Annotated in this window: 61 protein-coding genes and 4 pseudogenes; 43 read left to right on the top strand and 22 right to left on the bottom strand. The window is 68.7% G+C overall.

What is annotated here, in order from left to right:
- Positions 1-64: 64 nt before the first annotated feature.
- From AC5677_RS41145 to AC5677_RS41135, 3 genes are all read left to right on the top strand, one after another.
- Positions 65-394: a hypothetical protein gene (locus AC5677_RS41145; RefSeq protein WP_497197027.1), complete on the top strand. Its 330-nt coding sequence runs from the start codon at positions 65-67 to the stop codon at positions 392-394.
- Between the two features lie 221 nt (positions 395-615).
- Positions 616-1020 (top strand): RNA polymerase sigma factor, encoded by a 405-nt coding sequence (locus AC5677_RS41140; RefSeq protein WP_497197026.1) that lies wholly within the window; start codon positions 616-618, stop codon positions 1018-1020.
- A complete protein-coding gene (locus AC5677_RS41135) occupies positions 1017-1280 on the top strand; it encodes a hypothetical protein (RefSeq protein ID WP_497197025.1) in 264 nt (87 codons plus the stop codon). Before AC5677_RS41140 ends, AC5677_RS41135 begins: the two co-directional genes overlap by 4 nt.
- 293 nt (positions 1281-1573) lie before the next feature.
- On the opposite strand, the gene AC5677_RS41130 is transcribed toward AC5677_RS41135, so the two are convergent.
- Genes AC5677_RS41130 through AC5677_RS41120 form a run of 3 tightly spaced genes read right to left on the bottom strand, consistent with a single transcriptional unit; the run spans position 1574 to position 3427 of the window.
- Positions 1574-1699, bottom strand: coding sequence for a hypothetical protein (locus AC5677_RS41130; protein ID WP_497197024.1), 126 nt, complete (start codon positions 1697-1699; stop codon positions 1574-1576).
- Positions 1696-2169, bottom strand: a complete 474-nt coding sequence (locus AC5677_RS41125) for a hypothetical protein (RefSeq protein ID WP_497197023.1) — start codon at positions 2167-2169, stop codon at positions 1696-1698. Before AC5677_RS41125 ends, AC5677_RS41130 begins: the two co-directional genes overlap by 4 nt.
- 10 nt (positions 2170-2179) lie before the next feature.
- A complete protein-coding gene (locus AC5677_RS41120; RefSeq protein WP_497197022.1) occupies positions 2180-3427 on the bottom strand; it encodes a helix-turn-helix domain-containing protein in 1248 nt (415 codons plus the stop codon).
- A gap of 231 nt (positions 3428-3658) precedes the next feature.
- Here AC5677_RS41120 and AC5677_RS41115 point away from each other — a divergent pair, with 231 nt between their 5' ends.
- The 3 genes from AC5677_RS41115 (at position 3659) to AC5677_RS41105 (ending at position 5628) form a co-directional block, all read left to right on the top strand.
- The gene (locus AC5677_RS41115; protein ID WP_497197021.1) at positions 3659-4156 is read left to right on the top strand and encodes an ATP-binding protein; all 498 of its coding nucleotides are present in this window, start codon (positions 3659-3661) and stop codon (positions 4154-4156) included.
- Entirely contained in the window at positions 4153-4350 is a 198-nt protein-coding gene (locus AC5677_RS41110; RefSeq protein WP_497197020.1) for a hypothetical protein, read from the top strand. Before AC5677_RS41115 ends, AC5677_RS41110 begins: the two co-directional genes overlap by 4 nt.
- Before the next feature lie 678 nt (positions 4351-5028).
- Positions 5029-5628 (top strand): hypothetical protein, encoded by a 600-nt coding sequence (locus AC5677_RS41105; protein WP_497197019.1) that lies wholly within the window; start codon positions 5029-5031, stop codon positions 5626-5628.
- A gap of 333 nt (positions 5629-5961) precedes the next feature.
- Here AC5677_RS41105 and AC5677_RS41100 read toward each other — a convergent pair whose 3' ends face one another.
- Positions 5962-6195, bottom strand: a complete 234-nt coding sequence (locus AC5677_RS41100; protein ID WP_497197018.1) for a DUF6207 family protein — start codon at positions 6193-6195, stop codon at positions 5962-5964.
- Positions 6196-6521: 326 nt separating this feature from the next.
- Between AC5677_RS41100 and AC5677_RS41095 the strand changes: the two genes are divergently transcribed.
- Entirely contained in the window at positions 6522-7067 is a 546-nt protein-coding gene (locus AC5677_RS41095; protein ID WP_497197017.1) for an HNH endonuclease family protein, read from the top strand.
- Between the two features lie 265 nt (positions 7068-7332).
- On the opposite strand, the pseudogene AC5677_RS41090 reads toward AC5677_RS41095, so the two are convergent.
- Positions 7333-7473: pseudogene (locus AC5677_RS41090) on the bottom strand (IS5/IS1182 family transposase); the annotation flags it as partial.
- Positions 7474-7533: 60 nt separating this feature from the next.
- On the opposite strand from AC5677_RS41090, the pseudogene AC5677_RS41085 reads away from it, so the two are divergent.
- The 7 genes and pseudogenes from AC5677_RS41085 to AC5677_RS41055 all read left to right on the top strand — a co-directional run.
- A pseudogene (locus tag AC5677_RS41085) lies at positions 7534-7650 on the top strand (acetyl-CoA C-acetyltransferase); the annotation flags it as partial.
- Positions 7651-7831: 181 nt separating this feature from the next.
- The gene (locus tag AC5677_RS41080) at positions 7832-8035 is read left to right on the top strand and encodes a cold-shock protein (RefSeq protein ID WP_426800054.1); all 204 of its coding nucleotides are present in this window, start codon (positions 7832-7834) and stop codon (positions 8033-8035) included.
- A gap of 87 nt (positions 8036-8122) precedes the next feature.
- A complete protein-coding gene (locus AC5677_RS41075; protein WP_497197016.1) occupies positions 8123-9841 on the top strand; it encodes a DEAD/DEAH box helicase in 1719 nt (572 codons plus the stop codon).
- A 213-nt stretch (positions 9842-10054) separates the two neighbouring features.
- The gene (locus AC5677_RS41070) at positions 10055-10339 is read left to right on the top strand and encodes a hypothetical protein (RefSeq protein ID WP_497197015.1); all 285 of its coding nucleotides are present in this window, start codon (positions 10055-10057) and stop codon (positions 10337-10339) included.
- Positions 10336-10734, top strand: coding sequence for a PIN domain-containing protein (locus AC5677_RS41065; RefSeq protein ID WP_497197014.1), 399 nt, complete (start codon positions 10336-10338; stop codon positions 10732-10734). The genes AC5677_RS41070 and AC5677_RS41065 overlap by 4 nt, the downstream gene beginning before the upstream one ends.
- Before the next feature lie 850 nt (positions 10735-11584).
- The gene (locus tag AC5677_RS41060) at positions 11585-11812 is read left to right on the top strand and encodes a hypothetical protein (protein ID WP_497197013.1); all 228 of its coding nucleotides are present in this window, start codon (positions 11585-11587) and stop codon (positions 11810-11812) included.
- Positions 11813-11989: 177 nt separating this feature from the next.
- The gene (locus tag AC5677_RS41055) at positions 11990-12637 is read left to right on the top strand and encodes an HNH endonuclease family protein (protein ID WP_497197012.1); all 648 of its coding nucleotides are present in this window, start codon (positions 11990-11992) and stop codon (positions 12635-12637) included.
- 787 nt (positions 12638-13424) lie between these two features.
- Here the strand turns inward: AC5677_RS41055 and AC5677_RS41050 are convergent.
- Both AC5677_RS41050 and AC5677_RS41045 read right to left on the bottom strand, forming a co-directional pair.
- Positions 13425-14417 (bottom strand): terpene synthase family protein, encoded by a 993-nt coding sequence (locus AC5677_RS41050; protein ID WP_497197011.1) that lies wholly within the window; start codon positions 14415-14417, stop codon positions 13425-13427.
- 138 nt (positions 14418-14555) lie between these two features.
- Positions 14556-14684 (bottom strand): hypothetical protein, encoded by a 129-nt coding sequence (locus AC5677_RS41045; RefSeq protein WP_497197010.1) that lies wholly within the window; start codon positions 14682-14684, stop codon positions 14556-14558.
- A gap of 465 nt (positions 14685-15149) precedes the next feature.
- Here AC5677_RS41045 and AC5677_RS41040 point away from each other — a divergent pair, with 465 nt between their 5' ends.
- The 4 genes from AC5677_RS41040 (at position 15150) to AC5677_RS41025 (ending at position 18615) form a co-directional block, all read left to right on the top strand.
- Complete coding sequence (locus tag AC5677_RS41040) at positions 15150-16562, top strand: S8 family serine peptidase (RefSeq protein WP_497197009.1); 1413 nt, start codon at positions 15150-15152, stop codon at positions 16560-16562.
- 981 nt (positions 16563-17543) lie between these two features.
- Positions 17544-17789, top strand: a complete 246-nt coding sequence (locus AC5677_RS41035; protein WP_497197008.1) for a hypothetical protein — start codon at positions 17544-17546, stop codon at positions 17787-17789.
- Between the two features lie 129 nt (positions 17790-17918).
- Complete coding sequence (locus tag AC5677_RS41030) at positions 17919-18269, top strand: DUF8825 domain-containing protein (RefSeq protein WP_497197007.1); 351 nt, start codon at positions 17919-17921, stop codon at positions 18267-18269.
- 94 nt (positions 18270-18363) lie between these two features.
- Positions 18364-18615 (top strand): hypothetical protein, encoded by a 252-nt coding sequence (locus AC5677_RS41025; RefSeq protein WP_497197006.1) that lies wholly within the window; start codon positions 18364-18366, stop codon positions 18613-18615.
- 46 nt (positions 18616-18661) lie between these two features.
- Here the strand turns inward: AC5677_RS41025 and ku are convergent, their stop codons facing one another.
- From ku to AC5677_RS41010, 3 genes are all read right to left on the bottom strand, one after another.
- Positions 18662-19438: a non-homologous end joining protein Ku gene (gene ku / locus AC5677_RS41020; RefSeq protein WP_497197005.1), complete on the bottom strand. Its 777-nt coding sequence runs from the start codon at positions 19436-19438 to the stop codon at positions 18662-18664.
- Positions 19439-19555: 117 nt separating this feature from the next.
- Positions 19556-19771: a LexA family protein gene (locus AC5677_RS41015; RefSeq protein ID WP_497197004.1), complete on the bottom strand. Its 216-nt coding sequence runs from the start codon at positions 19769-19771 to the stop codon at positions 19556-19558.
- Entirely contained in the window at positions 19768-20016 is a 249-nt protein-coding gene (locus AC5677_RS41010; RefSeq protein ID WP_497197003.1) for a DUF8825 domain-containing protein, read from the bottom strand. Before AC5677_RS41010 ends, AC5677_RS41015 begins: the two co-directional genes overlap by 4 nt.
- 341 nt (positions 20017-20357) lie before the next feature.
- On the opposite strand from AC5677_RS41010, the gene AC5677_RS41005 reads away from it, so the two are divergent.
- A complete protein-coding gene (locus AC5677_RS41005) occupies positions 20358-20588 on the top strand; it encodes a hypothetical protein (RefSeq protein WP_497197002.1) in 231 nt (76 codons plus the stop codon).
- Positions 20589-21107: 519 nt separating this feature from the next.
- Here the strand turns inward: AC5677_RS41005 and AC5677_RS41000 are convergent.
- Positions 21108-22046 (bottom strand): DMT family transporter, encoded by a 939-nt coding sequence (locus AC5677_RS41000; RefSeq protein WP_497197001.1) that lies wholly within the window; start codon positions 22044-22046, stop codon positions 21108-21110.
- 156 nt (positions 22047-22202) lie between these two features.
- On the opposite strand from AC5677_RS41000, the gene AC5677_RS40995 reads away from it, so the two are divergent.
- The 4 genes from AC5677_RS40995 (at position 22203) to AC5677_RS40980 (ending at position 25815) form a co-directional block, all read left to right on the top strand.
- A complete protein-coding gene (locus AC5677_RS40995; RefSeq protein ID WP_497197000.1) occupies positions 22203-22655 on the top strand; it encodes an Lrp/AsnC family transcriptional regulator in 453 nt (150 codons plus the stop codon).
- Between the two features lie 886 nt (positions 22656-23541).
- A complete protein-coding gene (locus AC5677_RS40990) occupies positions 23542-24135 on the top strand; it encodes a sigma-70 family RNA polymerase sigma factor (protein ID WP_497196999.1) in 594 nt (197 codons plus the stop codon).
- Between the two features lie 13 nt (positions 24136-24148).
- Positions 24149-24955 (top strand): hypothetical protein, encoded by an 807-nt coding sequence (locus AC5677_RS40985; RefSeq protein ID WP_497196998.1) that lies wholly within the window; start codon positions 24149-24151, stop codon positions 24953-24955.
- Positions 24956-25065: 110 nt separating this feature from the next.
- Positions 25066-25815 (top strand): SOS response-associated peptidase, encoded by a 750-nt coding sequence (locus AC5677_RS40980; protein WP_497196997.1) that lies wholly within the window; start codon positions 25066-25068, stop codon positions 25813-25815.
- Between the two features lie 111 nt (positions 25816-25926).
- Here AC5677_RS40980 and AC5677_RS40975 read toward each other — a convergent pair whose 3' ends face one another.
- A complete protein-coding gene (locus tag AC5677_RS40975; RefSeq protein WP_497196996.1) occupies positions 25927-26412 on the bottom strand; it encodes an SRPBCC family protein in 486 nt (161 codons plus the stop codon).
- Positions 26413-26630: 218 nt separating this feature from the next.
- On the opposite strand from AC5677_RS40975, the gene AC5677_RS40970 reads away from it, so the two are divergent.
- From AC5677_RS40970 to AC5677_RS40960, 3 genes are all read left to right on the top strand, one after another.
- The gene (locus AC5677_RS40970) at positions 26631-26888 is read left to right on the top strand and encodes a hypothetical protein (RefSeq protein WP_497196995.1); all 258 of its coding nucleotides are present in this window, start codon (positions 26631-26633) and stop codon (positions 26886-26888) included.
- A complete protein-coding gene (locus tag AC5677_RS40965) occupies positions 26885-27265 on the top strand; it encodes a PIN domain-containing protein (protein ID WP_497196994.1) in 381 nt (126 codons plus the stop codon). Before AC5677_RS40970 ends, AC5677_RS40965 begins: the two co-directional genes overlap by 4 nt.
- 372 nt (positions 27266-27637) lie before the next feature.
- Positions 27638-28159 carry a hypothetical protein gene (locus AC5677_RS40960; protein ID WP_497196993.1) on the top strand — a complete coding sequence of 174 codons (522 nt, stop codon included), beginning with the start codon at positions 27638-27640 and terminating at the stop codon, positions 28157-28159.
- 127 nt (positions 28160-28286) lie between these two features.
- Here AC5677_RS40960 and AC5677_RS40955 read toward each other — a convergent pair whose 3' ends face one another.
- On the bottom strand, positions 28287-28652 hold the full coding sequence (locus AC5677_RS40955; protein ID WP_497196992.1) for a hypothetical protein: 366 nt from the start codon (positions 28650-28652) through the stop codon (positions 28287-28289).
- A gap of 48 nt (positions 28653-28700) precedes the next feature.
- On the opposite strand from AC5677_RS40955, the gene AC5677_RS40950 reads away from it, so the two are divergent.
- From AC5677_RS40950 to AC5677_RS40940, 3 genes are all read left to right on the top strand, one after another.
- Positions 28701-28928: an SOS response-associated peptidase family protein gene (locus tag AC5677_RS40950; RefSeq protein ID WP_497197127.1), complete on the top strand. Its 228-nt coding sequence runs from the start codon at positions 28701-28703 to the stop codon at positions 28926-28928.
- A 478-nt stretch (positions 28929-29406) separates the two neighbouring features.
- Complete coding sequence (locus AC5677_RS40945; RefSeq protein ID WP_497196991.1) at positions 29407-29895, top strand: hypothetical protein; 489 nt, start codon at positions 29407-29409, stop codon at positions 29893-29895.
- A gap of 74 nt (positions 29896-29969) precedes the next feature.
- Positions 29970-30095 (top strand): hypothetical protein, encoded by a 126-nt coding sequence (locus AC5677_RS40940; RefSeq protein WP_497196990.1) that lies wholly within the window; start codon positions 29970-29972, stop codon positions 30093-30095.
- 556 nt (positions 30096-30651) lie between these two features.
- On the opposite strand, the gene AC5677_RS40935 is transcribed toward AC5677_RS40940, so the two are convergent.
- Positions 30652-31470 carry a ribosome-inactivating family protein gene (locus AC5677_RS40935; RefSeq protein WP_497196989.1) on the bottom strand — a complete coding sequence of 273 codons (819 nt, stop codon included), beginning with the start codon at positions 31468-31470 and terminating at the stop codon, positions 30652-30654.
- A 320-nt stretch (positions 31471-31790) separates the two neighbouring features.
- Positions 31791-34466, bottom strand: coding sequence for an ATP/GTP-binding protein (locus tag AC5677_RS40930; protein ID WP_497196988.1), 2676 nt, complete (start codon positions 34464-34466; stop codon positions 31791-31793).
- 244 nt (positions 34467-34710) lie between these two features.
- Between AC5677_RS40930 and AC5677_RS40925 the strand changes: the two genes are divergently transcribed.
- The 3 genes and pseudogenes from AC5677_RS40925 to AC5677_RS40915 all read left to right on the top strand — a co-directional run bounded on the left by AC5677_RS40925 (position 34711) and on the right by AC5677_RS40915 (position 37396).
- Positions 34711-34929: a hypothetical protein gene (locus tag AC5677_RS40925; protein ID WP_497196987.1), complete on the top strand. Its 219-nt coding sequence runs from the start codon at positions 34711-34713 to the stop codon at positions 34927-34929.
- Positions 34930-34982: 53 nt separating this feature from the next.
- Positions 34983-35316, top strand: a pseudogene (locus AC5677_RS40920) (IS5 family transposase); the annotation flags it as partial.
- Positions 35317-35746: 430 nt separating this feature from the next.
- Positions 35747-37396, top strand: coding sequence for a CocE/NonD family hydrolase (locus AC5677_RS40915; protein ID WP_497196986.1), 1650 nt, complete (start codon positions 35747-35749; stop codon positions 37394-37396).
- A gap of 209 nt (positions 37397-37605) precedes the next feature.
- Here the strand turns inward: AC5677_RS40915 and AC5677_RS40910 are convergent, their stop codons facing one another.
- The 3 genes from AC5677_RS40910 to AC5677_RS40900 form a co-directional block, all read right to left on the bottom strand.
- Entirely contained in the window at positions 37606-39438 is a 1833-nt protein-coding gene (locus tag AC5677_RS40910; RefSeq protein WP_497196985.1) for a zeta toxin family protein, read from the bottom strand.
- Positions 39439-39508: 70 nt separating this feature from the next.
- Complete coding sequence (locus AC5677_RS40905; RefSeq protein ID WP_497196984.1) at positions 39509-40651, bottom strand: Fic family protein; 1143 nt, start codon at positions 40649-40651, stop codon at positions 39509-39511.
- A gap of 188 nt (positions 40652-40839) precedes the next feature.
- A complete protein-coding gene (locus AC5677_RS40900) occupies positions 40840-41427 on the bottom strand; it encodes a hypothetical protein (RefSeq protein WP_497196983.1) in 588 nt (195 codons plus the stop codon).
- 194 nt (positions 41428-41621) lie between these two features.
- Between AC5677_RS40900 and AC5677_RS40895 the strand changes: the two genes are divergently transcribed.
- From AC5677_RS40895 to AC5677_RS40875, 5 genes are all read left to right on the top strand, one after another.
- Positions 41622-43955 (top strand): hypothetical protein, encoded by a 2334-nt coding sequence (locus AC5677_RS40895; protein WP_497196982.1) that lies wholly within the window; start codon positions 41622-41624, stop codon positions 43953-43955.
- Between the two features lie 468 nt (positions 43956-44423).
- Positions 44424-44906 (top strand): hypothetical protein, encoded by a 483-nt coding sequence (locus AC5677_RS40890; protein WP_497196981.1) that lies wholly within the window; start codon positions 44424-44426, stop codon positions 44904-44906.
- A complete protein-coding gene (locus AC5677_RS40885) occupies positions 44903-45850 on the top strand; it encodes a phosphotransferase (RefSeq protein WP_497196980.1) in 948 nt (315 codons plus the stop codon). Before AC5677_RS40890 ends, AC5677_RS40885 begins: the two co-directional genes overlap by 4 nt.
- On the top strand, positions 45810-46862 hold the full coding sequence (locus tag AC5677_RS40880) for a hypothetical protein (protein WP_497196979.1): 1053 nt from the start codon (positions 45810-45812) through the stop codon (positions 46860-46862). Before AC5677_RS40885 ends, AC5677_RS40880 begins: the two co-directional genes overlap by 41 nt.
- A 138-nt stretch (positions 46863-47000) precedes the next feature.
- Positions 47001-47342 carry a hypothetical protein gene (locus AC5677_RS40875; protein ID WP_497196978.1) on the top strand — a complete coding sequence of 114 codons (342 nt, stop codon included), beginning with the start codon at positions 47001-47003 and terminating at the stop codon, positions 47340-47342.
- A gap of 473 nt (positions 47343-47815) precedes the next feature.
- Here AC5677_RS40875 and AC5677_RS40870 read toward each other — a convergent pair whose 3' ends face one another.
- The 3 genes and pseudogenes from AC5677_RS40870 to AC5677_RS40860 form a co-directional block, all read right to left on the bottom strand.
- Positions 47816-48193, bottom strand: coding sequence for a hypothetical protein (locus AC5677_RS40870; protein ID WP_497196977.1), 378 nt, complete (start codon positions 48191-48193; stop codon positions 47816-47818).
- Positions 48190-48543 (bottom strand): annotated as a pseudogene (locus AC5677_RS40865) (recombinase family protein); the annotation flags it as partial. The pseudogene AC5677_RS40865 and the gene AC5677_RS40870, both read right to left, overlap by 4 nt.
- A 53-nt stretch (positions 48544-48596) precedes the next feature.
- Positions 48597-49604 (bottom strand): hypothetical protein, encoded by a 1008-nt coding sequence (locus AC5677_RS40860; RefSeq protein WP_497196976.1) that lies wholly within the window; start codon positions 49602-49604, stop codon positions 48597-48599.
- A gap of 216 nt (positions 49605-49820) precedes the next feature.
- Here AC5677_RS40860 and AC5677_RS40855 point away from each other — a divergent pair, with 216 nt between their 5' ends.
- From AC5677_RS40855 to AC5677_RS40830, 6 genes are all read left to right on the top strand, one after another.
- A complete protein-coding gene (locus tag AC5677_RS40855; protein ID WP_497196975.1) occupies positions 49821-49985 on the top strand; it encodes a hypothetical protein in 165 nt (54 codons plus the stop codon).
- Positions 49986-50044: 59 nt separating this feature from the next.
- Positions 50045-50350: a hypothetical protein gene (locus tag AC5677_RS40850; RefSeq protein WP_497196974.1), complete on the top strand. Its 306-nt coding sequence runs from the start codon at positions 50045-50047 to the stop codon at positions 50348-50350.
- Positions 50351-50491: 141 nt separating this feature from the next.
- Positions 50492-52051: a helix-turn-helix domain-containing protein gene (locus tag AC5677_RS40845; RefSeq protein ID WP_497196973.1), complete on the top strand. Its 1560-nt coding sequence runs from the start codon at positions 50492-50494 to the stop codon at positions 52049-52051.
- Positions 52051-52644, top strand: coding sequence for a transcriptional regulator (locus AC5677_RS40840; RefSeq protein WP_497196972.1), 594 nt, complete (start codon positions 52051-52053; stop codon positions 52642-52644). The genes AC5677_RS40845 and AC5677_RS40840 overlap by 1 nt, the downstream gene beginning before the upstream one ends.
- Before the next feature lie 226 nt (positions 52645-52870).
- Positions 52871-53176 (top strand): DUF6247 family protein, encoded by a 306-nt coding sequence (locus tag AC5677_RS40835; protein ID WP_497196971.1) that lies wholly within the window; start codon positions 52871-52873, stop codon positions 53174-53176.
- Positions 53173-53433 carry a hypothetical protein gene (locus AC5677_RS40830; protein WP_497196970.1) on the top strand — a complete coding sequence of 87 codons (261 nt, stop codon included), beginning with the start codon at positions 53173-53175 and terminating at the stop codon, positions 53431-53433. The genes AC5677_RS40835 and AC5677_RS40830 overlap by 4 nt, the downstream gene beginning before the upstream one ends.
- A 208-nt stretch (positions 53434-53641) precedes the next feature.
- Here the strand turns inward: AC5677_RS40830 and AC5677_RS40825 are convergent, their stop codons facing one another.
- The gene (locus AC5677_RS40825; protein ID WP_497196969.1) at positions 53642-54088 is read right to left on the bottom strand and encodes a hypothetical protein; all 447 of its coding nucleotides are present in this window, start codon (positions 54086-54088) and stop codon (positions 53642-53644) included.
- Positions 54089-54289: the final 201 nt, after the last annotated feature.

Below are 54289 nucleotides of genomic sequence, written 5' to 3'. Positions count from 1 at the left end.
CCGCCCTTTGCTGGTGAGTAGTGTGGTGATCCCACTTCAGACCACAGTGGGGGAGACCAGATGCTTGGGGGAGCGCATGGCGTCGCATGGCTCGATCGGCCAGACCGAGAAGAAGAGCAAGAGCCAGGTCATACGTGAAAAATTGTGGGAGTCGCCTGCCTATTTCATTGTTATCGCATGGTTGCTGTTGATCTGGGCCGACATCCGCGATGAACCGAACGAGGTTGGCTGGTATGTCTACTTCGCCGGATGGGCTCCGTGGGTGCTGATGATGCTGTGGACTCTTGGAACCCGCAGGAAGCCGGACAGCCCAGCAGCCTGGGTGGGGCTGAGCGTGCTGGTGTTCTGCGGCCTGGTCAACCTGGTGTTCCACCACGAGAGCCTTCCATTCTGACCCTGCACCATGGGCCCCGTTGATCTCTTGGAACAGCGTTTGCCGACGGCTTCGGAGGCAGTTGGTGATCAACTGGCTCGTGAGGCCGTGGAGGAAAGACGGCGGCGCGCGACGAGATCGCGGTGGAGATCTTGCTGCGGGCGCTGAAGTCCTTCCGGGACAACGGGCTCGTGGGTGGGGGTTGGAACCCACGGCATGCCGGGCGTCACGGCCCTTGCTCGTTGACGACCTACTTCATAGGGCAGTGCGTGTGGGAGTTCCGCCGCGTCTATTTGCGATGGCGGCGCGATCGGCTGCGCCTGGCGGAGCATGAGGTGGCAGTGCGCGGCAGCGACGCATTACTTCAGCTGCTGCAATCGCCCAGCCGTCTCCCCGGCCCCGACGCACGCGTTGCGGGCGGCTCGCTGTCCGAGCTGATCAACAGGCGTTCTGCGGAGTCCCGGGCGGTCGTGCTGCTCGCCCACGAAGGCTACGACGATTCCCAGATCGCCGAACGGTTCAAGACCACCGCCGCCGCGGTGCGTCAGCACCGGTACCGGTTGCGGCGGGACATCAAGCGGGCGCAGACGGCCGGGCGTGTCTGGCTGCCCCGTCAGCTGCGCAGTGAGTCCGGGGAGGCGCTGTGACCCAGTCGGAGAGCACGCGCGGGCGAGCGGCGATGGCGCTGACGGCTGTGCCTCCGGGCACCGCGGCCCTGGCGGGCGCCCCATGGCAGGTGGTGGTCGGGATCAGCATGGTGAGCATGCTGATGGGGTTGCTGGGGGCGGTCTTTCCGCAGAACTCCCGGGACCGGCTGTTGTGGTGGCGGGACCGGCGCCGCTACCAGGAGAAGGCCCGCCAGCTCCGGGGCCGCGCAGCCCCGGAGCCCGAAAGTCAGGGACCGTAGAGCGACCCGCCACACAGTGACGCGCGCTCGAGGGGCTGGACGATCCGTCCGGCCCCTTCGCCGTGTACGGGCGGGACCGTCCGTGTCGCTCATCGGGGGTTGCACGGCTCGTCCCACGTCGGTGCAGGGCCGCCATCCGCCGGCCCGTAGCAAGACCCAGGACCTCATTCAAGCCTTCACGAAAGTCGGCTCGATAGCAGCTCCCGGAAGGGCATTCAAGCAAAATCGCAGGTCAAAGGACGTGAATACGCGCGGCGAGCCGTACATGCTGACGGCCCATTCAGCAGCGATCGTCAATTCGCGAGAGCTCGAATACGCCGCAGATCGATGGCAGTGTCCTCTCGGTCGGGGGCGCCACCGGGCACGGAAAAGGCGGCTTGCAGGGCCTGCGCGGACTCGAACTGCTGGAGTGTCGTCATCGGCTGGCTCCCTCGGGCCACAGAACCCGCACCGGGACCCCGGTCCGCTCGGCGTAGGCGACGACGTCGGCTGTACCGCCGTGTCCCCATGCCGGTTTGCCGTCCCAGACGGCGACCAGCTCGTCAGCGAGGCCGACGAGGATTTCCGACCCGGTCATGTGGGCGTCGGGGTCGGACGCGGTCATGCCGGTCTCGTGCACGTCGCTGGCCTGGGACATCAGCGCGTTGTACGTGGCGTGGTGCCACTGCGGCAGCCCCTCGCGGTACTCCGCGGCCGGCACCACGACCTCGAGGCGGCCGCCGTGCTTCAAGACGGCTTCGGCGAACCAGGAGTCGGGGCCGTCCGCGATGCACGAGACGGCGACCAGTTCGGCCCGTTCGTAGTGGCTCGCGGCCTCATCGAGCATGGCCCGCACACGTTCCTCAACGTCCGTGCCGAGCCCGCGATGGCCGGTGATCCCCACCCGCATGCCTGTCCTCCTACAGGTAGACGCCGTGTAGGCGCTCGTCGAAATCCCGCACCACCTTGGGTGGCGTGGTGGTGGTGAGGGTACGGCGCACCGAGCGCGCCCGTTCCACGATCCGCCCCGACCGGTACCGGACCCCGGCCTCAAGTGCCTGACCGGCGAGCGCGAACGCTGCCTCAACCCGTCCGCCGGCGAGATGCCCGGCTGAGATATCGAGCACCAGCAGCGCGCGCTGTTTCGCGTGAGCGGTCGCCAGCGCTTCGATGTCTTCGCTCAGCACCCAGGCGGCGAGCCCCAGGAATGCCCCGCACGTGACCCGGCAGGCGGCCACCTTCTCCGGCGTGAACGAGAACACCCACGGCCACGGCGGCGCCTGCGTGGCGAACGTCAGCGCCTTTGCCGCTGCCCGGGATGCTGTCAGCGCCTGGTCGGCGCCGCGCTGGTTGCCGGCTGCCGCGTACCCGAGTGCTTCGACACTGGAGAGCCAGGCGTCGGCGACGGGCGGGCACTGGTCGCCGAGTACCCGGCGCGCGCGCCGGGCCTGGTTCAGTGCCTCCACGCCGTTTCCGGCGTGCGCCTCGAACTGGGCGAGGGTGCCGGTCTGGTAGGCGGTCAGCAGCGGGTCGCCTGCGGACCGGGCGGCCTTGACCGCTGAGCCGTACCAGGTGCGGGCGCTGCCGTTGCCGCCCGTGTCCCATGCCAGCCAGCCGGCGAGGCTGGCGGCCTCGCTGCCGACGGCGGCGAGCCTGTTCCGGTCCCCGACGCCCGTGGCGGTCTTCGCGATGCTCTGGATCAGCCCCAGGTGGGAGCGCACTGCCTCGGCGAGGTCCCGGGACGGGGTCGATCCGTCGAGGCGCCTGTAGGCCGTGGTGGATAGCCGCAGCGCGGCGGCCTGTCCGCCGGTCGCATCGGCGCTGTCGGGTAGCGAGGCCAGTACCGGGGTCGCCGCCGTAGCGGCCACCCCGCCGAGGAACTTTCGTCGGTCCACATCGTCGCCGTTCAACTGACCCTGTGGGTGACTGTCCGAGAGTCCCACCAATGCCGACGGAATCCCCAGATGTGCGGACGCCGCTGCCAGGATGTCCGTGCTGTATGAGGCAGTGCCGCGCTTCTCCAGCCTGGAGACGGCGGACTGAGACATGCCGAGCGCCTGACCGAGCTGCGTCTGCGACATGCGCTGAGCCTGCCGAGCCAGTTCGATCACCCGGCCGTAGTTCCCGGCCCGCGACGCATCCCGGATCGACGCCGTCTGCCAGTTCACGGCACACCCCCACGCTATGAGCCCAACCGGCCCCGAGTTCCTACGCGTACCCGCGCAGCGGGTAATCGCATGCGGGTACCGCATGCGTGATGGTCCCACAGCGCTCAGTGATCGTTGACTGGTTGCCAGGACAGCAACAGCCCGGCCTCCCGGGCACGTTCTGGACTCGGCGGCCGTCCCTTGCCCCCGTGAGGGATGGCCGCCTCCCCCAGCCGCGAGCGTGAACCCGCGATGACGACGATGACCGCAAGCGGATACGCCCCTCCAACCGTCCACGACGCTGAGGCCGCGATGACCACACCCACCACTGCACGCTCCCGGCCGCGGGGACACCCCGGATACTCCACGACCTTCGCCCGACTGCCGAACACGGTCCCCGAGGCACGAAACCTGGCGCGCGTCGCGCTCGCGACCTGGGGCCTGGGGCCTGGGCAGATCCAGACCAGCGCGTTACTGCTGTCGGAACTCGCGACCAACGCGGTTGTCCACGCGAGGGGTCCGTCGATACGGATCATCATCGACCGGCCCGAGGCCCGCCTCGTCTACCTCGCGGTCGTCGACCGTGCCCCCCGGCTCCTTCCCGTTATGCGCGTTCGGGGCCTGAATGCAGAGTCCGGCCGCGGCCTGCTCATGGTCGACGCGGCCGCCGACCGCTGGGGATACGAACTTCTCGGCCCGAAGTCCCGACCGTGGGGCAAGAAGGTGTGGGCGGAGGTATCGGCGGCATGAGCAGCGACGACACGAAGCCCCAGGTGGGCGACCTTGTTCGGGACCGGCTGCGCTCCCTTGAGGCCGTCGTCACCGACATCCGAGGCGGCGTCCCGATCCTGCGGCCCCGGTACGGCATCGGTGAGGTGCCAACGTGGCCGTGCCCGGAAGGGATCGAGATCATCGCCCGGCGCGGTACGTGGGCGCGGCCGTGAGCGGCGCGCCCGCCCTGCGGCTGCAGCTCGCGAGGGCCTGGCGGGCGCTCTGCTGGCCCTCGGTGTCCTCGGCGTGGCCCCGCCGATGGCGATCGCCACCCCGCGCATGCTGGATGCTATGGCCCGATCGGACACCGCGCCCGAGGAGCCTGAGGCTGTCGACGCCGATCGTGCCCCGGCAGGCGTTGGCCTCACGGTCATGTCCGTTGTGACGGCTCAGGCGCTGGTGCAACGGCGCTGATTCGTGAGGGCTCATCGCCGGGCACTTCCTCGGTCACCTGGCCACGGCGAAGATGCTGATGAAGAAGGGGGCCAGGTAGAGCAGCAGAAGGGCACCCGCTATGGCTGCCACGATCAGGACAGCCTTCATCGCTTTCTTCATGGTCCGGTGGTCGCGGGCGGGTCGCACAGGGACTTGGGAACAACCCTCGTGATCAGTCACAGAGTCATCCTGCTGATCGCGGCGGGGGCTGGCCATCCGTGGAAGTACTCACGTGCGACGGTCGTCTCCGACCCCCGCCGGGCCAGGCAGGTATCGACATGGCCATCTACCGGCCGACGTCACAACGGCGCGCCGCTCCATCGCCGATCATGCCGAGCGCCGCCTTGGCCCCTGGGCCCCAGGCCGCCGCGAGCTGATCCGGCCTGATCGACAAGACACCCCTAGCATCGGCGTCCATGGGGACGTACATCGACGGATTGATCGAGACACGTAGGGCAGGCGGGGCGTGGGAGATAGCGGTCGATCTGCTCGACTTCGGCCTCTGGAAGGCCCGGGACGCCCGCGAGTGCCTGTTCGGCTACGGCGGGAGCCTCGGGGTGGAGCGGCCACTGTTCGACCAGCGGGGGTGGCCAGAGGACGCCTGCGACGAAGTACCGAAGGAAAATGACGAACTGAACCACAGCCACTCGTACGCGACGTGGGCCGAGATCGCGGCGGTTGACTGGGACGTGCCGCTCTGCGACGGCCCCGACGGGAACCGTCTGGGCGAGTGGCGACCGGGGCCGGACGGCGAACTCGTCCTGGACGACGTGGTCTGGGCGCCGATCAAGGTGCTCGACGCGGCGGAGGAGCTCTTCGGCGAGGAGCTGTTCCCGCCCGAATGGCCGCCGGGCGGCGAGGTCCATCTGAACGGCTCCGTGTACCGTCCGGTGGTCCTCACCGCCGGGATGTTCGTGCCACCGAACGGCCGTTGGGCCCCGGTGTGGGCGTCGATGAGCACGCTGGCGGCCGAGTGCGGGAACGAGAACGTCCGCCTGGTGGTCTGGTTCGGCTGAGCCGGATCGACCCGGATTCCCGGCCGGAGTCGGACCCCCGACCTGGGCTGAAGTTCTCCGGCATCGGCAAGCCGTCGTGTGGCGGCCTTGTCGTGGGTAGCCGACGTCCTCGGCGGTGGCCAGGGCCATGCTGCGAGCTGTCGCTTGACGCCTCGGCCGGGTGCCCGCGAGGTCCGGGCCTGTCACGAGCCAGGCCCTCGGGTGCCTCGCCGCGGGGGATGGGCACGCAAAACACCGCACGTTGAGGAATGCCAAGGGCGGTCACCTTCAGCAGTGAGTAGTCGTACCAGTACCGCCAAACCCGCGACATGCAGGGGGACGGCTCGCTGGTGGCTATGAGGCGCCGGGGCCGAAGCTGCCGCCGGTCAGCGGGGCGCGGCGCAGGTCGGCGTAGGCGCGGACGGTGACGCCGGGCTGTCCGGGGGTGTGCCAGGGGGCGGAGGGGCCGCTGGAGAGCCATAGTCCGCTCAGCGCGGCCACTGCCTGGGTGGCGGTTTCTTCGTCGGCGGCGGTGATGTCGACCACGAGCAGGCCCGGTTCGCTGACATGTCCTTCGGAGATCTTCATGACCGGGCAGACGCCGCGGGGGCTCGCCAGAGTTCGCTGTGGCCGCGAACGTCACCCGGTTGTGTAAGGCCGGCTTTTGGTCGGGCAGTTGCGCAACCCTCGACGGCCCGGGGGTTGGGTAGACACCAGGGATCTGATGTCCTCTCGCCGTCTCCGGGGGTCCGATGCTTCACGCACGTCGCTTTGCCGCGTTGGCCTGTCCGCTCCTGCTGCTGTCCACGGTCGCTTGCACGCCGACGACATCAGACGAGGACAGCAAGCGGTCGGCCGCGCCGAGCTCGGGAACCTCTGATGGGAAAGGTGGTGGGCTTCGGCTGGCGGATGCGGTGGGCCGGCTGAAGACCGCGGCGGAGTCCCGGACCGGCTACGAGCGGACGAAGTTCCACCTGTGGATCGACGCCGACCACGACGGCTGCGACACCCGCAAGGAGGTCCTCCTGGCGGAGGCGGTGAAGAAGCCGCAGCAGGGTTCGGGCTGCCGTCTGACCGGCGGCACCTGGCGTTCGGCCTACGACGGGAAAACCCTTACCAATGCGCGCCAGCTCGACATCGACCACGTCGTTCCCCTTGCCGAGGCCTGGGACTCGGGTGCCTCGAAGTGGAGTGCCGACCGTCGTGAGGCCTACGCCAACGACCTTGACGCAGCGCGCAGCCTGATCGCGGTCAGCCTCGGCTCCAACCGCTCCAAGGGCGACAAGGACCCGGCCGAGTGGATGCCGCCGGCCAAGAACGACACCTGCACCTATGCCGCTGACTGGGTCGCATCCAAGCTCCGCTGGAAGCTCACCTCGGACCGCGCCGAGAAGACCAAGCTCAAGGAGATCGCAGACGGCTGCCCGCGGACGATGGTGGCGTACAAGCCCGCACCATAGACCGTTGAGCTGGCACCAGAGCGGCAAGAGCTGCAAGGCCGTGCGGCTATCGGCGGCGACCTCTGAGGTAGGCGGCGTTGGTGGCGGCGCGGGCGGAGGCGTGGTGACTCCTGCGGAAGATCTCCTCCGGGATCTGCGTGACCTCCTCCAGGGCCTGCCGTATCGCGGCGTCCGTCGGCGCCTGCTCGCCGGTGGTCGTCTCGCTGGCCGGCCCCGCTCGGCGCGGTCTGCGGAGAGCTTCCAGCGGAGCTTGGATGCGACCCAGTCAGCGGCATAGGTGCAGGATGCCAGCGAGGTGGAGCGCGGCCAGGTAGGCAATGGCGAGCTTGTCCGTCCGCAAGGCCAGCTGGTTGATGCATCGCTCGACCGCGTTGCGCTGCTTGTACGCCTCGTTCACCGCCGCGGGCCGAGTCCGGGACCACGGCTCACCCGTGTGCCCGCGTCCACCACCTCCGCGTACGCAACTGTCAACGGCGGAGCGGTCGCCCTCGGTCACCCGCTGGGGCCGCCGACGGTCGGTTTCGGGCTCCAGACCGTATGGGAAGGCGACAGCCAGGCGAACGTCACGATCATCGAAGGTCTGAGGAATCCCAGCGTGCTACTCGATGATCCACCACAGGCCATCGAGCCGTGTTACGGTTTCGCAGTTGCAGTTGTGGTACCCATGAACGTATGTGCGCCTGACGGGAATGTTTCTCCTTCAGGCGCATTATTTGTTTTCCGGCATCTCCGGATGGGGCCTCTGCCCACAGAAGGAGAAGGTCATGGCACAGGGAACCGTGAAGTGGTTCAACGCCGAAAAGGGTTTCGGCTTCATCGAGCAGGACGGCGGTGGCCCCGACGTCTTCGCCCACTACTCGAACATTGCGACCCAGGGCTTCCGTGAGCTCCAGGAGGGCCAGAAGGTCTCGTTCGACGTCACGCAGGGCCAGAAGGGCCCGCAGGCGGAGAACATCGTCCCCGCCTGATCGCCGGACGCGTATCCGCTCACCGGGGTCCGCACCGTCATGGTGCGGACCCCGGTTTGTGCTGTTTTAAGGAAGGCAGACAACTGCATGTCCCGCAGGCCCAAGAAGTCGAACCGGCGTGCCTCGTCACCCCCGCCGCCCGCGTCGCCGCCGAGGGAATTCCGGCTGCCGGAAGGCACGACACCCGCACTTCCCGCTGTCGAGGAATTTGCTGGTCTGGATATGCCTCCGGGGCTGCTGAAGACCCTCGCCGCCCAGGGCGTGACCACCCCTTTCCCCATCCAGGCCGCCACGCTGCCCAACTCGCTCGCCGGCCGTGACCTGCTGGGGCGCGGACGCACCGGCTCCGGCAAGACCCTCGCGTTCGGCCTGGCGCTCCTGGCCTGCACGGCTGGACTGCGCGCGGAGTCCAAGGCCCCCCTCGCCCTCGTGCTGGTGCCCACCCGGGAACTCGCCCAGCAGGTGGCAGACGCGCTGAGCCCCTACGCGACGGCGGTGAACCTCCGCCTGGCCACCGTGGTCGGCGGGCTGTCCCTCATCAAGCAGGCCGGTGTGCTCCGGCGCGGCGCCGAGGTCGTCGTGGCGACTCCCGGCAGGCTCAACGACCTCGTGGAACGCGGGGACTGCGTGCTCGACAGCGTCCGCATCACGGTGCTGGACGAAGCCGACCAGATGACCGACATGGGCTTCCTGCCGCAGATCACCAAGCTGATGCAGCAAGTACGGCCCGACGGACAGCGCATGCTTTTCTCGGCCACCTTGGACCGCAACATCGACCGTCTGGTGCAGCGGTTCCTGACCGATCCCGTGGTGCACTCCGTGGACCCGTCGGCGGGAGCGGTGACCACCATGGAGCACCACCTGTTCCATGTCCAGGACGAGACCGACAAGAAGGCCATCACCACGCGCATCGCGGCCCGCGACGGCCGGGTCATCCTCTTCCTCGATACCAAGAGGTCCGCTGACCGGCTCGCCAAGCAGCTCCTGGCCGTCGGCGTCCGTGCGGCGGCACTGCACGGAGGCCGCTCCCAGCCGCAGCGCAACCGCACCCTGGAACAGTTCAAGAACGGTCAGGTCACCGCGCTGGTGGCGACGAACGTCGCGGCCCGGGGCATCCACATCGACGACCTCGACCTCGTCGTGAACGTCGATCCCCCCACCGACCACAAGGACTACCTCCACCGGGGCGGCCGCACGGCCCGCGCCGGCGGCTCTGGCAGCGTGGTCACCCTGGTCCTGCCCGCCCAGAAACGGGACGTCACCCAGCTCGTGTCGGACGCGGGCATCCGCCCCCGGACGGCCCGCGTCAAGTCGAGCGACGCGGAACTGGCCACCATCACCGGCGCCCGCGAGCCTTCCGGCGTGGCCGTCACCATCGAGGCCCCCCAGCCGGCGACGCCGACGGCATCCCGCCCGAACCGGAAGACCGGCACCGAGCCCGGTAGGCGGTCCGGCCGCCGACGCCGAAACGGCGGCGGGGCCGGAGCGGCGACAGCTGCTGCCACCGGGACGGGGGGCCGGAGCTCGGACCGCCGGGCCGCGGCCGGGGCGGCAGCGGCTGGTGGCACTTCCGCAACCGGCGGGCGCGGCTCTGCCCGCCGGGCGGGAGCCGGCCAGGCCACGGGGAGTGCCGACGGCGCGGGCGGCCGCAGTTCCCACCGCCGGGCCGCGGCTGGTGCGGCGACCGGCAAGGTTGTCCGCGGATCCGGCCGACGGGCGGCGGCCGGCGGAGCCACGAGCGGCGCTGCCGGCACCGGCGGCCGTGGCTCCGATCGCCGAGGAGGCCGCCGCAGCTCTGCGACCTAGCCACGGTGTGCTGGGCCCGGGACAGCGGAACCGCTGTGATCGGCATTTTCCTGCTGGTCGGCCGGGTGGAAGGTGGAGATGCTGTTGATGTCCGCGGCTTCGCGTCAGGTGAGCCAGCCGCGGACGGGACGCTCATGACCTGCGGAAACTTCCTCTGGTGGGGCCTGAGGCGGCAGTAGGGGCCAGATGCTACAGAGGGTCTATAGTGGCGCTATGGCTTCGACGACGATTCAGGTTCAGCGCGAGACCCGCGACCACCTTGCTGAGCTGGCGAAGGAGCGCGGAGTGAGCATCGGCCAGCTGGTCGAGGCGCTGGCCGCGGAGCAGCCGACCGCCGCGCAGCGGGCCGAGCGGCTGGCCGCTGACCGGGAGGTTGTGCGCCGCGTGATGGGCGTGGACATCGGCGATGAGGAGTTCGAGCAGGCACCCGATGTCCTCGGCAACATCTACAAGATCGCTGCCGAGAAGGTCCGGGCCGCTCGAGGCACCGCCGCGTGATCATCCTCGACACCAGCGCCGTCAAAGCGCTCGCCGGCGGTCACAAGACGCTGAACCTGCTGGCAGGCAACATGGCGACGACCCCTGGCGAACGCCTCAGCATCCCTGCCCTGTGCCTGGTGCAGGCCGAAGCCGCTGAGGAGAACCTCTCCCGCCGCGTACTTTCCTTCTCCTCCGTCGTTGTCGACAGCCTCGACACCATGGCCGCCGTCAGCGTCGGCACCATGATCCGCGACGGATACGGCGGCCCCGACACCTGCCACGCCCTGTACTGCGCACTGCCGCGCCCTGAGTTCACGGGGATGTCGATCCTGCTGACCGGCAACGAGGACGCCTACCCGCCCGGTGTGGTCACCGTCGATATCGACTCGCCCGGAATGCTGGGCTTCCACTGACAGACCACGTCGTGCGAATCGCCCGCGGCGACACCCGACTCCTCTATCGGATGCGGCCCGACCGCATCGGCTTGTCGTCGACGTTGCGATGTCTCTAGTGCGGCATCAAGCAGGTTTTGCCTTCAGAGCGCCCTTGGCTGCGGCCAGAGCGTTGCCGTGCTGCTCCCGCTACCTCAGCCGGCCGCTCATGAGGAGGTCAAACATCGATCACGGCGCGGTATCCAAGGAGTCGAGGATGTCCTGCATCGGCGGTCGATCACGTCTGGCCGATCAGATGAAAAGTCGTACAGGTTAGCCAGCAGCCAGAGCGTAAAGCTGTACGGCAGCGCCTCCTCCGGCAGGATCGGCCCGAACCGGGCCCGCCAGGCGACGGTGCCGTGCCCCAGCACCGCGGCGCCGAGACTTTGAGCTCAACGACGCCCGAGCCCTGGACCTGGGGTGCGGGCCGGGCACCGTCGCCCTGCCGCTCGCGGAGAAGACCTGCGAGCGTCGATCCACCTCCCGGCCGGCACCGAACCCCGGCACCTTTCCCCCCGCGACGAATCCCGTGGCGCCCTCAATACGACGCGCCGTGGACCCCGCCCCTGGCTTCGGCCGGGGGCTTTCGCATGCGTGGTGCCGCCCAGACACCCACTCTCCAGTAGGCAATCGCCTCTCTCACCTTCCTCGAGGCCGCTGGGTCTCAAGACCACCGGTACTCCGCACCCGCCGTGCTCCGCAGGGGTGCAGTCTCCTCCCTGCCCGGGGGCGCGCAGCAGCAGGGGACTTGCGGGGCTAACCCTCCGCCGGTCCAACGTCGGTTACACCCATTCACCACGTGCTTCAGGCACACACAAAGACAGGGAAAGTCATGTCTGCAACAGCTTCGAACGGTGCCACCTCTCAACAGCAAGACACCGTGCCGGCCCGCACCTTCTGGTCGATGGTGATCCTCATCATGGTGCTGCTGGGGCTTCTCGGCGTGGGCGTCGTCCTCTACCTGACGTGGCGCCACCCGTCCCTGGAGGCCCCGTTCACGGTGGCCTGCGCAGCCCTCGCGATCCTCGTGTCGACCGCTCTGGCGCTGGCGCGCCGGTAGGTCGGGCGCCGTCCCGCTGGACGTCCTCGGTCCGGCGGGACGGCCCATCCGTCTCCGCCGGACGATCGTGCCTGGGCCTGAAGTGGTTTGGCACTACCGGTACGACAAGCCACCCGCCCGGGTGACTGCCGCGGAAAAGCCCCACGGCCGCTGCCGGGCCGGAGATATCAACACATCGTGATCAAGATGACTCTTCGCGCTGCCGCGGCCGCGGCCCTCGCGCTGCTGCCCCTGGCTGCCGCCACGCCTGCCCACGCCGACACTGTCAGCCTCCACGACGGCATCGAAGCCCTCCCACAGGCCGCCGAATCCCGGGATGGTTACCAGCGCACCAAGTTCAGGCACTGGGTCGACGAGGACCGCAACGGCTGTAATACCCGGTCGGAAATTCTCATTTCCGAATCGCGTATCCCCGCTGAGATCGGCCCCGGCTGCAAGATCCTGGGCGGTGAGTGGTTCAGCTACTACGACCAGCAGACCGTCACCGACCCCAGGGGCCTCGACATCGACCACATGGTGCCGCTGGCCGAGGCCTGGGACTCCGGTGCCTCCCAGTGGACGGCTGCCCGCCGCCAAGCCTATGCCAACGACCTCGACGCCGAACGCTCCCTTGTCGCCGTCACCGCCAAGACCAACCGGTCCAAGGCCGACCAGGACCCGGCCGAGTGGATGCCGCCGGCCGCCGAGGCCCGCTGCACCTACCTCGCCGACTGGGTCTCCACCAAACTCCGTTGGAACCTCACCGTCGACCACACCGAACGCGACGCCCTGCGCGACCTCGCCGCCACCTGCCCCGACATCGACCTGGACTACGACCCGGTGTAACGCGCCGTCGCCAGGAACTTCCTCGGCTGGCCTGCCCCAGGACAGGCCAGCCGAGGAAGTGGCCCCTCGGTCACCTGGCCACGGCGAAGATGCTGATGAAGAAGGGGGCCAGGTAGAGCAGCAGGAGGGCACCCGCTATGGCTGCCACGATCAGGACAGCCTTCATCGCTTTCTCCATGGCCCGGTGGTCGCGGGCGGGTCGTACAGGGACTTGGGAACAACCCTCGTGATCAGTCACAGAGTCATCCTGCTGATCGCGGCGGGGGCTGGCCATCCGTGGAAGTACTCACCTGCGACGTCGTCTCCGACCCCGCCTGGCCAGGTAGGTATCGACATGGCCATCTACCGGCGCCGGCCCGGCGGCGACGCGTCTGCAGATGCCGCCGCCGGTGCCACTCCAGTCGGCAGTGCGCAGTGTCGTCAGCCGGCGGCCATCGCTGCTCCAGCAAAACGACTGCCACAGGGATGAGGCAGCTCATTGAGCTGAGGCAGGAGCAACGCCGGATCCGAGCCAGGGTTGTCGCGGCGGTCCAGTCCGCTCTTGCCGCGCCGTAGCGGCAACGCAGACCGGACCGAGGAGGCCGAGCGGGAGCTGCTGCAGGCCCTGCAACGTCCGGGTGACCGCGGCCTGGCGGCACACGTACGCCGGTTCCGGTAAACCGGTGCGGGGAGGCGGGATGGAAGGAGCCGATCGGGCAGGAGCTCCGGCGATGCCAAGCAGACCCGCGACTGTTCTCGTTGCGGGACCACACGACAACAGGGCGCACTGATCGGTGAATGTGTCATCTCACGGTGCGGAGTAGTCGTTGGGCGAGTCTCGGTCGCCTGAGTATCGCGCCGTTCCGCGCTCGTACCAGAGCAGGCCGCCGTTGATCCATTCCTTGATGCCAGTGATGAGCCGAGCCAGGTCGTATTGATCGGCTGCCGTCAGGTTGAGCTGGCCGGCCAGGGAGGGCAGGGCAGCTTCGAGGGCGTGGAAGTCGCTGACCCGCTGGCCGATAAGTCGCAGGGCCTGTGCCATGGCCGTGTCAGTGTCGAGGCCGGATTCGGCTTGCAGGACGAGCACCAGGTTGTGGGGCTCGTTGTCGGCGGTGTCCTGATGCAGGGCGAAGACGTCGTTCTGCCAGGCCGCGATGTCTGCCGCGGCGTCGACGAGGTCTTCGTACAGGGGTGCTTCCTGCAACTGGGGAGAGGGGCTAACGCGGAGCGCTAGGGCGATCATGTGCATGTAGAAGTGCATGGCGACGCTGTTGCGCCGCAGAGGCGTGAACTCGGCCAGGGGCGGCACCCGTGCAGCGCTGCGGTTGACCGTCTCGTGATACATGCCTTCGAGCGCGGACATGAGGCAGTCGCCCACGTATCGGAACCGGATGGCGTCCATGACGGCCCGGGTGCGTCGGCACAAGTCGCTCAGTGTGGTGACAAGGGGGTGGGTGATGGTGTCCGTGGGGTGGCCGCTGCGGCGGACGACGTGCTCGCACCCATCCATCAGCTGGCCCCAGGCTGTGGGGGTGGTGCCGACCGTGTTCTGGGTGTCGATGATGAACCACCACGCGTACCACTCGGCTTGCAGCAGCAGGGTGTCGAGGTCGGCGTCCGGGAAGCTGTAGGCCGCCAGTTCGCCGAACCGGCTCCCCAGTACCCGGCGTTCGGCTGCCGGATTGGTCAGCATCCCGTTGGTCCGGAACCAGGCGCGCAGGTGCTGTTCGGCCTGTTCAGCGGCCGGGTGAACACGGGCGGGCGTCTCGGTGTAGGTCGGAATGGCGTCGACGGTGATCACGTTCGTCTCCTTGCTGCCAGAGGTTCGTGCGGTTCCGGTTCCAGTAGCTCTGAGGGGATAGCCGGCGATGCGGCCCCAGCGGCCCGCTCAGCGGCGTCGGCCGTCACCCCCGTCCGTCCGCCGGGCAGGGAGGTCATGTCACGAGGAGCGCTGTGTCATGGTGCGGGCCATCTCCTGCATGGCGGTGACTGTTTCGCGGGTGAACGGTGTGTCGGCCAGGGCGGCCAGCGCCTGGCGGTAGCGTTCCTCGATCATGGACTCGACCACGCCGGACGCCCGGGGCGATCTTGCGGAGCTGCGCTGTGAGGTGTCGGCGGCGCCCGAGGGTGAGACGCCACCCCACCAGGACCGCCTTGCTCAGGGTCATCACGGCGACGAATACCCCGGCCAGTTGCCAGAGGTTCAACGTGGTGTTCATCGCTGCAGAATGCCGCACGGTCCGTGCCGGTTGCGCGGCTTACCCCGGAGCCTGTTCGGGCGCGAGACCCCGGCGCGGGCCGGGCGACCGACATACAGCAGGGCCCACCTCGCAAGCACCGGTCCCGCGTTTGGAGAAGCTGCCACGGCAGGTCCTTAGCTGTATCTGGCCAACCTCCTGGCCAGTGGTCTTGCCGTGACGGCCTGCTGACATGATGTGACGCGCATGACGTGCGCCCGACAATCAGGCGAACGACGGAACGGGGGCCGCAGCGGAACGCCGGGGCTCACGGACGCAAGGAAGGTATGAGGGGGATGAGCTTCACGCGCACGCTGCGCGCGGTGGGCGGCGCGGTGGTGGCGGGAGCACTGCTCTTCGGCGCCGCCCCGACCGCTTCGGCAGATGAGATCAGGGACGCGCAATGGCCACTGAAGGCATTTGACGCGGAGAGCGTATGGAAGGAATCGACGGGCAAGGGTGTCACGGTCGCGGTAATCGATGATCCCGTCTACGGCAACCACCCGGACCTGAAAGGGAATGTGCTCCCGGGGAAGAGTTTCATTGATGGTGGGCGTGGTGATCAGGAGAGCGAAAATAATCACGGAACTGGGATGGCGTCACTCATCGCTGGGCATGGGCATGGTGCAGGCAGTTCCGATGGTGTGATGGGCCTAGCGCCGGATGCAAAGATCCTTCCCGTTGGGAGGCCGGATTTCGGACAGGGAGACGGAAGTACCTACGTTGATGATTGGATTAGGTACGCAGTCGATCACCATGCATCAATCATCAACATGTCTATCGAGCCTACTTCGCTCTCAGATACCGATAAAGAAGCGCTGGCCTATGCGAGCAAGAAGGACGTTCTGGTTGTAGCGGGCGCCGGGAACGATGGGGCCGAGCTAGGTCCCTTGGCTTCATCTCCCGGAGTCGTCACCGTGGGGGCTGTGGACAAGTCCGGGAAAATCTGGCCGAATTCTAATTCGGGTAGCCAGGTGATGCTTTCGGCTCCCGGCGTGTATATCACGTCTGCTTCTGCGAAGAGGTCAGACTACCCCTACCGGCGGGCCAATGGAACTTCTGACTCCACGGCCTATGTTTCAGCTGCCGCGGCACTCCTGCGTTCGAAGTTCCCCGACCTCACCGCCGGTCAGATTGCCAATCGTCTCGTCAAGACGGCTGGTCTCGCGCCGGGGAAGCAAGGCCTTAAGCTTCCTGACCCGCATTACGGATATGGCTTTATTCGGCCGTTGAAGGCGCTGACGGCCGATATTCCTGCTGGTCCCAAGAACGGCCCGCTGAAGACTCCGAAGACGGCCCCGACCGGTGGAGCAACCGGCCCCAGTGCATCGGGTGGCGACCAGGCAAGCGAGAAGAAAGACAGCGGGCTCGGTACCGGTGCCATTGTGGGCATCGCAACTGGTGTTCTCGTCGTTGTCGCGATCATCGTCATCGTCATCGTCATCGTCGTGGCCCAGAAGAAGAACGGCCGTAATGGTCCACCCCCCGGCGGTCCTGGCGGGTACGGCGGGCCTGGCGGACCCGGGTTTGCGCCGCAGCCGCCCGGCCCGTACCAGCAACAGCCAAGCGTGCCGGGTTCCTACCCGCCCGGCCCGTACCAGCAGCAGCCGAGCGCGTCGGCCTCCTACCCGCCGGGCCCCTATCAGCAGCAGCCGAGCGCGCCCGGCCCGTACCCGGCGCCTCCACCCACACAGCCGCCGGGTCGGTAACGCCTTGTCATAGCGATAGGGCTGTAACCGACCCCACCAGCCCGCACACCGCGGTGCACCTCAGGGGCCCGGACGATCGTCCGGGCCCTTCGCCTTGCCCTGGTAGGTGCGCCGTGGTGCAGAACGACCGAGCCCTGACAGACGGACGCCATCGGACCGGGCCCGGCCCCCTGGCCCAGGCCCTGCTTGAGCTGGCCGAGGCCGTCCAGGGAGAGCAAGACTTTCATCGCGGCGCAGGGGATCTGCCGCGCTGTCAGCCTCAGCCGGGAAATTCACTGGTCATGGGGTCGCATGTCTGGACGCCGGGCGTGTACGCGCGTGCACCCGCGGGGACTTGCAGAGCTCCCGCTGGAGCGGGGGACCTTCGATGCGCAGCGGTCGGCTGGAAGTGCGCGGCCGTACGCCGTGGTAGCACTGTCGGACGGACAGCAGCTGCGCGTCCCCGTCACCGCCGGCGTCCTCGCCGTCCGACCGCACACCGCGACGCGCCATCAGTGGGCCGGACGACCGTCCGGCCCACTCGCCGTGCGCGGACAGCGAGCCGAACTGGCTGGCCGTGCCGGTTGCACGGCTTGCCCCGGAGCCTGTATCGCGCGCGGGACAAGGGACTTGCGCAGCTAGGGCGGTATCGGTGTACGGCCGGCGGGCGTAGCGGCGCGGCTGGGCCGGTTCAAGTCCTCGCGAAAATACGGTTCATAGCGGCAGCGTGCGTCGCTTCAAGAGCCTTGTCCCGCAAAGTCGCTGGTCAGAAGCCGCGAATGGGAACGGCACGCGGTGCATGCTCTTGGGGCATCGCAGCAGCGTCATCAAAATTCGCGAGAAGTCGGATCGGATGCCGCTGCGGTGCAGTCTCCTCGTTGCTCGTTCCGGGGGCGCCACCGGGACGGGCAACCGGACTTGCGGGCCTAACCCCTCGCCGGGTCATCGTCCGCTCAACCCATTCACGCGTGTTGCCGCACGCATCAGAAACGAAGGATTGCCATGTCCACCACAAACGGCCAAACCCCGGACGACTCCCAGTCCCAGGGCCCGGCCGAACCGCCCGCGCACGGCCAGGCGCCCGCCGGGAGCAATCGCACCCAGGACGCCATTGCTTGGACCTCGCTCGGTCTGACCGGGGCGCTGGGCGCCGCCGGCGTCGTGCTCATCAGCACCGGCCACGTCGAGGCGGGCACCAACCTCATCGCTGCGGGGGTGACGACGGCGAGCATCCGTGCCCGGCAGTAGATGCAGCAGCGGGCTCCGCCTGACTGGGCGGGGCCCGCTGCGGCCGGGCCCGTACACCGTGCGGGTGACCGATACGGCGTGCCGCTCCCGCCTCCCCGTTATTCGAACACGCGCGCGTATTCTTGGGGTGTGGCCAAGACCTTCGATTTCCCCCAGGACCTGCTGCTGGCGCAGGAGAAGCTCCGCCAGGTCAAGGCGGAGCTGTCCGCTCTCTACGCGACGCTGCCGTGGTCGGCGGAGCCGATGCCCGGCTGGACGCGCCCCAAGGAGGGCAGACGCTACTTCGAGTCCGAGCGGCCTGACTCGCCGGGCTCGACCGACGAGGAGAAGCAGCAGGTGAAGCAGCTGCGGGCCCGCGAACTGGAACTGGCCGGCGAGATCTTCACCCACCCCTTCTGGGCCACGTGCGACGACGCCGTCCGCGCCCGCTCCGCCCTCAAGCGCGCCCACGAACAGCCGCCGGCCGAGTCTGCGGCATAGCGATGGACGATGTGCAGCGGCTGGCCGGAGTCGCGGGGCTGTACGCCGTGGTGGCACCGCCGGACGGGCAGCGACTGCAAGGCTCGGAGACCGAGTGACCGAGCAGAACGTGGACGTCTGCACCTTCGAAGTCCGTGCCCAGCTCACCAAGGACGCAGCCATCACCGGCGAATGGACCAGGAAGGCAACCGCGGAGCGGAAGTTCACTGAGTGGATCGGGCTGTACGCCCGCGACGACGTGGTCATCACGCTGACCGTGCGCACGGGCGACGGCCCTCCGATCGCCCTCAGGCGCTGGCCCGACGCGCCCCAGGGGAGCCGGGCCCGGATGTCCGCAATCCACTGACGCGCCATCGAGGGCAGGTTGAGGCTCGACCACCGCTCGTCGTCGCTTATCTGTGGCGTGCGGCCCGAACGGATTCCTCCAGCGCGGCCATCAGGTCGACGACCGGCTCCGGCTGCGGCGGGGCCTCGATCTGTCCGCCGGCGACCTTCGCGTCCACCAGCTGCTCCAGCGCCTCGCGGTACTGATCGTGCAACTCGTCCGCGGCAACCCCCACCATCTCCCTCATGAGCAGCTCGGCGAGTTCCACTTCCCGTTCCGCCACGGGGGTCGCCGGCGCCAGGTCCCCCGGGTCTCGGACCTCGTCCGGCCACAGAAGCTGTTGCAGCACCAGGACGCCGTGACTCGGCCGCAGGACGGCCAGGCGCTCGCGGGTGCGGATCGTCACGCGGCAGACGGCCAAGGCCTCGCTGCGGGCGAGCGCGGTGACCAGGAGCGTGTAGGGCTTCTCCGCCGCGGCGTTCGCCGGCCCGGCGTAGTACGCCTTGCTGTAGCTGATCGGGTCGACGTCGCCGACCGGGACGAAGCCCAAGACCTGGACCTGATGGCGGGTCGGGAGCGGAAGGCGGTCGAGGTCCTCGGTGGTCAGCGGAACCAACCGGCCGTCCGACAGTTCGTACCCTCTGCCGACGTCCTCGGTGGGCACTTCCCGGCCCTCTGCGGCGCAGACGCGTTTGTGGCGGATCGGCGACGCATCCGCCTTGTGGATCTCTCTGAGCCTTACGGCGTTCTCCGAGGTCGCCGGGTAGAGCCGGACAGGCACGCTGACCAGGCCAAAAACGATCGACCCGGTCCAGACGGCTCTCGCCGGCGGGCTCCTGTCCATACGTCCAGCCTCCGGCGGACACCCCGGGGCCGCACCCGCGGGCGGAACACCTGGGAGCCCCGGCGGCGGCAGCATCTGGCCGGACGTCGCCAGCCACCGGGGCCGGCCCAGTCTCGCCTACCCGCAGACCAGATAGGACCGGCTGCGGCCCGGGGTGTGGGTGACGATCCCTCCCCGCTCCATCGCCTGCAGGTGGTACGCGATCGTCGAGGCGCTCAGCCCCACCGCCCCGGCGATCTCCCGTATCGACGGCGGATAGCCGGCCTCGTCGGTCAGCTCACGGATAGCCTGCACAATCCGCTGCTGGGGACGGCTCATGTAGACGGTGGTCATGGTGTTGCCTCTTCTGATTCCGGCTCCCAGGCCTCTTGCTTGAGCGCCATGCGCGCGGCCGGCGCCCGGCCGGGGATGCTCGCCCAGTACGGGTGTGTCGTGATCCGTACGGACAGTCGTTGCAGCGTCCGCCGCAGCACCGTCGTCTGCGCGGGACTCTCCGTCGTGGCGAGCTGGTGATAGGCGGCATACCAATCGCGTTGGGCCTGCAAGAGGTCGTCTGGAAAGACATAGGGCGGCGTCACCACCGAATTGCATCACATGTTCGATTTATGGCGCAGCACACGCACGGGTGAATGGCGCCTGTGTATGACTGGGCGCTTCAGCTGACGAGTGACCGGTCGAGTTGGCAGGGCTGAGCGTCTGAACTGGCGGGCGATGCAACCCCCAGGCCCCTGGCCTGGGAATTCCGGCGAGGCACCCCTCGGGCGCATGCGTGAGGCGGGGGCGAGCGCCGCCTGAAGCCTGGCCTACTCTGCTCCCAGGCCACGGGGAGGCGAGCACGCAGTGGTTGAGCACTTCGAACTTGTCTGCGATGAAGGGTCGAGCACTGTTGTGCTCATGAACCCGGGTCCTCGAGCCATTGATGTGGTCCAGCGCACATGAAGCAATTGCTCTTCACTCCGCCGAGGCAGCGGGCGAGCAGCTGGCGACGATCCGTGATCAGCCGAGCACGGCGTTCGGGAACATCGATTCCCTCGCCGACGCCGCCGGCTCGCCGGGGGAGCGGTCGATCACCCAACGTCTGGACACGATCGAGCGTGTCCTGTTCGCTGTTGCCCGTGCGCAGGGCATCGACCCCGACGCCGTCTCCTGACCCAGCTGGTCGGCCGGGACCCCAACGCCGGCCGAACTCTCACGCTTGAATGCCTGTGGCCCCGAACACCTGACGTGTTCGGGGCCACAGGCGTATGTGTGCAGGTCAGCACTTCACGCAGGTCGGACGGCATGATCCGGTGCCAGGCGGGCTGTCGTTTCCCCGGTCTGCGATTGGCGCGAGGGCTGGCCCCACTTCTTGTGTCGGAACTGCTGACCGCCCTGGTCGGCGAGAATCCGGACGAAAGCCGCTCATCGTGTCGGCGAAGACGACCGTCCCTACGGGTGACGTTCATGCACGGGTCGTCGGTGGGTATGCCGAGGAGTCCGTGCAGTTCACGGACCGTGAATGCCTGGTCGCAGTACTGGTCGAAGGCGTGCACAAAGGCCTGGTAGGCAGTGGTCGACCCAGGCAGATCGGCCTCGTCTCCGCCCCCGGTCGGCGCGAGTTCGGCGGGCCGTGGTCGCGTGCTGGCCCTCATACGGTTTCAGGTTCCGGGAAGCAGAGCCTCCTGAGCCTTCAGGCGCGCTCGGCGACCGGGCTCGGCTCGGGAACCGCGGCCTTCTCGACAACTGTTCGGCGTTCGACCAATCCGAGGGCCACACCGGCGATGATGACCACGCCGCCAAGGGCCTGGGCGAGCCGGACCGACTCCTTGTTGATCAACACTGCACCGAGCACACCGAACACCGGTACCAGGTTGAGGATGTTGACCGCGACGCTCGAAGTCATCCGGCGCAGGCCGTAGTTGTAGAGGAGGAAGCCGCCGACGGAACACGCCACGGCGAGATAGGTGAGCATCACCGAGGCCGAGGCATCCGGTACCCGCCAGTCCCCGATCTCCAGGAGCGAGGCGAGCAGGAAGCCGGCGGCACCTGCCACCGTCTGGTGATAGGTGAGGCTCACCGCGTCCTGCCCCTGGCCCGCGTACTTGCCCAGCACGTTGTACCCGGCCCACATCAGCCCGCCGAGCAGGAGCAGCACGTCTCCGAACCAGCGTGCGCTGCCTCCGACTTCTGCCCCGTTGCGTACGACCAGGAAGGCTCCCAGTGCGGCGAGCAGCACGCCGCTGACCCGGAGCAGCGGCATCCTGGTCCGGAGGAGAGCCAGCTCCAGAAGCATGGTCATCAGCGGATAGGTGGCCACAATCAGGGAGGCGTCTGAGGCGGTCGACAGCTCAACGCCGATGTTCTCCAGCACGAAGTAGGCCGTGATGCCGAGCAGGCCGCTCAGGTAGATCATCCGCCGCTGGCGGGCATCCGGCGGGGCAACCGGGTTGCGGCGCATGCGCACCATGATCGCGAGCAGCGCGGCGGCGATGGTGAAGCGGATGGCCCCGATGGTCAGCGGCCCGACGTCCGCCAGCACCTCCTTGGTCACCGCGTACGAGCTGCTCCACAACAGCGCGGCCGCCACGACTGAACAGATCGCCAAAGCCCTCGCCTTCCGTTCTTCCACCGCTGATGCCCTCTCGCCCGGAACTCCCACCTCCGCCCTGACCGCACAGCAAAGAAGCGAATCATGAACGGGCTATTGACGGATACGCTAGAAAGTAATCCGAAGAAGTGGCAAGTGGGCCGAACATAATTCGGAACTTGAGGAGTGGGGCGGAATATGGACGAACTAGATTCGGCGTTGCTGCGACTTCTGCAGCAAGACGGTCGGCGCACCAACCGGGACCTGGCACAGGAGTTGGGCATCGCGCCCTCCACCTGCCTGGAGCGAGTGCGCGCCCTCCGCGAGCGCGGTGTGCTGCTCGGATTCCATGCTGAGGTAGACCTCCCCTCGCTCGACCGAGGGCTGCAAGCGATGATCGCCGTGCGGGTGCGGCCGCCGACGCGTGCGGTCATTGAGCAGTTCAAAGCCTTCGTGGCGCGCATGCCCGAGGTGATCGCGGTCTTCGTGCTGACGGGCACCGACGACTTCCTCCTCCATGTCGCGGTGCGCGACACCGACCAGCTGCATTCCGTGGTTCTGGACAAGCTGACCGAGCGACAGGAACTCGCAGACGTACGCACCTCGGTGATCTACGGACACCTGCGCAAGAACATCATCGAGCCGACGTGAGAGGGCGTTAGGCGGTTTCGTTTGGATCACCGGGCGGACCAGAGAAAGACGGTGTTCTCCGGTCGGGTGAGCAGGTCCCGGGTGTGCCGTACCTGTTCGGCGGTCCTGGCGGGCGGTCGGCCGGGGCGGGCGTCGCAGGTGCGCCCGGCCCCTCGGGCGCGCGTCGCGGTGCGGCGGGCGGCTCTACGGTCCCTGACTTTCGGGCTCCGGGGCCGCGCAGCCCCGGAGCTGGCACGCCTTCTCCTGGTAGCGGCGCCGGTCCCGCCACCACAACAGCCGGTCCCGGGAGCCAGTGCCCGATCCGACTCCAGCCGCCGTCTGACGCACTGGCGGCATTCAGCCGGGCCGAGCCTGTTCGGCTGTACGGCAACAGCGGCCGTGTGATTCAGATCACCGAGCGTCGGGCGCGTCAGCCCTCCGGGGGTGCGTGACTCGCCTCCAAAGCGAAATGTGCTGGTCACAGGCCGTGTTCGAACTGTCGCTGTAAGTCTACTGGCCGGTAGGGCCAGTGGGGTGGGTGAGGCCATTGCAGTCGGCTCGAAATTCCTCCGCGGCGGCCTCCACGTTTGACCGTCTCCGGCCGGTTAGCTGTTCCCCGAGGGCAGCGAAGTCCTCCGGCACAAAACCCAGTTGGGGGCTCAGGGGGTGGAGCAGTGCCGACCAAGGGAAGGAATTCACTCTTGTCCAATCTGCTCATCGGCGTGCTGGTGATAGCCACCGCTGTGCGCGTCTTCGCCTCCGACGCCGTGCGTTTGGCCAGGCGAGGGCTCGCAGTAGGCGTCCGGGTGGGGGCCGCCTCGCTGGCTGATCACCGACGCACCGACCACCCTCCCCACCGACATCTCGAGGTGCTGCTGCCTTGGGCGACCGGCGAGGGGGAGGAGAGGTGACCGAGAACGAGGACAGGACACACTGGACGGCGCCGGCGCCAGGCGTGCGCGAACCGCAGCGGATCCCGGTGGCCTTCTGGGGCTTCCATGACCGCTTCAAGAGGGCCTACCGCAAGTACGCCGAACTCCATCTTGGAGACGAGCGGCTCGCCGGCCGGGTCGTCCACACCGTCTTCCTCAGCCTCCTGCAGGGCTGGCCCCGCCTGATGGAAGAGGCCAGCCCCGCCGCCAGTGCCTGGGCTCACCTCAAAGAGACCGTCGACGAAGTCCTCATCGCCCAGGGCCGGGACTCCGCCATGGCCGAGACCGCCGTCTTCCAGCGGGTCGCCTGCGCAGTCCTGGAGGACACCCGCGACGAGTTCGCCGCCATGGAAAGCAGCATCGGGCTGTATCCGGCGATCGCACGCCTCCCGGGACGGCAGTTCGACGTCATGGTGCTGCACTACGTCCTCGACTACAGCACCGCCAAGACCGCCAGCATCATGGGTATTACCGACGCCACGGTGCGCTCCCACCGCCTCCACGCCCGCAACCGGATCGCACGCGAGCTGGGCCTGGAACCCGATCCCGACCACATCGAAGAGGACTGAGGAGTACCGCCCCATGCAGCCGCCGCGCACCCTGGATGACCTCCTGCACGATGCCCGTGTCTTCCCCCCCGACGACGACCTCGACGGAGAAGAAGAGAGGGCATCCCGCCGCCAGCTGGAGGAGGACTTCACCGCCGCGGTACAACGCGGCATCGCATGGGGCGGCTACCCACAGCCTGCTCCCCTCCCGCCGCCCTGGGCCGCAACCGGGCAAGCCGCACCGGCGTCCCGTCGTGAGCGGGCAGCCCGCCAGTTGCGGACTCTGTCCGCCTGGACCATCCGCGGTCCTCATGCCGTCCAGCACATCTCCGCCCTCGCCACCACGCACCAGATCGACCCCGATGGCGCCATGACCTTTGCCTGTCTGCTGTTCCTGGCCGACCGCGACGACCAGGCCGAGTTCCTGTGGCAGTTCGCCGCAGGCGCCGGCAAACCGGCCTCAGCCGAATGCCTGCACCTCCTCTACGTCACCCGCGGCGAACTGCGTCAAGCCCGCCACTGGGCCTACCAGGCATCAGCTCTCGACGCCGGCGAATCCCGCCCCAGCCGCCACAGCGCTCCTCTGTCCCCCAGAACCGAGCCCGAGCCCCTGAACTCCCTCATGCTCTTGCGTGCCCTGCGCATCCTGCGACGCCCCGACACCGCCAGCTCGCCCGAGCACTGGAACATCGAAAGCTTCTACGCCCAGGCCGGAACCCTCTCCGGGCCTCTGACCGCCGCCGTCCAAAGCCTCACGACCGAAACCAGTGCCGAGACCGACGCCTTGCTGTGGCCCGACCTCGCGCTCGCCAACCAGCTCCACGCATGCCAGACCCCCTGACCTGCGCAAAACGGCGATGACGGATGTCCTGTGCCAAGGAACAGACAGATGCCTGCCCGCTCCCCTCGTCCACCAGGCCGACGGTGACGGCGACGTGGCAGGGTGGGGGTATGTGCGGCCGATACGCCTCCACCCGCCGTCCCCAGGATCTGGTCAACCTGTTCGACGTCACGCGCTGGGATCCCGACCAGGTGCTCGACCCGAGCTGGAACGTGGCCCCGACCAACGACGTGTGGTCGATCTTGGAACGGATCGAGCGCGACACCGGCGAGGTCACCCGGCAGCTGCGGCCGTTGCGCTGGGGCCTGGTGCCGTCCTGGGCGAAGAGCCTGAACATCGGCGCGAAAATGATCAATGCCCGGGTGGAGACGGTCGCGGAGAAGCCTGCCTACCGTCGCGCGTTCGCCAAGCGCCGGTGCCTGCTACCGGCGGACGGTTTCTACGAGTGGCAGGCTGTCGCGGCGACCGAGACGGCCAAGGCACGCAAGCAGCCGTACTTCATCACCCCCGAGCACGACCAGGTGATGGCGCTCGCCGGGCTGTACGAGTTCTGGCGCGACCCTGACGTCCGCGACGACAACGCGCAGGGTGCGTGGTGGACGACCTGCACGATCATCACGACCGAAGCCACCGACGCCGCAGGACGCGTCCACCCCCGCATGCCTCTGGCCATCGCCCCCGACGACTGGAGCTCCTGGCTCGACCCCGCCCACACCGACCCCGGCGAACTCCGCGCCCTGCTTGCAGCCCCCGCCGCCGGCCACCTGGACGCCCGTGCCGTGTCCACCGCGGTCAACAACGTACGCAATAACGGACCCCACCTCCTGGACCAGATCTCCGATGCGCACCCCGATGCCTAAGGGGCTGGGGTAGGCCGCAGGGCCACCGGCTCAGGGAGGCCGACCAGAGGAGAGCGCGCGTGTCGCAGACGCACACCGCACGTTTGAAGGAGCTGGAGGCCGTCGACGACATCACCTACCAGAGACAATCAAGGCCAGGTGGTGCAGCGAGTTGGTGAGATGCTCAGGGTCGAACGGCGGGAACTGGATGTACTCCCGGATGAACTGCGGCACCGCCGACCAGTCGTAGGTGAGCGTGACCTCAGTCTCGGACGGACTGAGCGGCGCAAGGTCGTAACGCCAGATCCAGCCGCCGAACTCCAGGTGACCGTCGCCCTTCTCCTGCCCCGTCAGCCAGCCAATGGCTCGCGGCGGGTCGAGCACCGCGACCTTGTTGGCCACCTGGTAGTCACCGTTGGGATGGTTGGCGTGATGCAAGTCCATCCGGAAGATCTGCCCCACCGCGGTCAGCCGCGTCCGGTCGACGGCTTCCTGAACCCAGCCGGTGCCATCGATCGCAGAATGGGTCGTCGGGTCCGCCAGCACCGCGAACACCCTCGCGGCGGGCGAGGCGACAGTCAGGGTGGCGCTCACATTCTCCTGGTCCACGGCGTGCACGCTCCTCGTCTCGGGCCCCTCGCAGGCGCGGAGGGGGTCTTCCCAACATGCAGACGACACGGCGAGGCGGCACTAATCGGTCGTGCGGGCGGAACCCGCACGCGTGCCACCAATGGCAGGCACGTAAAGCTCAGGCGGAGTCCGCCGGGAGCCTGGCCCCGGACTGGATGGGTACGGGTACGTACCCGTACCCTATGGGGATGGGAAGGAGTACGACGATGTCTGATGCCAATGTCCGTATCCCCGAGGAGGCGAAGGACCGGCTTGCCGCGATCGCGGCCGCCGAAGGCCTGTCGCTGCGCGCCTACCTGGCGCGCCTGGCCGAGACCCTGCTCACCCCCGCCGAGCGCGCCGAGCGCGCCGAGAAGGCCCTCGTCGCGCTGAACAAGTGGAACGGCTACGCCCCCACCGCGGCCCAGCAGCAGGACCTGGACAGTGAGCTCGATCGGCGTCTGGCCCAGGCGACCGGCCGGTGAGCGACGCCATGCACATCGTCCTGGACGACACCGCGATGACCGCGGCCGGCCAGGGCAACGTCCTCGCCTCCCGTCTGATCCACCGGGCCCACGCCGAACCCGGCTGGTACCTCTACGCACCGGCGTGCGCGCTCGTCGAAGCCGACCGCGCCCGGCCCGGTACCGCCGAGCACCTCGCCGCGCTGCCCGGCATCACCGTCCTGGACCTGGACCTGCCCGCCGCCCTGGCCGTGGCTCAGCAGGAGACGTGGGCCGCGGCCCACAGCCAGGTCGCGGCGCAGCCCACCCCGGACCGCCCTGATGGGGCGATCGTCGCCACCACCGCACCGAAGCGCTGGGACGGCGAGCCGGTCCGGGTCCTGGACCTCAACGCCTGACGCCCGTTGCGACGTTGTGGGTCTTGCCGGATCCGGCAAGACCCACAACGCATATCGGCCGACGCAACGGCCGGCCGCCGGCAGTGGGTGTGTGTCCCGCGGCTCGAGGACATCCAAGGGATGCTGCCACGTCCTCCGGGGTGGGCTGTGGGTGGGTTTCATGGCCTCGTCCTTGGCCAGCTCGTGCTCGGTGCGATGTTGAATGCCTTGCATGGTCCAGGAGTTGGCCAAGAGTCGGCCACTCGCGGGTCAGAAATCGGCATGGATACGTGTTGTTCAGCATCCGCCTCTACCCGCATAGACCCGGGGGCTGGTGGCATGGCGTCAAGTGCCCGGGACCCTGCCGGGCTCATCCCCCCACACGGAGTTCCCATGCGATCGACGCAACGACTCGCCTCCGCCACCACTGCCATCGCGCTCACCGCCGCCGGCCTGACCCTCACGACCGGCAGCGCTCACGCAGCCACCTGCTCACAGTCCCACCTGCCGCTGCCCGACGCCGCCTGCCAGCCCGGCGCCTACAACCCCGACGTCACCCAGTCCACGATCAAATCGACGATCTGTGTGCCCGGCTGGACCAAGACCGTCCGCCCACCGGTTTCCTACACCACCCCGCTGAAGATCAAGCAGATCGGTGAGTACGCGTACTCCGACACGAACACCGCCGACTACGAGGAGGACCACCTCGTCCCCCTCGAACTGGGCGGCGCACCCCGCGGCCCGAAGAACCTGTGGCCCGAGCCCCGCTACGGCAATCAGCCGGCCGCCAGCAAGGACTCCGTGGAGAACAAACTGAAGGTCGCCGTGTGCAACGGCACCGTCAAACTCGACGCCGCACGCAGCGCCATCGCCACCGACTGGACCACCGCCCTGTCCAAGGTCGGAGTCAGCTGACCGGCATCCGCAGGTTGGACCTGCACCTGGCGGTGGTGGCAGGTCCTTCCGCCATTCAAGCCGTGTGCCAGCACCCGTACCCGCGCGTGATCACCAGCAGGTACGGGGTGCCGGCAGTGCAAATCTGTCAGGTTCGCGCGGCTGTCGCGGTGGTGAGCTCGGGGAAAGCGGATTCCCACACGTCCCTGATCGGTCGGCTGATCAGCGTGCGCAGCATGGGCCACTGCGCGATGAGCAGATCCCGGTTCAGGAAGTCGATCAGGTCCTGGCGCTGCCCTTCGGCCAGGACGGTGCGGTACAGGCTCATCCGGGAGCGCGGCTGCTCCAGTCCGTAGGAGCGGCGGCCCGACCAGACCACGTGCAGCGGCAGGTCGACCGTGCCGTGGGCGGGACCGTTCAGGTCCTCCAGCTGAGCAGGCAGCCGCTTCACGTACTTCGCACACAGCAGCTCGAAGACGTTCGGTACCGGAAACGAGGGGGACTGCACGGTCATGCCCCCAGTATCGTCCGGCGGGCCGCGCGGTTGCCGTGTAGGGCCTGAATCGGCAGGGCGGTCCGGGAAGACTGCCCGCCCGCGGCCCGAAGACGTCTGTCTGTCGCGGAAGAGCCGGTCGTCCGCCGCGCGTTCGCCCGGCGCCGGTGCCTGCTGCCGGCCGATGGTCTCTACGAATGGCAGGCTGCCGCGGCGGCCGATGCGCTGGACCGACTGCACGACAACGCACCAGAGGAGGTGGTCAACGTCAGGGGATGGGAAGGGGCCGGCAGGTAGTGATCCCCCTCTACGATCACGGCATGAAACGGACACCGCGGCACCGCGACGGTCGGACAGGCCAGCAGCACCGGGCCGTTCCCGATGATCTGCGGGTTTTCGAAGTCGTTCCGGCCTCGGCTGTGACAGTCAGCCAGCCGGACGGCACACAGGAGCAGCGGGCTGCCCGCCCGGCCAGGCCAGCCGAGCCTCCGGCTCGGCCGGCCCGAGGGCCCCGGGTATGTGCGATGTGCGCCGATCAGATCGAGGGCAGGTTTGTATCCAGCCGGGATGCCACGGTGCGAGGCAAGCCTGTTCACCCGGGATGCGAACGACGGGCGTTCGCGAAGATCAAGGCGGCGCGCGCTGCCAAGGCTGCACGCAAAGCCGCGAAGGGGACTCCTGCGAAGGCGTCGAAGGCCGCATTGCGGCAGTCCATCATCAAGGAGAACGAGCGCCTTAAGGCGGTTCAGGACCGGATGCGAGCAGCCGGAACTGGATGATCATCGACCATTTCGCCCTCATTTCTCCAGCGTCGGCCGCCGTCGGGCGAGGCGCGTCTTCGTCGGGCTGCTGGGCTGAATGGGGGAGTACGGCGCTCGGTCTGCGCGATAGTGTGGAGCGCCTGATGACCGCTGATTTTGATCTGGCAGGAGTGCCCAGCGTGGCCGAGGGCCCCATCGCGCAGAGCGAGATCTCCGCGCTCACCCGCCGCTTCGAGCAGGGGCAGGAGACGGCGGACCGCGAGTTCGGGATCATCAAGTCCGACCTGACTGCCGTGCGGCTCCAGGTGGGCAACCTTGACCAGAAGGTGAGCAACCTCAACGAGAAGGTCGATCATCTCGCTGATGAGATGCGCGCCCTGAACGCGAAGGTTGATCGCAGCCAGGGCCAGGTCGATGCCCTGGCTCAGAAGATGGACCGCAATCAGGCAGAGATCATCAAGCTGCTGACCGCCCTGGTCAGCAAGAATCCGAACGAAAGCTGATCACCGTATCGGCGAAGACGACCGCCCATACCCTCGTAGGCGTCATCGAGGGCCAGGCGACGCTGCGCCGTGAGGTGCGCGACGGGTTTGCCGCGGTCAACGCACGCCTCGACGCTCTGTCGAGCGAGGTGCGTACCGGGAACGCGCAGATCCTCGAGCTGCTCTCCCAGCTCGTGGGCAAGAACCCCAACGCAGGCTGACCGTCGCGGCGAGATCAAGCTGATCAAAAAGCTGCCCCGGACCTGAAGATCAGGTCCGGGGCAGCCTTCGTTCGTTCCGAGGTGGTCATCCGGCTGGCATGGGTCGGAGAGGTGGCGCGTGGGCGGGGGCCTGGAGCGCGGTGAAGTGCTTGCGGTAGCCGCCGTCACCCCACACCTTCTCGGCGGGGACGCTGGTGGAGGTCTTGATGCTCTGGGCGTCGATCACGCAGGCCGACGGGTTCGCACTCCGGCCCTCTGATGCATCTGTGGCCCGGGCGGTCTGACACCGCTGCGGCTCCGCCTGGAAGCCCTGTTCCTCGGCTATGTGCAGAGGAACAGGGCTCTTTGCGTTTCAGGCACTGCCGGCGAGCCCCGCTTGGTGCCGAGGGATCGCTGCGGCCAGCGCGAGGAGCAGGGCGGTTGCAGCTACGCACAGGCTCGTCACGAACAGGCTCGTCACGAACAGGCCGCGGGCAGTGACGGATCGCACGGCTCGTCGCCCATGGTTATGCGGCGGAGGGTGGCGCGTTGTGGGGCTGCAGTCGCCTGCCGGAGTTCACGTTCCCTCACCGCTGATCAGGGCCACGTACCGCGAGACCTCGATGAAGTTGTGCAGAGTGACGGACTGGGAACTGTTGCCCGCCGGGCCGACGTGCAACTCAGGGTTCGTCTGTCCCCTCTGGGTGAGCTGGCGAACGTAATCCGATATGCGTCCCCAATCGGTCTCCAGGTTGCGCTCCAGCGGCGTCAGGCGGTACGGAGGGGCCTCGGGGGCGCGGTACGCGTTGCTGACCCCCTGCGCGATCGAATGGAAGCGGGCGGCCTCCGAGGTGATCGTTATCATCCTGAGGACGGCCCGGGCGGCCTCCCGTACGCTGGTCCGGTTCTCCAGCACGACGCCGTCGTGCATCGTCTGCAGGCTGGATTCGATGCTTTCGCGCGAGATCTGCATTTCCCCGCGCTCCTCGTAACCGGCGGCCCTCTCAATGGCCAAGTAGTCCTCGCGGAAGGGCAGCGTGAGGGTCTGGCCGGTCCATCCGAGGCGGCCCGACAGCGCGCTCCCGTCTATCTGGTAGAGCCAGTCGACCTCGTCCGAACTCCAACCCAGGAAGTACAGGTTGACCGCGTCGTAGTAGAGCGTGATCGGCTGGCCGGGGCGCGTTGCACCCTCGGGGGTGTCCACGATCCTCGTGACGTTCAATGCCATGATCGCGGCGCCGCTCATCGTCGAGCGTATGTCCCGCCATATGGCCGGCCCGGCCGCAATCCGGAACTGCTGGACCATTCCCAGGTATTGGTCCGCGTTCCGGACGGCGACCCAGCGCACGATGGAGCGCGGCGGACGGCCGACGAGACGGTTGACGACATCGGACATGAGGTACCCCCAGGTTCAGTGATGGACGGCAACGGATCGGAATCCGTATGTCCACCACCTTCGTCGTGCGCTCATGCGTCTCGCTAACGTCCACTAACCGACGCCTAACGCCCACTAACCGACGCCTAATGCGCGCCGCCTTCACCTCACCCGATGACGATCCGGGCCGCCGGGCTTGATCCACCGCATGATCTGCTCCATCGTGCCGCGCAGGCCGAAGCCTTCCGCACGCACACCCAGGGCGCCTACCGGGCGACGCACGCGGATCCGGGCTCTTTGCCTTTCGTTGCCCGTCCTGTGCGACGCGGCGGCGCATGCGGTTACCGCTGGGCGTGAAGGCGCTCGCGCCGGGTGGTGACCAGGGTGCGCCAGCGGGTGCGGACGGTGTGTGCGTCGTCAACCCACTGGATGGCGCTTCCAGCGGGCTGGGGCAGGTCACCCATGGCAGTGGCGATGTCGACGTAGTAGGCGAAGTCTCCGTCTGCGGTGGCCTCGCGCAGACGGTCGATGGTGGCGAGGAGCTCGTCCTGTGCGCCGCGTACGGCGTGGTGGAAGGCGACGGCGGTCTCGATGAGCGGGGTGAGCCAGGGAAGCCCGGCAACGGAGCATTCGGCGTGCAGGGCGGTGGCGCGGTCGGGGACGTCGCGGTCGGTGCCGGCATCGCGCACCAGGGCTGCGACGGCGGCGTAGAAGAGCGTGGCGCGCTGGTCGAGCTGAGCGAGGTACTGGTGGGCGAGGGCAAGTTCGTCGTCGGCGCGCAGCGGGTCGGCGAAGGAGACAACGAGGGCAAGGAGCGTCTGGGCGATAGCCCGCTCGCCCGGGGCATCGTGCTGTTCTGCTTCGGTGCGCGCGGCTTCGAAGGCGGCGGCGGCACGCTCGATGTCGCCGTGCGGGAGGTGGATGTGGGCCAGGACGCGGTGGTGGCGGCCCTTCCAGCCCAAGGTGGGGACGGCAGCCAGGGCGGTGGGGAAGTCACCCCGGATCCGGGCGAGGTTGGCCATACCGCGGCGACCGCGCGGGGCGAGCCGGCCGCCTGCGTCGGCGACCTGGCGCATGCCGTCGAGGGCTTCACCGGTGCGCGCGAGGTCCTTATAAGCCTTGGCCCGGTAATACAGCGCTAGTTCGGTCAGTTCGCCGGACAGCAGACCCGCGCCCAGGACGGCGGTGAGGCGCTCGGCGGTGCGTTCGCGGTGTTCGTGCTGGCGCTTGGCGATGGCGGTGAGGAGTTCGGTCAGGGCGTCGGCGGGTGTCTCCGGGCCCGGCAGCGGCTCGATGCCGGGGGAGAGGGTGGGTGGGGCGAGGGGTTCCCAGACGGAGTCGTCGGTGTAGGCGAAGGCGGCCTCCGTGAGCCAGCCGAGGTCGCTCAGGCGGTGGTCGCGGGCCAGGCGCAGGCCCTGGCGCAGGCACGCGACGAGCAGGGCCCGACCGGTGACGCGGCCGCCCTCGTCCTGCCACTGCCGGCCGAGGGCGGCCAGGGCGCGTTCGGCGGCCTGGTGCCAGTCGGCGGGGGTCCAGCGGTCCTCGGTGTGGTCGTCGGCGGTGCGCAACGCTGTGCGAATAGCGCCGTGCAGGTGGTACGGCCAGATCGCGTACGGATCCTCGGTGATCATCGGCCGCTCGACGAGCCTGCGCGCCGCCGCCTGGTGGGCAAGGCCCGCGGCCTGGGTGGCCAGCTCGAGGTCGAAGGCGTCCAGCAGGCTGGCGCTGCGCAGGACGTGGCGTTCGTCGGTGGTGAGGTCGGACAGGGTGCGGGCGATGAGGGCGGGGAAGGTGTGGTCGAAGTCGGCGGGGGTGGGGGTGCGGCCGGTGCGGCGGATCTCCAGGAAGCGGGCGACGGCCAAGTCGAGGTGGAGCGGCAGGCCGTGCGAGCGCTGGGTGATGACCGCGCGGATGTCCGGGCCGATCAGGGGCGCGCCGTCGTGGGTGAGGCGGTGGGCCAGGTAGGTATCGGAGTCGGTTTCGGAGAAGTCCCCGATCAGGTGCTGGCGGGCGCCGCCCTGCCCGGTGGCTCGGGCCGGCTGATCTGTCTGGGGGGCGAGGCCGGGCCAGGCGGCGGGGCCGGTGTAGTCGAGTTGGCCCTGGAGGGCGTCGTCGGCCCACTGCAGTCGGTTGCGGCCGCCGATGACGAAGAAGCAGTTCGGCATGAGCCACACCAGGCGCTGAATGAGCCGCTCGGCGTCACGGTGGCGGTCGCTGGTGTCCTCGAAGGTGTCCAGCAAGACTATTGGTGTGACCCTCTTGTCGGCCGGGAGATGGGCGAGCTCCCATGCCAGCAGGTGCGGGTAGAAGGACAGGGCGTCCAGGTCGGGTTCGGCCTCCAGCAGGTCGGCCAGTCGCGCGCATCCGGCGAGGGCGCGGACGGTCTGCCGACGCTCCCGCAGTGCCCGCACGAGGGAGCCGGTCACCTGTCCAACGGCGGATCCGACGGTGCCGGGCAGGAGCAGGGCCTGGGCGACGTCGGACAGCGCGGACTGCATCTGCTGCGGCAGCGCCCGGCCGAACCGGGAGGCCGGCCCGCCGCGGCGCAGGTACTCCTCCAGCGGCTCGCCGGGATGCTGGTGCTCCCAGTACCGGCGGACAGCCACGTCGAAGGCGGGCAGGGGACGGCCGAGCTCGGCGAGCGCGGCCCGGATCGCCAGGACGATCTGCTCGAAGTCAGTGCCGGCGGAGCGGGCGAGGTCGATGCGTACGGGCCAGATCCGCTCGCCGGACCAGGTCGGTGCGCCCCACTGCGCGGGCCGGTCTCCGGCGTCGGAGAGCGCGGCCACCAGCTTGCGCGACAGCGTCGTCTTGCCGATGCCGCCGACACCGTGGAACGTGATCACGTTGTTGCGCGGGGCCTCGAGGTCCTCAACGTCGAAGCCGGGGGTGGAGAGGTGCCGCAGGTGCTCCTCGATGGCGGTGGCGACGAGGTTCCACTGGTTCTGCCGGTTGGTGAACGCCTCGCTGCTCCCCACGGGGTCGTTGGAGCTGAACAGCGCACGAAGGTCGGCCATGGAATCCCCCCACAAAGTGATCACCTGCGAGGCAAATCTATGCCGCGCACCGCGGCCGGCCACAGTCCCGGTTCAGCCCACCGCCGACAATGGCCCTTTACCGATGGTTCCCAGACCCCGAGGTGGTCTCTTTATGCACGACTCCGCATCGCCCTCATCCTCCCCCGATCCGTGTTCATCGTCGGAGCCAGCTCCGGGCCCGGGCGGCGGCAACCAGATCGGTGTTGAGGAAGCGCAGCAGATCGTGGGTGTTGTCCTGGCCGCCTACAACCGGCAGCTGCTGTTCGCACGGCGCGCAGGCGACCAGCAACGCCTGGAGGAGCTGATGAGGCAGCAGCGCAAGTGCGTGGAGGACCAGGCCCGGCTCAACGACGCCGGGCCCGAGGAGATCGCACGCATCGCCGCTGTGTACGACCAGCTCTTCAAGGAACTGGATGCCTCCAGGCCCCAGGCCGAGGACTAGGACTTGTCCGGTCGATCATGTGACTGGTCCGCGCCCGACTTGCTGATGTGGACATGGGGCGGGGCGATCTGACGGATGCCGAGTGGGAACGGCTGCGGCCGTTCCTGCCGGTCGGCAATGGGCGTTGTGGCCGTTGGCGGGACCACCGGCAGGTGATCGACGGGATTCTGCACCAGGTGCGGACCGGGGTGCAGTGGCGTGACCTGCCCGAGCGGTTCGGGCCGTGGAAGACCGTCTACGAGCGCCATCGCCTGTGGTCGCGACCGAACCTGGGTGCGTCTGCTCCCGCAGGTCCAGGCGGCGGCCGACATGGCTGGCGAGATCGACTGGGAGGTCTCGGTGGACTCCAGCAGCGTCCGTGCGCATCAGCATGCGGCTGGGGCCCGCACCGACCCTCCGCCGGCGCCCGCGTCGCAGGGGGCCGAAGAGGTGGAACACCAGGACGAGACGCCGTGGGAGAGCCTCGTCGCCCGCTTGGTGGAGGCGCGGTGCGGGAGGTGAGAGCCTGAGTAGCTCGCGGGGCGGGTTCCCCTGGCTACGAACTTGATCGAACGGACAAGTCCTTGGTGCGGTCCGGCTGATGATGTGACGACTCCGCGGCCGTGGCGTTGACGTGGACGTCAGACGGGGCGATCTGACGGCTATCGACCAGACAAGTCCTGACCACGGCTCATCTTGATCACTTTCGGTCAATCCCGAAACGCGCGCTTACGCGGTATGCGTCCTGTCGATACTGATCCGGAGCGTCGGCCGTGTTCACCTCTTCGCGGTCCGCGGTTGGACAACCCGGTCGTTCAACGAACAGAAAAGGGATGACGTGACTTTAGAGAGCACCGGCAAGGCGTCGACGAGTCTCTACCCGGAGCTGGACGAGGCTGCGCTCGCGCAGATCGTCGCCGCACTGGAGAGCGGCGAGACCTCGACACTGGCCCCCGCGCGTGCCGATGAAGTAACCCAGGCCCGGGCCCGGATCCAGTTCACCCGGGTCCGCGTACCGGGCGCCGAGGACACCGAACTGGCCGGAGCGCTGTGGAAGCAGACCGGCGGCATGCCGTCCCCCGCTGTGGTGATGCCCGCGCCCTGGACCGACCTGGGCTGGCTCGCCTACGCCGCGCAGGCGACACAGTTCGCGCTCAAGGGCTACCACGTGCTGGCGTACACGCCCCGCGGGTTCGGGCAGTCCGGGGGCGAGGTCGAGGTCGGCGGTCCGCTCGACGTCCGGGACGGCAGCGCCGCCATCGACTTCCTGTTGGAGCACACCGCTGGCACGGTTTCCGAGGTCGGCTTCCTCGGTGACTCCTACGGCTCGGGCATCAGCCAGCTGGTCGCCGCGCACGATTCCCGGGTGAAGGCGGTCGCAGCCCTGAGCACCTGGGGCAGCCTCACCGAGGCGTTCTATGAGAACGACACCCGCCATGTCGCTTCCGTCGCCGCGCTGCTGGGCGCCGCCCAGAACGCCCGGCTGAGCGAGCAGACCCAGCGGGTCTTCGACCAGGTACGGGACAACGAGAACATCCCCGACGGGATCCAGGAGTGGTCGGCCGAGCGCTCCCCGCTCGTGCACGTCGGCAAGCTCAACGAGCGCAACGTGCCGGTCTTCTTCTCGCACGCCTGGCACGAGACACTTTTCCCCGTCAACCAGACGCTGAAGACGTTCAACGCGCTCTCCGGGCCCAAGCGCATCGACCTCTCGATCGGCGACCACTCCTCCCCGGAGATGTCGGGCATCCTCGGGCTGCCCAACCGGATCTGGCGGGACGCGCACCGCTTTCTCGACCACCACCTCAAAGGCGAGGACAACGGCATCGACTCCGAGGGCCAGGTCCTCAGCGAAATCATGTGGAGCAAGACCCAGGAGTCTCTGCCGGCCTGGGAGGAGGTGACCGGATCCAGCGAGCGCCTGTACCTGACCGGGGCCGCACCCGGCGCCACCGACGGCGGCCTCACGGACAAGCCCCAGAACGGCTGGAGCACCGTCCTGCTCACCGGCACGGACACCCCGGCCACCGTCGCCGACGCGATCATCAAGACCGGGTACGCCGAGATGGCCGGCAACCCCAAGGTCTACCCGACGGCCGCCATCAGCCGCACAGACGCCGGAGTGTGGGCGGGCGCGCCCCTGACCCGCGTGGCGAGGGTCCGCGGGATTCCCCGGCTGCGGCTGACCTGCGAGCCGAGCACCGGCGACGCGACGTTCGTCGCGTACCTCTTCGACGTCGACGACACCGGCAACGCCTCCATCATCACGCACGCGCCCTTCACCGTCCTGCGCGCGACCCCGGGGGAGCCGGTCGTCGCGGACGTCGAGCTCCAGGCCACCGGCTACGACGTGCCGGCCGGGCACCGCCTGATGCTCGTCCTCGATACCAAGGACCCGTTCTACGGCGACGCCAACGAAGCCGGCGGCAAGCTCACCATCTCCTCGCCCGACGGCGACCCGTCTTACCTGGACCTGCCCCTGGCCTGACCGACCGGACAGCCGCACTGACACGGGGCGGCGACACAGGGAGTCCTGTGCCGCCGCCCCGTTCCCGCCGGCCAGAGCCGACCGACGGCCCTGGTGGGACATCGCCGCAGAGGCGGTGGCCCGGACCCGACCATGATCGGCCGGACAAGTCCTAGCCAGAGCGGTCATTGCGCACGACGGCCGGAGGCCGCCGGAGTTCCGCCCGCGCTTCAGACGGGTACGGGCAGCGCGTCCGCGGTGGCGGGTGTGTGGAGCTGGCGCGGCTGCTGGGCGGGCATGAGCGGGCAGGCCAGCCCGGCGATCGCGATGAGGTCGTCGCGGTACTGCGGCATCGCTGTGTGCAGCCAGCGCTGGACGGCCCAGAACCGAGCAGCTTCTTCGCAGCTGTAGGGACGGGCCTGTGCCGCGGTCAGGGCCAGCGCGGCGGCCGGGCGCCGCGCCCACCGCCCTTGGCTGTCCAGCGTGTTCCGGTACAGGGGGTGGGCGTCGCGGAGCATCACCAGCACCTCGTCGACAGCCGCCAGCTGCTCGGCCACCGCCACTACCTCGGGCAGGACCGAGTAGCAGCTGTCATGCCCGGTGGCGGTGGTGAACCGGGCGGGGACGCCTCGTTGGTTCATCTTGGCGTAGCGGGCGGCCGTGCCCTGCCGGGAATCGGCTGCGCGCACCGCCAGGACCACCAGCTCCACCCGGTACCCGGCCTGCCGGTACAGGGACGCGCTGGCGACGAATCCGGCGGCGCTGGTCGGGGTGGTCTCGATGACGACGTCGCCGCGGCGCTCCCGTACGTACGCTTCGGCCTGTGCCTGCCAGGCGCGGTAGTCGGCGCGGATCCGCTCGGAGGCGGTGCGCGGCTCCTCGCGCAGCAATTGCAGGTAGTCGGGGTGGTGGAACTTGAAGTCGTCGCCGCGGATGTGGGCCGGACCGTCTCTGAGGGTGCGGCGGACCATCTGAGCGGCCCGCGTCTTGCCCGCGCCGGGCTGACCGACGACGTACACCGCGACGGGCCGCTCCTGCGGTGTGATCCGCCCCAGTCCCGGGGTGATCAGCTCGTCGAAGATCCACTTGTGTTCTTCTGCGGAGAGCCGGTGGTAGTCGACTCCGGGCGATTCCCGGCGGGGCTGGGCGGTGCGTCGCACCGGCTCGGCGCAGGCAGCGGCGCGCTCGGCGTCGCGGCGCACCGCCAGCGACCAGTCCGCCGGCAGAGCCGGATCGGCAAGGCGCCGGTCGGCATCGGCGAGCTGATGGCGGAACCGGCCGGTCTCCCTGGCGTCCCACGGGCGCCGCCGCTCGGCGAGCACCGCCTCTGCCGCACCGGCCGGGCGGCGCCAGTTCCCAGCAGAGTCGAGTTCGTTCTCGTACACAGCCTCCACCGCCGACTCGGCGTCGCGCCGCACGACGAAGACTCGGTCCGTCAGGCGCGCGGCCTCCACCATGGCGAGGGTGTCGACCAACGCGGCCGCGCATCTGTCGTGGTTGTCCCAGGAGACGTAGCGGGCCCGGCCCTCCTCGGCCAGGCGCAGGTACCGGTCCAGGATGCCGAGCTGGCTGACCGCCTCCGGCACGGCCAGGGCCACGATCTCGACGCGGTAGCCCGCCTGACGGTAGGCGGCCAGCTCCGCCAGGAACTCCTGTGGGTGGGCCAACGGAGCTTCCACCACCGCGTCATACCGGCCGTTGCGCACCCGTGTCTCGACGTCGGCCTGCCACCGGTACGTCTCGGGGCGCACCCGCACCCCCGCCGTGCGCACGTCCTGGACCAGGAAGCCGGGGTAGTGGGGGTGAACGGCTTTGTAGGTGTCGCGGTCCACCCGCACCGCTCCGCCCCGCCGACTCAATGCCGCATGCACCATGTCGACCACGAGCGACTTGCCGCTGCCGGCCTGCCCCGCGACGAACACCACCACAGGTTGCTGTTGTGCCACCGCGCCGCGCACGGCTTCGGGGAGCACCTTCGCCGTCAGGACCGACTGGGACCAGTCGTCGGCCGGATCTGCGGCCGGAGCCGGGACCGGTGGCGAGGGCTGGAACGGCGAACTCACGTACTCCTCCGGAGCGGATCACGGTGCAGGACACGAATGGTGGGAGAACAAGGGGTGGTGCGGGCCGGGGCTAGGTGGCGTAGGGGTTGGCGATGGTGTGCGGTCGCCGGGCGGTGGCCAGGACGTTCTCGGGGAAGCGGGGGCCGGCAACGTAGTGGCGGCCCTTGGTCTGTCCCACCGCCGTCAGCAGCCCCGCCTTCGTCAGCGCCTGCAGGTCGCGCGTGGCCTGCTGAGTGTTGAGGGCTTCGGCCTTCTCATAGCGCGAGCGGCGCACCCGGCCGACCATGGCCACCTCGTGCAGCGCGGTGATCTGCCGCTCGGTGACCCCGAAGGCGTCGGCGGCTTCCGTGAGCTGCAGCCAGCACTCGTTGGAGCGGTCGACGCGGCGCTGCACCCGCTGGGTCTGCTGGTGGTAGGCGAGCAGGTTGAACCGGATCCACGGACCGGTGTCGCGCTCCGGTGAGTAGACGGGGCCGCCGACCTCGCGCAGCACCTTGTAGTACTCCCAGGTGTTGCCCGGCATGCCCAGCCACTCCTCGATGGAGGAGAACTCCGGCGCCAGCACTCCGCCACGGGCGATCACCAGCGTCTGCAAGGAGCGGGACATCCGCCCGTTCCCGTCCGACCAGGGATGGATCTTCACCAGGTTCAGGTGCGCCATCGCCGCCCGCACCAGGACGTGGGAGTCCAGGTCGCCGTCGTTGAGCCAGTCCACGAGCTCGCCCATCAGGTCGGGCAGCAGGTCGACGTCGGGGCCTTCGTAATCGGTGGCCAGCTCATCGCCGGGGGCGGTGATGCGGATAGCGTTGCGCCGCCACTGGCCGGCCAGTCGCAGGGGGTGGTGGTGGCCCTGCAGCATCCAGTGCAGCGAGTTGAGCAGTTCCTTGCTGTAGCTGAAGTCTGCTGCGTCGTGCAGGGACTGGATGTAGGTCATCGCCTGCTGGTAGGCCAGCGTCTCGGCCTTGTTCTCCTCGCTGGCGTCCACCGCGTCGCGCTCGCCGTCCATCAGGTCCGCGACATCCTTGGCATCGACTTGGTAGCCCTCGATGGTGTTGGACGCGGCGATCGCGCTGGCCGTCAGCGCCTTGCGCAGATCCTGCGTCCACTTCGTCGGCACCTGCTGCACCGCGTGGTGTAGCTGGTCCCGCAGAGAGTCGATCTCATTGAGGACCCGGCGGTCGGCGGTGTCGAGGCGAGGCGTCTGATACAGCATGACTAAATGATACCTGACTCCTATCATTCCTTGCGCCTCGCGAGCGTACGACGCCGGATTCCGGGCGCCAGCTTTCTGCGAACGGTCGACGCCGCTGTGCTCACGGACAGCGGCGCTCATGCGGGTAATCAGAAGGAGATCGCGTAACGCGCCGCCCGTTTTACGCCGAGGAAGCCTTGCTTTCCGCGTCAGTTGGCGTGATAGCGGCAGTACTCGTCGTCGCAGCCGCCGGGCTCCCACTGCTCATCGATCTGCCACAGCAGCCCGTTCTCCTGGGGGGTGTTGGGCAGGCGGCACAGGACGTCGGTGGGAGAGTAGATCGGGCGGGCGTCGTCTTCGATGTGCTCGGGGTCGGTGCGGTAGAAGTCGTCGCGGCGGTCCCAGGGGAGGGTGACGTGGGGGCGGAGGTTGTGGGGGTTGCTCTCCGCGAAGGACGGGTGGAACTGCCACTGGGCGTGGAAGGTGCGGTTGTGGACCTCGCCGAGGTACCAGGCCGCCACCGCCAGGCGGGGCTCGTCCATGTTCGCGCGGGCATCCTCGGAGCTGGGGAAGGTGTCCCGGATGAGGGCTTCGAGGCGCGGCAGGGAGTCGACGGTGAAGTCCCACGGGCCGCGGGCCTTGTGCTGGCCGGCCCAGGCCGGGAACGCATCCTTCTGCCGGGCTAGCCAGTCCTCGAGGAGCGGGTTGTGGGCGGAGAGGTGATCCTGCGTCTTCTCCTCGCGCAGGTACTCCTGGTATTCCTCGTCGTCCATGTCGCTGGGGTCCTGGTACGTCATGCCCCGAGGATAGGCCGTGGCCGGTAACCATCCCGTGCGGAAGGTGAGTTGCAGGGGTGTCGTGGCCAATTCCTGTGCTTGTGCGGAGAGTTGAGCTCTAGGGTGGACTGGATGCCCGAGCGCGCCGAACGACCACGGGGGCCCATGGCGCCGCGACGGGCAACTTGACTGACCTGGGGCCTCCAGGGGGTTTCGTGACCCAGCACATACGATCCGGCCGGCGCCGCTGGTGGGCAACCGCCGCACTCACGCTGGCCTGCGCTGTGTCCCTGACCGGGCTTCCCGGCGCGGAGAAGGCCGAGGCGAAGCCGAAGCCGCCGCTCAAGCAGGGCAAGCGCTGCGACGAGGAGTACAAGGACTTCTACGACTTCTCCAACGTACCGGTGGGCGGTACGCCCGCTGACGGGTTCGTGCGGCCGGACGCGGACCGGGACGAGTACGAGTACGTCAACGGGCAGAAGCAGTGGGACGGCCTGCGTGCGCCGACCGATCAGGAGCTGGCGGGCATCTCTGACAAGCCGGAAACCTACAAGAAGGGTGACCACCGGCGGGTCTGGTCCTACTACAAGAAGTCGCAGAACACCAAGCGCTGGAAGGGGGTGCCGTTCGAGACCTACCGGGACGACTTCTACATCCCCAAGGGCGGCAACGACCCCCGCGGCAAGGCATACATGGCCAAGCTCGTCTACGACTACGGCCTGGTGGGCCCGGAATGGATCTGCGAGAAGGAGTTCGCGATCATCGACCCGGACACCAAGGAACCCTACGTGCGCCGCGCGGACGCCTACAACACGAGAACCGGGGAAATCGTCGAAGGCAAGGCCGGCGACACGCCCGACGGAAAACAGCGCCCCAAGGACAAGGCGCTGATGAAGGACCCCAATCACGCGGACAAGAAGATCACCTACGCGTACGGTCGGGAGCCGAAGGGCTCGGCCACCAAGCACACCGACGAGCTCAAAGAGCTCGGCCCCGGGCGGGTCAAGCAGATCACCTACCGGGCCGATGCCGTTGAGAAGGCGCCCAGGCAGGCCGCGAACGGCCCCGACCGCCGGGTCGACCCGTACATGAACGCCAAGCCGGGCGCCAAGACCGGATCCCGTGGCGGCGGCAACGACATGATCCAGAAGTCGCCGGAGACCCCCAAGGAACTCGCGGACCGTCTGGGCCGCATGAAGAAGGTCCCCGGGGCCTCGCAGATGCCCAAGGGGCCGGGCGGCATCGATTTCTCCACCCTTCAGCTCCAGTACATCGGTAAGCCGGTCAAGGGCAAGGGCCTGAACTACTCCTTCACCGCGAAGGACCGCGGCGACGACGAGACGTTCGGCTGGGGCGGCAAGGCGAAGGCCCAGATGGCGTCGGACGCGTTCTTCACCTGGCTCGCGCTCACCCCTGACAAGTTCTGGGTGAACCTCAATCCGGACCAGCCCGACCGCGTCATGGACTCCAAGTTCGCCTCCACCGATGCCGGGCGGGTGTTGCTGGAGGCCGACCTCCAGATGAAGCACGACTTCTTCAAGACGATGGACCCCAAGACCGACCTCGGACGCCGCTTCTGGGCCGCTCTCCCTCAGGTCGACGGGCGTCCGTGCTTCACCGGCATCCGCAACTGGATCGAGCCCAAGCCCGCCAAGGTGCGTGAGCAGGACGGCGGCATCTACATCCTCGATGCCCCCCTCGGCCTGAAGTCCGTCGAGCAGGACACCACCACCCAGCCCGGCGGCGGCGAAGGCGTCTGCCACCCCACCAAGGCGCAGCGCGACCAGGCCCAGCGGGTCATCAACCGGATGATCGTCCCCGCGGTGGAGAAGACCATCAACACCGCCGGCCAGTACGCCGACCTGCGTCGCGTCTATGCCTCCCGCGTCGCAGCCGAGTACATCCGCCGCCAGGACACCAGCAGGCCCACCGACTACCACCGCATCATCAACAGCAACGACGTGAAGCGGTGGCCGCTGCGCGCTCCCCACCAGAACTGGGACAAGGACAAGCTGTTCCAGAAGTACCGGAACATCTTCATCAACGGCGAGTTCAAGTACAACGTGGACACCGCCCAGGGCGTCCAGGTGATGATCGTTGGCGGCGTCGACTTCTCCAAGGCCCCCAAGCGCAACATCACCCGCCTCCGCTTCCGCGCCCAGAACCACTATCTGCCGCGCCAGACCAGCACCTCGGTCAGGACGGTCACCGATGACATCGAGCGCAAGGGGACGCTGCTGCTCGGCGGCAACTCCAACGGCCACAACGACGGCGGCACCGACACCCCCAACCCGCGGCCGACACCGAGCCACACCGGCAGGCCCGACCCGACCGGCAAGCCGTCGACCCCGGCCCCCGAGCCGTCTGCCAGCCACTCCGCCGGCTCCACCCCCGCCCCCACCCACGACCCGAAGGGCCCCGGCGGCGACCTCGCCCACACCGGCTCCGACACCCCCATCGGCCTGATCTCCGGAATCGCCGCCACCCTCGCGGCAGCCGGCGGCGCCCTGGTCTGGTGGATGCGACGCCGCCGCACCGCCCAGGAGTAGCCAGGCCCGTGTCCCGCGTACGCGGGGATGACCCGTAACCTCACCGGGCAACACCACCTCATACCGAAGGGCTCCACCCAGCGCGGGTGGAGCCCTTCACCATGTTTCAGCAGAGCACCGTCAGGAGGCGTTCCACACGGCACTGCCGCGCTTGCGGTACGGGGCAACGTTGACGTCGCCGAGCTCGTCGAGGTCCGCCCCAGCGCGGGCCATCTTGCGCGAGAGCCAGGGAACGGCGGGTGAGCCGGAACCGCACCCAGCCAACGGCGCCGGAACCCGCACGGCCACCCGGCAGCTCCCGGTCCATGACCGGCCCGAAGGGCGGCCCATGCTGGAGCGGGCGGACTTCCACGCGACCCGGGCCAGCACACCGGCGCACCTGGTGAAGCTCAGAACACCCCCCGCCGGCTGCTGCTGTCCCGCACTCGCGCGCACGGCATCAGCCTTGGCCCACTCGGCCTGGACAGCATGGTGCTCGACCAGCGACTGGGGCTGCACCTGGCCGTGCTGGCCGCCGCTGCGCAGCGCGGCGGCCAGCACGTCATGACCATCACCCAGAACGCCGCCGCACACGTTGCCGCCTACGGCGCCCCGGTGCGCCGGTGGGGCGGGATCCCCTACGACGCGGCCGCGCTGCGACGGCTGTACGAGGCGCATCGCGTCACTCCGCAGCAGCAGCGGCTGTTCACCGATTGGTACCTGCCGCTGTGCGCATGGCGCGAGCGCGCCGGCATCACCCCGGCCCGGCTCCCCGCACTGCTGAAGTTCTTTCGCCGAGTTGACCTCGCCCGGCCCGCGCTACCCGCGGACGATGCGCTCGCCGAGCTGCAGCACAGTGCCGAGGCCGGCGACCGGCGATGGGTCATGGACGCCCGCGCGCTGGCCCACGCCCTCGCTCACCGCACGGAAGGCGGTTCCGCCACGGAACCCCCGGAAGGAGAAACCGGATGAACACCCCTCATTGGCATTTCGTGAAGAAGCGCACCGCCGACCCGGCCGGCGGCGCGGTGTACGTCAACGACGACGGCACCTGCTACCGGCGTACCGGCGGGGAGGCTCTCGCCGCGGAGGCCGCCTATCAGCGGCAGCTCACCGGGCTCGGATACCCGGTCCCGCGCGTCCTGGACGACGGCGCCACCGACGATGGCCAGGTCTTCGTCGTGGAGGAGTCCCTGGGGGAGCGGTCGCTGCACGACATGGCTCTGGAGAGCCTGGACGGCACCCACGCGCTGTCCGACACGGTGGTCGACCTGGCCGCCGAGGTCGGCGGCCGGCTGCTGCGCGCTCAGGCCGCACACGCGGTTCCTGCCGATCTGCAGGCGCTGCGCGCGTGGGTGCACACCGCGGGGTGGACAGACAACGTGTTTGCCGAGAACCCCGATCTCGACAACCCCCGGGTGCGGGCGGCTCTGGAGCGGGCGGTGGCCCAGCTCGCCGGCGTACCGCTGGTGCCTGGACACCTCGACTACGGCCTGCCCAACGTGCTGCCGGTCGGCGTCATCGACTGGCAGCACCACGGCCTGGTGCCGCTCGGCTACGACACCGCCCTGGCCCTGGAGATCGTCCCGTTCAAGGGCGGCACCAAGGGCTACCTGGCCAGCACTGAGCAGCGGCGCCGGTACCTGGAGACGCTGAACGTGGTGGCGCGCGCCACCACCGGCCAGCCCATCAGCCAGCACCTCGCGCCATTCCTCCTGGTCAAGGCGCTGTTCTTCCTCGCGCTGATGAAGCCCACCGACCCGACGCGCACCGACAAGCACCTCAAGTGGCACTACCGCCGGCACCTATTCATGGAGGTCCTGGAGCAGTATGAGCGCACCCGAGCAGTCGACACCGCCCGCTTCCTTACCCTCGATGACTACGCCGCTCGGCACGGCGCTCCCGGCCATCCGTGACCGCGACTACCTCCTCGACCGCTCCGGCGTCATCTTCAAGGTGATCGGCGATGTCCACCCCGGCACACACTGGCTCGGGTACGTGAAGTACTACCCCGACTCGCGCGGCGACCGGAGCCTGTTCGGCCGGACGTACCGGCAGAACACGGTCGTGTCCAAGGCGTTCGGCATCCTGGCCGACCGGCCCGAGTGCTACGTCTACTCGCCCGCCGTCGGCTGCGTCATCACCGGCGTGCCCCGCGAGGACGTCGTCACCCACTACTCCTGCCGCCGCGCCCTGGCCGCATTGCACCAGTGCCCACAGCTGCTGGACGGCTCACCGGTCAGCCAGGACCTGCTGGCCATCATCGAATGGGTCGTGGACGCCGGCGCCGCGGAGGTCATCGGCGTCACCGGCTCGTTCCTGGTCGGGGTGTGCAACGCGCGCAGCGATATCGACCTGGTCTGCTACGGCCCCCGCGGGTACGAGACCGCCCAGGCGCTGTTCGCCGAGCGGTCGCTGATCCAGCCCTACGAGGGCGATGCCCAGACGCGGCTGTACATCCGGCGAGCGAAGTACATGACCGGCAGCTCTTTCGACGCGCTGATGCGGCAGGAAGCGCGCAAGCTGCAGGGGCTGACCACCGGGGCCGGCGCCCACATCAACTGCGAGCCCCTGCGTGCCGACGGTGACCGGACCCTGGCCGGGGTGGTCGCCCAGGAGGTCGGCGCGATCAGCGTGCTGGCCCACGTGACCGACCACACCGAGGGCCTCGCAACGCCCGCCGTGTACGGCATCGCGGTGGACACCGTCATCGGCTCCACGCTCGACGAGGCGGACGTCTTCGCCCGGCGGATCACGCAGCTGCGCTCGTACCTGGGCGCGTACACCGGAGCCTTCCGCGAAGGCGACGTCGTCTACCTCTCCGGCCGCCTGGTCCACGTCCGCGGCCCGGACCAGGACAGCACCTTCGGCATCGAGCTCACGCCCTGGTCCGCCGCCGAGTCCTTCCTCGCCAACCTCGCCCACTGACCGGCGATCGATTGCGCTCGTAGGTGGAGGCCGTCACCTGAGGGTGACGGCCTCCACCGTTCATCTGCGTGGCAAGGCCGGCCCGCGTAGCGCGCTTCCGCCCCTGTCCGGCCCGACGATCCGGAGCACCATGGAGACATGGGCGCGCACGACCAGCACCAGGCCGACCCCGCCGAACCGGCCCGGCCGCCGCTGACCGCCGCGCAGGCCCGCGCGATGACCGCCGCGCTGCGTGAGGCGATGGACGACGTCCGCCGCTCGGTCACGGTGCTCGCCGCCCGGGTCCGCGACGCACACGCCGCCCGTGTCTGTCTGCCCCTGGGCATGAGCTCGTGGCAGACATACTGCGCTGCGGAATTCGGCATCAGCCGCGCCCAGGCATACCGGCTGCTCGACGTCGCCCGCGCCCTGGGCGCCATCCACTCCGCCTTCGCCGCCGGCACGGAGACGTCTCGCACGCTTTTCCAGCCTGTGCTGTAGCTGTTCGGGATGTCCGTGGTGTCTGTGACCACGGACATCCCGTGCTCGTTTGCCGACCGGCGTCGTGGTGTTCGCCATGTCCAGGCAGGTCGGCACGGAGGCAACGTGGCACGCAGGCTGTCTATCGGTCAGCTCAGGGTGCAGGAGATCATCCATCGGGACGGACGGCGGTCGTACACGATCGTCCAGTCGGCCGGTGGGGTACATGCGGGGGCCGAGCGGTTTCTGTCGCAGTACGCGGGCACCGGGTCGGCCCCGGCCTCCTATCTCTGACCCACGGTGCAAAGTAGCGGGACGCTCATGCGCTGGTCGGTCTGTTGGGAGCAGTAGGTCAGGTCAGGCAGGTCCTGCCGTCTGGCGCTGCCTACTGCTCGCAGGCCCTGTCGATGCAGTCCCACGGCCCGACCGGCAGCTCGATGATCACTAGATGATCAATTCCAAGGGGTGCCTGCGGAGGGTGTGGGGGTGGGCGGTCAGGCGTCGCGGTCGACTTCGGGGTGTGTGAACCGCACGGGCTTGCCCAGCGACCGGGCGTAGGCGATTTCGGCTCGGGTGCTGTCTCCGATGTAGTCGCCGACTACGAGCACCTCATCAGCGAGCCGGATCTTCGCTCGGTGGAGATCGCCGAGTCGAACCTTCAGTGCCTCGGCCTCGACAGGATCGGACCAAAGTTCGTGCGGCGCCTTCATGTCGAAACCCGGCTTGACGACAATCTTTCCGGCTTTGGTCTCCCGCAGATCGGCCTCGGCCATCTCGGTCATGAAACGGGTGGAGCCGCAGATCACGACGATACGCGGGAGGCTCAGCTGCTTCTTCGCGTCAGCGAGTTTCTCCTCGGGGTTCTCGGTCACTTGCTGGTCTCCAGTTGGCGGGGTACGGCTCCGGAGCGCAGTTCCCGGAGGTCGGGGATGTGGTTGTAGAGGGTGCCCGGGGAAACGCCGAGGAGCTTGGCGATCGAGGTGATGGAGCGGCCGGGGTCGGGCAGCAGGTCGCGGGCGGCCTTGATGACTTCCTCGGTGGCGACGGTGGGGCGTCCGCCGACCCTGCCGCGGGCGCGGGCAGCGGCCAGGCCCTCGCGGGTGCCTTGGACGATGAGTTCGCGGATGAACTCCGCCAGGGCGGCGGAGACGTGGAAGACGAGCCGGCCGCCGGGGGTGGTGGTGTCGAGGTTCTCGTGCAGCGAGGTGAAGCCGATCTCTCGCGTGAGGTGCACTCTACGAACGGAGCGGAGCCCTCTGGGGCGGTGCGGAATTCCTAGCTGGTGGACTCCTGGGCGAGGACGTCGATCAGCTTGATGGCTATGGGCGCGAACGTGCGCGCCCGGCCGTCGGTCATAGCCGATATCCGCGTGAGTTCACCCCGCAGGTCTGCCTGACGGCCGCGCTCAAGAAGCGTCTTATCGAGCAGCCGGGCTTGTATTAGCGCATCAACGAGGACGATGAGAGCATGGCGCGGTTGTTCCTGGTTCAGAGCCTCTTGGGCGCGCGACAGTGCCATGAAGTGCTGCTGGGCAGCGTGCACGTAGTTGAGGGCTTCCGTGAACGCGGGGAGGGGCCGACGAGCCTCTTGTTCTGCGGCAGAGGCAGGACTGACAGCGGAGGTGAGTGCTTGGAAAGCGCCTCGAAGACCTCGACCGTGATCCAGGATTTCCCAGAGCCCCATGTCTCGTTCGAAGACCGTGTCTTGGGAGCGGCCACGCCCCGGGAGTGTGTCCAGGGCGCTGGTGCCGTCGGGTCGCAGATGCAGCATCTGGCTGTGCCCCTTGTAGTCCAAGGACATCGCGTTCTCTCCGAAGTTGACGGCCCCGGCTTCCTGAAGGCGACGCCGAACGTGTACTGGTTGAAACTCCTTCTTGAGCGTTTTCTCGTCGGCGGTTAGCCAGGTCTCGATCCGCTGAGGGGCGATGGCGAAGTCTCGAAGTTGGTAGTCGATCTCCAGAACGTCGCGCATGGCGTCGAAGGCGACCGCGGCGTACCCGGACAGCGTGGCCTCCAGCGCGGTCTCAACGTCGCTGGTTGCTCGGGTTCCCAAGAACGCCAGCCGTTCCAGTTGATTGTCGGAACGCAGTGCTGCCGTCAGTGTGTCGAGCCACGTTAGAAGTTCGTCGATGCCACGGAAGCGCTCTGTTCCTGCGAGGCGCACCAAGGCATGGGTGCGGCGGTCGTGCCCTTCGGCCAAAACGGCCGCCAGCCGCGGATGCTGCGATGTGAGGGCAGCCGTTGCTACCTCGGAAGAGGCCAAGTTGGAGGGAGACTCAGACATGTGTGTATCTTGCCGGTCCGCTTGGCTGTGGGTCAGGAGTTTCGCGGTGCGGCGGCGAGCTCACGTCTGAGGGCTTGCCGACATCTGTAGCGGCGGCTTTGGGATCACTTGGCGCCTGTTCCAATGTTCGCCGAGGCCGTACTTCAAGACGCACAGCCGTCTCCCAGGGAGACCTGATCGAGTGAGCCTCAGCGAGTCCGCAACCACGTCCCGGACATGTTCGCTATGTTCCTGCCCAGGTCACGGTCCCTCCAGGGACGCTCCCGGCCAGAAAAGCGTCGAGACACCGACCCGGCCGCCGCGGCCGCGCTCGACTACGGCCTTTCCCAGCGCGCCCTGATCGACGTCTCCGCCCGTTCCGGCGACGTCGCGGAGCTCTGATCACCCGCCGCCTCGCCGCACTCGCCCGCAGCAGCCTCCAGCCCCTGGACCCGGTCGCCGTGCGCGCGGTGGTCCGCCAAGCCGTCCGCGACATCCGCACCGCCCCGCCCCCGCCTCCGGACGGTCCGCCGGCCGATCCCACGCTCGCCGCGCTGCGCCGAACCGTCGACGACCTCGCCGCCAGCACCCACGCGATCGGCGAGCTGATGCCCGAAGTCGCCCCGGCCTACCTCTCCGACGGGCAGGCCGCCACCGCCCTCGGACCGCTGTGCGACGAGATCGGCGAGGACCTGCAGCACGGCCTGGCGGCTCGCCGCTACGCCCTCACCGGTGACCGTCGCGCGCTGCACGGCACCGTCCTCTGACCCGCAGCCTGCCGCCCCAGGGCTCGGGGCCACCACTGCGGGCCTCTCAGCACCGCCACCCGGTGGCCGAACGCAAAATCCATGCCCACTGGATGCCAAATTGGCTTCCATGTTTCGCCTAGCATCTGGTACGTTGGGTGTATGAGAGATGACCAATTCGACAGTGTGGAAGCCCTGCTGGAGGAAGCGCGGCTGACAGCGGCTATGCCCGAGCCGGCCGAGCGCCGCCGCCTGCGCGAGGCCGCCGACCTCTCCCGCGCCCAGGTCGCCGCAGCGGTGGGCGTCGGCCGTCAGACAGTCGCCAACTGGGAGGACGGCTCCTCCACCCCGCAGCCGCCCGGACGGGCCAAGTACCTCCGCCTCCTGGAGGGCCTCGCCCGCCTGCACCCCGCCCCCGCGGCATCGGCCGTCCCGGAACCGGTCGCATCAGCGTTCACCGCGCCGCCGGAGGCCGCCCAGACCGCACGGGGCGCCAACGGCCTCGCCATCCAAGGGGAACCGGGCCCGTGTATCCGCTGCGGCGTTGTCACGCCCTACCAGTCCACCGACGGCCGTCCCCTGCACGCCGGCGCGATGTGCCAGCCCACCACACCGGCAGCCGCACCTCAGATCGCCAGCGCCCCCGCCACGGCCCCGGAGCGGGCCCCAGCGGCCCAGCCCTCGCCCGCCCCCGCACCAGTGCCGACGCGGCCGCAGCGCCGCGCGAAGTCCGCGGCGCGGGCCCAGGCCGAGACCAGCGCCCTGATCACCCGCGCCGTGCACGAGGAGCTGGAGCGCGCCGAAGGCGACACCGAGGCCGCACTCAAGGCACTGATCAATCGCGCCATCCCCGACGTCATGGCGCTGTTCGCCGAGACCCGGTCGACCGCTCGCTACCAGTTCACCGCCTACCCGGCACTGCCGGCGGACATCCTCAAGAAGCCGTCGAAGAAGGAGCCGGACATGATCTGGGAGGCGCGCCCGGCCTTCCACCACCCGGACTTCTCCCTCAAGATCCCCGGGAGCGTTCAGGTCACCGCGCTGGACGCCAACGCGGCCTACCTCTCTGCCCTCAAGTGCTGGCTGCCGATCGGCAAGTTGGAGCACACCACCGGCGCCGACGGTGTGGACTCCAAACGCTCCGGTGTCCACCTGATCACCCCCGACGAGTGGCGCCATCCGCACCTTCCCAATCCCCTCGGCGACCGCGACACCGACGGGGCACTGTGGGTCACTGACGCCACTCTCAGGCTGCTATTCCGCCTCTCCGGACCGAAATACAATCTTATCGGCGCGCCAGAAATTCACGAATCGTGGACGTCCGGCGCGACAGAGAATTTCCTCGACGCGCTTCGGAAGATTCTCACCGCTGCGCGGGAAAAGGCGATTGAGGAGGAGGACACGATCACCACCGAGTACGTCAAGGCGATGTATTCGAAGTTCGTTTCCACGATGGGCGAGTCGGTTTATAACCGCGAAATTGAACGTCCGGACTGGATGCACATCATCCACAGTCAGGCGTACGCCAACCTGTGGGGTAAGGCGTACAAGGCCCACCAGGCCGGCCTGGAGGTCATCGCCATGATGGGCACCGACGAGCTGCACGTCACCGGCGACTGGCGCCAGGTCTTCAGCGAGGGCCGCGGCGTCGCCCAGATGAAGATCAAGCGCAGTGACGCCAAGGCCTCCGGCGAGTACACCATCGGCAAGGTAACCCGCTGATGGCCGGCACCGAACAAGGCCGCTGGCGGGAGCTGGGCGCCCTCCGCGCCCGCGGAATCGCCGGATGGGTTGCCCTGGCCGAAGGCATCGACCGCATGGTCACCGGCATCGAATCACCCGTCGGCTCCGAACGCGGCCTGGCCGCCCGCCTGCGCTACCTCACCGCCTCAGACGCCGGATACGAAGCCATGGACCGCGCAGGCATCCACGTCCGACCCCGCACCCTGATCGCCTGGCTCGCCGAGGAGACGACTCCCAACAAGGCCAACCTCGCCCGCCTGGACGCCGCCTACTGGGAACTACGCCGCCGCAATGTCATCGCCGACCTCAAGCGCCGGCTGAACAACCGCGGCCGCGGAACCCGCATCGAGATCGACCCCGTCGACCAGTCCCAGGTCCACCACCGCCACCAACGCGACCTGGAAACGCGCAACATCAACGTCCGCGGCAACGTGTGGGACCGCGCCGTCGACGCCTGGAGCGCCGGCGACAGGCGAGAGCTCGACGCGATCTGGGACGAGATCATCAGCACCGGCCTCGGCACCGACTGGGACGCCTACACCTACGTCTCCTCCGTCGGCTGGGCAGCCTGACCGATCGCGCACGAAGGGCTCGGAGTCACTGCAATTGACTCCGAGCCCTTCGCTGTCACCGTAACCCCACACTGGGCTGCAACGGCCACGCTGCTGCCAGACCAGCCCCTAAACAGCGTTGTCCCGCGGCCTTCGGGGCGCTCCGCACGCAACGGGATTGCCCCATGTCTGCCTCCACGGCCCCGCATCGCGCGTACGGTGGCGATACCCCCGCCTGGAGGAGCCGATGAGCGCGCAGCCCGACCACGCCCCCCTCACCCCGTACGCCCCCGCACCGGGAGCTCCGGCCGAACTCCTCGCCCAGCTGCGCGCCGACCGGCGCGCCGACACCTGGGTGCCGGCCTTCGAACAGGAGTGGTCGGCCGCGCTGGAAGAGTCCCGCCGCACGTTCTCCCTCGCCGGGCTGTACGAGGTCGTCCAGGACTGGCAGGGCCGCCTCGCCCACGCCCCGGCGGTCGACGCGTTCGTCGCCTCCGGCTACGACGACAGCGCGTCCATCGACATGGCGGAGCTGCGGAGAAGGCGCCGGTGACCGGACAGCCATTCGCGGTCCGCTTCTCCGCGCCGGCCGCGAAGGTGCTCGACACCCTGCCCGAGCACGCCGAAGACACCGTGTGGGACATCCTGGACGCCGCCGCGGCCGACCCATGGGACTTTCGGCAGTGGAACGCCGACGACCCCGAGGGGGAGGACGTGCGCTACGCGTCCGTCGGTCAGCTGTCCCTCACCTACTGGGTGAACAGGCCCCTGCGCCGCCTGTCCGTCCTGAACATCGTCTGGCTCGGATAGCCCACCCGGCGGCTACCCGTATCCCTGGTCAGAGGCTCACCAGTTGCGACTTCTCCTCGTCCACGCGCCGGTGGGCTGAGCGTGCCGGGAACGAGAGCAGCCCCGCCCTTCCTGGGCGTCCCACCACAGCTGCTCCGCCACCCGCATGTCGCGGTTGATCCAAAGGCCGGCCTCGCCGTGCAGCGGACGGCCGCTGCACCCGGGGCGGCTACGCGCTCGCCGCCGCTGCCGCTGTTCTGTTGCCCAGCTGGCCGCTGCTGCGCCCGCAAGCACGCACGGCGCAGTCGAGGAGAGTGTCGAAGTCGGCATCGCGATCGACTCCGGCGCCGTGGTGTGCAACCTCGCGGGCTCCCTTCACGGCCTCCCACGCGACGGTCTCGGCAAGCCTCGGCTGCTGCCCGTAGAAGTCCAGCGCGTTTGCAAGGTAGGCGGCGAAGCCGAACTGGTAGGTCTGGGCCTGGGCCACCTCCTGCACGCGTCGTTCGGCGTGACGAGCCGCGTCGAACCAGGCCGCGGCACGCTCCAAGCCCACGGCGTTGACGACGATCGTGAAGAACGACGTGACCGGTGCCGTGCTCGCGGGCCAGGCGTCGGCAGGGAGGCCATAGCGGTTGGCCAACTCCTGGGTAAGGCGGAAGCCGAAGTTGTGCGTCACGGCCCACTCGTACCGCGTCGGCCGGCGCTCGGGCGGGCGGCGCGCGGCACCACCTCCCGGGAACGCTCGTGCGGGGCGCCTTGCCCACGGCGTTCCCCTTCAGGGGAACGATGTACGCGCTCGTCGCGGCCAGCAGCGCTCAGCACGGTTTGTTCTATCGCTCCAGAACGAACTGGTCTCACTGGTGCTACCGACCCCCGC

Source organism: Streptomyces sp. JLSY215 (assembly GCF_059682825.1).
This window is presented reverse-complemented; position numbering and strand designations above follow the sequence as displayed.

Coding starts and splice junctions, on each gene's coding strand:
- AC5677_RS41130 (WP_497197024.1), bottom strand. CDS start 1,699: ATGACGACACTCCAGCAGTTCGAGTCCGCGCAGGCCCTGCAAGCCGCC.
- AC5677_RS41125 (WP_497197023.1), bottom strand. CDS start 2,169: ATGCGGGTGGGGATCACCGGCCATCGCGGGCTCGGCACGGACGTTGAG.
- AC5677_RS41115 (WP_497197021.1), top strand. CDS start 3,659: ATGACGACGATGACCGCAAGCGGATACGCCCCTCCAACCGTCCACGAC.
- AC5677_RS41110 (WP_497197020.1), top strand. CDS start 4,153: ATGAGCAGCGACGACACGAAGCCCCAGGTGGGCGACCTTGTTCGGGAC.
- AC5677_RS41105 (WP_497197019.1), top strand. CDS start 5,029: ATGGGGACGTACATCGACGGATTGATCGAGACACGTAGGGCAGGCGGG.
- AC5677_RS41100 (WP_497197018.1), bottom strand. CDS start 6,195: ATGAAGATCTCCGAAGGACATGTCAGCGAACCGGGCCTGCTCGTGGTC.
- AC5677_RS41080 (WP_426800054.1), top strand. CDS start 7,832: ATGGCACAGGGAACCGTGAAGTGGTTCAACGCCGAAAAGGGTTTCGGC.
- AC5677_RS41075 (WP_497197016.1), top strand. CDS start 8,123: ATGTCCCGCAGGCCCAAGAAGTCGAACCGGCGTGCCTCGTCACCCCCG.
- AC5677_RS41070 (WP_497197015.1), top strand. CDS start 10,055: ATGGCTTCGACGACGATTCAGGTTCAGCGCGAGACCCGCGACCACCTT.
- AC5677_RS41060 (WP_497197013.1), top strand. CDS start 11,585: ATGTCTGCAACAGCTTCGAACGGTGCCACCTCTCAACAGCAAGACACC.
- AC5677_RS41040 (WP_497197009.1), top strand. CDS start 15,150: ATGAGCTTCACGCGCACGCTGCGCGCGGTGGGCGGCGCGGTGGTGGCG.
- AC5677_RS41035 (WP_497197008.1), top strand. CDS start 17,544: ATGTCCACCACAAACGGCCAAACCCCGGACGACTCCCAGTCCCAGGGC.
- ku (WP_497197005.1), bottom strand. CDS start 19,438: ATGGACAGGAGCCCGCCGGCGAGAGCCGTCTGGACCGGGTCGATCGTT.
- AC5677_RS41015 (WP_497197004.1), bottom strand. CDS start 19,771: ATGACCACCGTCTACATGAGCCGTCCCCAGCAGCGGATTGTGCAGGCT.
- AC5677_RS41005 (WP_497197002.1), top strand. CDS start 20,358: ATGTGGTCCAGCGCACATGAAGCAATTGCTCTTCACTCCGCCGAGGCA.
- AC5677_RS40995 (WP_497197000.1), top strand. CDS start 22,203: ATGGACGAACTAGATTCGGCGTTGCTGCGACTTCTGCAGCAAGACGGT.
- AC5677_RS40985 (WP_497196998.1), top strand. CDS start 24,149: ATGCAGCCGCCGCGCACCCTGGATGACCTCCTGCACGATGCCCGTGTC.
- AC5677_RS40980 (WP_497196997.1), top strand. CDS start 25,066: ATGTGCGGCCGATACGCCTCCACCCGCCGTCCCCAGGATCTGGTCAAC.
- AC5677_RS40970 (WP_497196995.1), top strand. CDS start 26,631: ATGTCTGATGCCAATGTCCGTATCCCCGAGGAGGCGAAGGACCGGCTT.
- AC5677_RS40960 (WP_497196993.1), top strand. CDS start 27,638: ATGCGATCGACGCAACGACTCGCCTCCGCCACCACTGCCATCGCGCTC.
- AC5677_RS40955 (WP_497196992.1), bottom strand. CDS start 28,652: ATGACCGTGCAGTCCCCCTCGTTTCCGGTACCGAACGTCTTCGAGCTG.
- AC5677_RS40945 (WP_497196991.1), top strand. CDS start 29,407: ATGATCATCGACCATTTCGCCCTCATTTCTCCAGCGTCGGCCGCCGTC.
- AC5677_RS40935 (WP_497196989.1), bottom strand. CDS start 31,470: ATGTCCGATGTCGTCAACCGTCTCGTCGGCCGTCCGCCGCGCTCCATC.
- AC5677_RS40930 (WP_497196988.1), bottom strand. CDS start 34,466: ATGGCCGACCTTCGTGCGCTGTTCAGCTCCAACGACCCCGTGGGGAGC.
- AC5677_RS40905 (WP_497196984.1), bottom strand. CDS start 40,651: ATGCTGTATCAGACGCCTCGCCTCGACACCGCCGACCGCCGGGTCCTC.
- AC5677_RS40900 (WP_497196983.1), bottom strand. CDS start 41,427: ATGACGTACCAGGACCCCAGCGACATGGACGACGAGGAATACCAGGAG.
- AC5677_RS40890 (WP_497196981.1), top strand. CDS start 44,424: ATGGTGCTCGACCAGCGACTGGGGCTGCACCTGGCCGTGCTGGCCGCC.
- AC5677_RS40885 (WP_497196980.1), top strand. CDS start 44,903: ATGAACACCCCTCATTGGCATTTCGTGAAGAAGCGCACCGCCGACCCG.
- AC5677_RS40880 (WP_497196979.1), top strand. CDS start 45,810: ATGACTACGCCGCTCGGCACGGCGCTCCCGGCCATCCGTGACCGCGAC.
- AC5677_RS40875 (WP_497196978.1), top strand. CDS start 47,001: ATGGGCGCGCACGACCAGCACCAGGCCGACCCCGCCGAACCGGCCCGG.
- AC5677_RS40860 (WP_497196976.1), bottom strand. CDS start 49,604: ATGTCTGAGTCTCCCTCCAACTTGGCCTCTTCCGAGGTAGCAACGGCT.
- AC5677_RS40855 (WP_497196975.1), top strand. CDS start 49,821: ATGTTCGCTATGTTCCTGCCCAGGTCACGGTCCCTCCAGGGACGCTCC.
- AC5677_RS40845 (WP_497196973.1), top strand. CDS start 50,492: ATGAGAGATGACCAATTCGACAGTGTGGAAGCCCTGCTGGAGGAAGCG.
- AC5677_RS40840 (WP_497196972.1), top strand. CDS start 52,051: ATGGCCGGCACCGAACAAGGCCGCTGGCGGGAGCTGGGCGCCCTCCGC.
- AC5677_RS40835 (WP_497196971.1), top strand. CDS start 52,871: ATGAGCGCGCAGCCCGACCACGCCCCCCTCACCCCGTACGCCCCCGCA.